The organism is Streptomyces sindenensis (assembly GCF_014649035.1).
Classification (GTDB): Bacteria; Actinomycetota; Actinomycetes; order Streptomycetales; family Streptomycetaceae; genus Streptomyces; species Streptomyces sindenensis.
Genome location: NZ_BMSG01000004.1, coordinates 1 through 57,281, shown reverse-complemented (window position 1 = coordinate 57,281; position 57,281 = coordinate 1). Strand labels below are relative to the sequence as shown.

Sequence of the window (57,281 nt, the reverse complement as noted above, 5' to 3'; positions counted from 1 at the left end):
CGGCACCGGCTTCGGCGTCCGGGGAGGCGGAGTCGCCGGAGCCCTTTCGGGTAGCGGCGAGCGCGGGCCCGGAGCCGACGCGGGTGGTTGCGCCCGGGTCGCCCGGGGCGACCCGCGTCGTCACCGGCGAGGAACCGGAACCCACCCGCGTCGAACCGGAAGCCACCCCCGTCGCACCGCCCGAAGGGCCGGAACCGGCGCGCGTCGTGACGCCGGCCGAAGCGGACCGTATGTCGGTCGCGCCGCCCGACGGACACGAACCGACCCGGCTCGTCACCCCCGACGGCCCCGAACCCACCCGCCTCGTCACCCCCGACGGCCCCGAACCCACCTGCCACGAGACCCCCGACGGACCCGAACCCACCTGCCACGACACCCCCGACGGACCCGACGCCCCCGAGCCCACCCGGGCCATCACCGTCGCCGGGCCCGATGAAACATCCGGCGGCGGGGCGTCGGACCGCTCGACGGGCGGGCGGTGACCGGCGATGGCCCCGCCACCTCCCCCCTCGCACGATGCCGGGGTGCCCTCCGGGCGCGAGGACGATCTCGTCGGCAAGCGGATCGCGAGTTATCTGGTGGAGGCCGAGATCGGGCGCGGCGGCATGGCGGTCGTCTACCGCGCCAAGGACCTGCGGCTCGACCGGATCGTCGCGCTCAAGCTGCTCGCCCCCGAACTGGCCCGCAACGACACCTTCCGGCAGCGGTTCACGCACGAGTCGCGGGTGGCGGCCGCGATCGACCACCCGCACATCGTGCCGGTGTTCGAGGCGGGCGAGACCGACGGGGTGCTCTACATCGCGATGCGGTTCGTCGCGGGCGCGGATCTGCGCGTCCTGATCGACCGGCGCGGGCCGCTGGACCTCACGGCCGCCGTCCGGATCGCCGCCCAGGTCGCGTCCGCGCTCGATGCGGCCCATGACCACGACCTGGTGCACCGGGACGTGAAGCCCGGCAACATCCTGGTGGCGGCGGGCACCGACAGCGACCATCCGGAACATGTGTACCTGACCGACTTCGGGCTGACGAAGAAGTCGCTGTCGCTGACCGGGTTCACCACGGTCGGCCAGTTCGTCGGCACCCTCGACTACGTGGCGCCGGAACAGATCTCCGGGCGGCCGGTGGACGGGCGGTGCGATGTGTACAGCCTCGCCTGTGTCGTCCAGGAGACCCTGACCGGGGCGCCCCCCTTCCAGCGGGACGACGACATGGCACTGCTGTGGGCCCACCAGTACGACCCGCCCACCCCGCTGAGCGGTCTGCGGCCCGGGTTGCCCGCCGCCGTCGACGGCGTACTGGCGAAGGCGCTCGCCAAGTCGCCGGAGGACCGTTACGAGACCTGCCTCAGGTTCGTCGCGGCGCTGCGGGCCGCGGCGGCGGGCATCGGCCCCGGCGAGCACCCGCCGACCCGGGTGGACGCACCGGCCGGCTCCTGGTCGGCCGCCCCCGAACCGCCGCCCGCCCCGCCGCGCTGGGCCGCCCCGGTGTTCCCGGGGGCCGGCTGAACGGGCCCACCGGACACCTCCGAGGGACGGATGAGCACCGCGCCCCGGCCCTTCAGACGTCGGAGCCGGAACCGGGGCCAGACCCCGAGCCGGAGCCAGACCCCGAGCCGAGGCCCGGCCCCGGGTCCACGACCTCGCCGCGCCGGTGCACCCGGGTGGCCGCGAGGCCGCCGAGGAAGCCGGTGACCAGGCCCCACAGCACCGCGAACCCGAGCCCCGTCCACCCTTTCGGGCGCAGGGACACCTCCCCGCCGAGTCCGCCGCCCAGGTCCCCGAGGCCCAGGAGGGACAGTCCGTAGTGGGCGGAGATCCGGGCGGTGAGGCAGATGAACAGCACGGTCAGGGTGAGCGCCACCGCCATGTGCACCGCGTGCTGCCACAGGCGCGTCCGGGCGGGCGACCTCGCCGCCATGAGGAAGGCGGCGGACAGCACCAGCACGGCGACGACGACCACGAGCCAGCGGACGCGCCCGTCCTGTTCGGCGAGGGTGTTCAGGTTCAGGGTGGAGAGGTCGGGGGTGCGCAGGACGGTGTCGAGCACCTGGGGCATGGGCAGCCCGAAAGGGCCTTCGACCTTGCCCTCCCACGACGCGCCGAGGCCGAGGGTGAGCGCGAGCCAGACCAGGTTGGGCAGGCCGAGGAGGATCACCGCGGCGGTTTCGGCGGGGTGGCCGCGCGTGATCATCACGATGATTCCGGCGAGGACACCGAGCGCGACGCAGGCGAGGAGCAGCACGACCATGGCGTACGCCGCCGGGCGCACCGCTTCCTGGAAGCGCAGCAGCCGGGCGGGGAGCGGGGCGCGGCGGGAGACGATGAGGGCCAGTACGAGGACCCCGGCCAGCCAGAGCAGCCCGAAGACCAGGGTGAGCGGGATCTCCGCCCGGAATCCGATCTTCGGGTCACTGCCGAGGAGGTCCCCGGCCCCGCTGCCGGTGAGGTCCTCGGCCGAGAGGGTGAAGGTGTGCCGGGCGATCAGCGAGAGGACGATCAGCGCGACGAGCCACAGAGCGGCGACGCGGCCCGCCCAGCCGGCGAGTTCGCGGCCCCCGGCGACGGCCCGGTGGTGCAGCGGGCGGAGGAAGCCGCGGGCGACGAGGAGCGCGCCCACGAGGGTGACCGAGAGCGGCAGGACCGAGAGGTCGGCCTGCGTTCCCACGAGGGAACCGGCGTCCCCGGACAGCCCGACCGAGCCGCCCGCCGCCATCACCGCCACCGCGGCGACGACGGCCGGGAAGGCGCCGCCGGGCAGCCCGGCCGCACCCGCGGCCCACAGGCCGAGCGCCGCGGTCACCACCATGGCCAGCACCCCGGTGAGGACCGCCAGGAGCGCGTCGCGCCAGCCGTGCGGGGTGCGTGCGCTGCTCTCGTCGTTGCTCGCCCGGACGTTCACGACCCCACGCTAAGCAGGGACCGAACGCTTCGCTCCCCGAGGAAACGGTTCGCTCCTCCGCTTGCGGGGACCGCCGGGGCAGAGCAGACAATGGGGCGAAATGCCCTGGATCATCGCTTCTGGCCCCGGTAAGGAATCGGGGGCGGGCACGGTCTCGTCCGGGGCGGGTACCGACAACGGGGAGCAGAGCCCGTGAGTGTCCAGCCACCGCCGTCAGGCCGCCCCACAGGACCACCGTCCGGCCCGCTCTCGGGCCCCTCGGAGTCCGGCCCCACCCCGCCGCCTCCGACCGTTTCGGGCCCGCCGCCCGGCCCGCCCAGCGGCGGCGACCACGGCCCCGGTGGTTCGGGGGGCGGGGGCGACTCAGGCGGTTCCGGCGCTTCGGGCGGTGGCCCGGGCGGTCCGGGCGGCGGCTCGGGTGCCGCCCCCGGCCCCCGCCCCGACCGTCCCTGGTGGCGTTCGGTGCCCCGGATCGCGGCGATCGCGACGGCTCTGGTCGCCGCGGTGGTTCTGGTGGTCGTGCTGACCCGGCCCGAGGGCGGCGGCGGGTCGGAGGAGGGCGGCGAGGTCTTCCTCCAGGCGGCGGGCGAGTCCGGGCCAGAACCGTTCACGAAGTCCACGGCGAAGGACGACGCCCCCGAACCCGGGACCGCCAGCCCCTCCGTCGCACCGAGCCCGTCGAAGACCGGTGCGCCGGTGACGCGGGGCGTGGACGGCGCGGCCCCGGGGCTGTACGGAGGGACCCGGAAGGTCTCCAGTTGCGATGTGGAGCAGCAGGTCGAGGTGTTGCGGGCGGCGCCGGACAAGAACCGGGCGTTCGCCTCGGTCCAGGACATCGAGCCGTCCGCCGTCCCCGGGTATCTGCGCGGGCTCACCCCCGTTGCGCTGCGCATGGACACCCGGGTCACCAACCACGGCTACCGGGACGGCGAGGCCAACGCCTATCAGGCCGTGCTCCAGGCGGGTACGGCGGTCCTCGTCGACGACCGGGGGGTGCCCAGGGTGCGGTGTGCGTGCGGGAACCCGCTGCTGCCGCCCGTCGCCCAGGACGACCCGCGGCAGACGGGCAAGGCGTGGCCGGGGTACCGGGCTTCCGACGTGGTCGTCGTGCAGCCGTCCGAGAAGCCGGTGAAAGAGTTCGTGATGGTCGACCCGGAGAACGGCGACTGGTTCAAGCGGCCGGCCGGTGACACGGGCGACGGTGACACGAAGACGGATCCGCCGAAGAACGCCTCCGAGTCGCCCTGCCCGCCCGGCTCGGACGCCTGCCCGAGCTCGTCCGGGGACACCACGTCGGAGCCCGCGCCGGACGACCCGGCATCGCGGCCCGGTGAGGATCCGGCGACCTCCGAACCCCCGCCGGACGACCCGGCGACCTCGGAGCCGCCGGCCGACGACCCGGGGACCGAGCCCGCGCCGGAGGACCCGCCGGGCTCGCCCGGCTCGCAGCCGGCCCCGCAGCCGCCCGCCCCGGGCACCGGGGCCCCGCAGGAGCCCGACGCGGGGACGCCCCCGCCGGGCGCGCCCGCCTTCGGCTGACCCGGTGGCCGGTGGCCGGGGCGGAGCGGCGGTCCGGCCGCCCTTCAGCCCACGGCGTCGGGGCGGCGCTCCCCCGGGGCCACCGGGGTCTTGGCCCCCGCTCCCGTACGCACTCCGGCGGCCGACGCGGCCGAGTGCAGGAAGCGCAGGGCGACCAGCAGGAAGCCGATGTCGTCGAGGTAGATCGGGTCGGGCAGCAGGTCGACCGGTGACACGGTGTAGATGACGGCCGCCCAGAAGAGCGCCTTGCTGCGCAGCGGGACCCCGGCGTCGGCCAGGAGCTTCCTGGCGCTGAAGACGCGGACCAGCAGCACGACGGCCAGGGCCAGCATGATCAGCGCGGCCACAGCGCCGAGAACGAGCCATGCGGTGGTGTCCATGGCTCATCGTGTACCCATTCGTTCCCGGATCACGAACACCGCTCCGGGCGGCGCGACCCCGCGTCCCGCATCACGAGGCCCGCTCCGGGCGGCGGCCCCCGCGGCGGGTGCGGGTCAGGCCGTGCCGCGTCCCCGGGCCTCCGCCCGCCTGCGGCTGCGGCGCTTCAGGGCGCGCCGCTCGTTCTCGGACAGGCCGCCCCAGATGCCGGAGTCCTGGCCGTTCTCCAGGGCCCACTCCAGGCAGGCGGCCTGGACGGGGCAGGTCCGGCAGACGGCCTTCGCCTCCTCGGTCTGGACGACCGCGGGGCCCGTTGTCCCGATGGGGAAGAACAGGTCCGGGTCCTCCTCGCGGCAGGCGGCGTGCAAGCGCCAGTTCTCGGTGCTGCTCAACTCTGCTCACTCCCGAATGTCGTGACGTCGTCGGTGTGTTGCCGTACGTGTCTTCCGTGCGGGTGACCGACGATCGACGCCTCAAACACGTATCGGGCGGGCGGGTCCGGGGGCCAGAGGCGCAGGGCCGGCTACGCGAGCGGAGGGGCCGGCGGGCGGTGCAGCGCGAGGAGGGCCTGATCGTCCTGGATCCGGCCCCCGGCGTGGTGGCCGACGTCCTCGATCAGCAGGTGGAGGATCTGCGCCGGGGAGGCCGGGCAGCCGACCAGCGCGCGGTGCTGGACGAGGAGGGGCAGCCGGACGGACGCGTCGTAGAAGACCCCGGACTCGTCACGCGCCTCGGTGACCCCGTCCGTGTAGCAGATGAGGGTGGCGCCGGGCGGAAACGGGAACGTGTCGACCGGGCACGACCAGGTCCCCAGGCCGCTCATGCCGAGCGGGGGCGCCTCTTCGGAGGGTTCGAGGACGGTGGCCCGGCCCCGGGCGTCCAGGAGCACCGGCGGCGGGTGCCCGCGGTTGACGACCCGTACGGTGCCGAGGTCGTCGGCGAACTCGGCGATCAGCGCGGTGGTGAACCCCTCGTCCTGATCCTGGCCGCCGCGCCTGTCGCCCTCGCGCAGCAGGGCCCGCTCCAGCGCGGCGACCAGGCCGGGCAGGTCCTCCGCCTCGTCCGCCGCGTACCGGAAGGCCCCCAGGTCCGCGCAGACCGCGCTGACCGCGCCCAGGCCCTTGCCGCGCACGTCCCCGACCATCACGCGCACCCCGTGCGGGGTGTCCTGGACGACGTAGAGGTCGCCGCCGATCATGGCCTCGTCCTCGGCGGGCACGTAACGGGCGGCGATCCGGAGCTCTCCGAGGCGCGAAGGCGGCCGGGGCAGGACGGCGCTCTGGGCCACGGCGGCGATATGGCGGGCGCGCCGGGTCCGGGCGTCCCGGCCCTCCAGGGAACGGTTGATGAGGACGGCCAGCACGGTTACGGCCACCAGGGTGAGCTGTTGGCGACGCCGCGCTGCCAGCCGAAGGTGCCGTCGTACCACGCGAGGACCGCGTGGACGGCCATGGCGAGCGCCCCGATCGCAATGATGCCGCGCAGGCCGAGCAGCGGCGCGGCGGCGACCGGGGCCGCCATCAGCAGGGGCGCCGAGGTGACACCCGCCGGGGTCGCCAGGTCCAGCACGACACCCAGCACGATGACCCCCAGCGGGATCCACTTGACCCTGCGCTGCCGCACCACTCCCCCACGCTGCACGGGACCGGGGCCCGCCGCATCCCGGCGGCGGGCCGGACCCGGTCACTCCGGCAGCGGGGTCCCGGGGCCGGGCGCGGCGGCGCACGCGGCGTCGAGCCGGATGCGGTGGGCCGTCACGGCCTCGGGGTCGTCGATGAGGTCGACCCGGACGCCCGGGGTCTCCAGCACCGCCTGGTCCCCGATCTCGGGTGCGGGCACCCGGAGGATGTGCAGGGGCGGTACGCCGGTCAGGGGGTGCGGCGGGTGGTCGAGGGGCACCACCTGGACGGTGACGCGCTGCTCCTTCATCGCCTCGGCCAGCGCGGCCCGCTGCCCCTCCATGGTCTCCTGGTCGCCGACCCGCGTGTGGAGGGCCGCGGCGGGGAACAGGGCCCACAGGGCGGCCCCGCGCTCGCACAGCCGGCGGCGGCGTTCGCGCAGCAGCTCGACCCGGCGTTCCCGCCGGGCGGGGCTGTCTCCGGGGTACTGCGTGCGGTGGAGGGCGGCGGCGTAGGCGGGGGTGCGCAGCAGTTCGGGCACGAGCGCCGGGTGCCAGGTCCGCACGAGGCTCGCCGAGGACTCCACGCCGATGACCTCCTGCTGCCAGGTCTCCATCGTGTCCCGCCAGCGGTGCCACCAGCCGGGCAGGTTCGCGGCCGCGAGCCCGGCCATGATGGGTTCGGCCACGGCGGGCGGCACGCCGTAGCAGCGGAGCAGTTCGCGGACCTGCCGGGCGTCCAGACCGGTCTCGGCGCGTTCGATGCGCCGTACGGTGGCGGGGTGCGCGTCCAGCGCCTCGGCGGCGGTCCGCAGGCTGACGCCCGCGCGTTCCCGCAGCATGCGGAGGCGGACCGCGAGGACGCGGTGTTCCACGGTGGGGCCGGACCGGGCTCGCATGCGCCTACCTTCTTCGTCGAGCCCCCTGGCGGAGCATGACACACTCTGTCGCTTGCAAAGTATGCGTTTTGCGTCGAGAGTGCATACATGTCGGAAATAGTCAGTTGCGCGGAGCGTGCCCCCGATGACGGAGGTGTCCACGGTGCCGGAGGCACCCGAAGTGCACACAGCTGGTGGGTCCCCCGATTGCCGGCCGGCGTGCCGGAGGCCCGCCACCGGGTCCAGGAGGCCATGCGGGCCTGGGGTGAACCGGCCGACCGGATCGAGGCGGCGGCTCTGATAGTGACCGAGCTGGTCACCAACGCGGTGCAGCACACCAGCACCCGGCGTATCCGCTGTCGGCTCCTGCACTCCACGCAGGGCGTCCGCATCTGTGTGTGGAACCGCGGTCGCGCCCGGATACCGGCTCCGGCCTCCCCGGCCGAGTCGGCGGGCCTTCCCGTCGGACAGGTCCCGGCGTCGGCCGACCTCGAAGGCGACGAGGCGCTCGCCCGCCTCTCCGAGGACGGCAGGGGCCTCCTGCTCGTCGACGCGCTGGCGGCCCGCTGGGGCACGCGCGCCGCGCTGGCGGGCCGGCTCGTCTGGGCCGACCTCTGAGACTCCCCTCGCGATCTCCCCGCCCGGTCAGGCGGGGGCCGTACGGCACTCCGGATGGCCCCAGCCGTTCGGGTTCTTCGCGATCGGCTCCTGGGCCGCGTACGGCTTGCCGCAGTGACACCGGCCCGCGAAGCGCGCCTTGATCGTGCCGCCGGACCGCCCGCTCCGGGACGCGCCCCCGGCCCCCCTGCCCTTCGGGCCGCCCGTCCCCCCGGACGCCTCCGTACGCCCCTTCGTGGAGCGCGCGGGCGCGGGCACCGGCAGAGCCGTCGCGCCGTGCGCCGTACCGGCCGGAAGCTGGGTGACGGCCACCTCGCTGGCCGCCTGGTCGGCGATCGCGTTGAGCGGGTCGCCGTTCACCTGGTGGGCCGGGACGTAGCGGAACGTCACCGGGCGGTCGGTGAGCAGGGCGTCGATGCGGGTGACCAGCTCGCGGTTGGCGACGGGCTTGCCGCCGGAGGTCTTCCAGCCGTTGCGCTTCCAGCCCGGCAGCCACTTGGTCACGGCGTTCATGGCGTACTGCGAGTCCATCCGGACCTCGACGGGCACCGCCGGATCGGTGGACTCCAGCAGCTGCGCCAGGGCCGTCAGCTCGGCCACGTTGTTGGTCACGGTGCCGAGCGGACCGGCCTCCCAGCGCACGGGCTCGCCCTGCGCGTCGGCGACGACCCACGCCCAGGCGGCCGGCCCGGGGTTTCCCTTCGACGCCCCGTCACACGCGGCGATGATGCTCTCGTTCATCCCTCGATCATGCCAGCCCCGCATGACCGCTCCCGGCACGCCCGTCGACCTTGACCTCAAGCAAACTTCAGGTTCTAGCGTTCCCAGTGAACCCGGGGCCGCACGGCCGGCGGGGTCCGCAGGCCGCCGGGCGATCCGGGGGCCATCGACATCGGAGCGCCCCATGGACATGGAAGTCACGGCGTGGCATTCGCTGCACAGCGCGATGAACGCCCAGCAGGACCGCCGGCCCTTCTCCCGGGCGTCCTTGCGCCGCATCATGCTCTTCGCCCGCCCCCACCGACGGCGGATCCGCCGCTTCCTGCTGCTGAGCGTCCTGACCGCGCTGCTCGCGGTGGCCACTCCGCTGCTGGCCGGGAAGGTCGTCGACACGATCGTCAACGGCGAGGACACCGGAGCGGTCACCCGGCTCGCCCTGCTCATCGCGCTCATCGCCGTCGTCGAGGCCGGTCTGGGTCTGCTCACCCGCTGGCTGTCGGCGACGCTGGGCGAGGGGCTGATCCTGGACCTGCGCACCGCCGTCTTCGACCATGTGCAGAAGATGCCGGTGGCCTTCTTCACCCGGACCAGGACCGGCGCCCTGGTCAGCCGGCTCAACAACGACGTGATCGGCGCACAGCGGGCGTTCAGCAACACGCTCTCCGGCGTCGCCTCCAACCTCGTCACGCTGCTGCTGACGCTCGCGGTGATGCTCACGATCTCCTGGCAGATCACCTTGCTGTCGCTGGTGCTGCTTCCGGTCTTCGTCGTGCCGGCCCGCCGGATGGGAGCGCGGATGGCGGGACTCCAGCGGGAGGCGGCCGACCACAACGCCGCGATGGGCACGCAGATGACCGAGCGGTTCTCCGCCCCCGGCGCGACGCTCGTCAAGCTCTTCGGCCGGCCCTCGGACGAGTCGGCCGAGTTCGCCGCCCGCGCCGGCCGGGTGCGTGACATCGGCGTCCGTACGGCGATGGCCCAGTCGGCGTTCATCACCGCTCTCACCCTCGTCTCGGCCCTGGCACTGGCCCTGGTCTACGGGCTCGGCGGCTTCTACGCCCTGCGCGGCAGCCTGGACCCGGGCGCCGTGGTGGCGCTGGCACTGCTGCTGACCCGGCTGTACGCGCCGCTCACCGCCCTCGCCGGGGCCCGGGTCGAGGTGATGAGCGCGCTCGTCAGCTTCGAGCGGGTCTTCGAGATCCTGGACCTGAAGCCGCTGATCGAACAGAAGCCGGACGCCCGCCGGGTGCCCGAAGGACCGGTCTCCGTGGAGTTCGACGCGGTGTCCTTCGGCTACCCCACCGCCGAGAAGGTCTCCCTGGCGTCGCTGGAGGAGGTCGCCACGCTCGACGACCGGGGCGGCACACCGGTCCTGCACCAGGTGTCGTTCCGGGCCGAACCGGGCCAGACGATCGCCCTGGTGGGCTCCTCGGGCGCGGGCAAGTCGACGATCGCCCAGTTGCTCCCCCGGCTGTACGACGCGGACGCCGGTTCCGTACGGCTGAACGGTGTCGATGTCCGCGACCTGAGCGCCGACTCGATCCGGGACACGCTCGGCATGGTCACCCAGGACGGGCACCTGTTCCACGAGTCGGTACGCGCCAACCTGCTGATCGCCCGGCCCGACGCCTCCGAGGACGAGATCTGGGACGCCCTGCGCCGCTCCCGGCTGGACGGTCTGATCGCCTCGCTGCCCGACGGGCTCGACACCGTGGTCGGCGAACGCGGCTACCGGCTCTCCGGCGGGGAGCGCCAGCGCCTGACCATCGCCCGGCTGCTGTTGGCCCGTCAGCGGGTCGTGATCCTCGACGAGGCGACCGCGCACCTCGACTCCACCTCGGAGGCGGCCGTCCAGGAGGCGCTGGCCGAGGCGCTGTCGGGCCGGACCGCCCTGGTGATCGCGCACCGGCTCTCGACCGTACGGGCGGCCGACCGGATCCTGGTGCTGGAGGCGGGCCGGGTCGTCGAGAGCGGCACGCACACGGAACTGCTGGCGGCCGGCGGCCGGTACGAGGAGCTGTACCGCACCCAGTTCGAGCGGCCGTCATCGGACGAGGAGCGGCCGGCCCAGCCGGTCGGCTGACCCGGGTTCCACGCCCGCGGCGGCGCACGCCGACGCCGTCCGGCCGGACCTCTCCGGCCGGGCGGCGTCAGCGCGAGCCGATGCGGGCGCAGAAGGGGCGCTCGGCGGCCCGCAGCCGTCGCAGGGCGTGGCCGCCGCACCGGCGCCACTCCTTGGGCGAGACCCGCGGGCGGTGCCCGTTGGTGACGAGCGCGTTCACCGATGTCATCGGGTCCGCCGCCATGGTCTTGGCCAGCAGCACGCCGACCACCAGCGGGAGCAGCGTGACGGCCAGGGCGGAGCCGGCGGTGGTGACGTGCTCGATACGGGGGCGGCGCGGCGCTTCGGTGGTCATACGGCCATCGAACAGCGGCCGGGCGGCCCGGACCATCGGAGAACGTACTCAGGAGCGCGGGACGGGCATACTCAGGCGCTCGCCGGGGGACGCTCACAGCGGCCGGGCACATGGCCCCCGGCCGGCCGCCGGACCACGGAAGGACCGCCTCGATGGGTGACAGCCAGGGACGCGCGGGCGAGGGTCACGAAAGTCCGGCCGCGGCGGTGTTCGACGCGCTCGGCGCGGAGTACGAACGGGCCTTCGCCTCGTCGGCCGCCCACCGGGAGTCACTGGAGCGGCTGCTGGCCGGCCTGGCCCCGGGCAGCAGCGTGCTGGACGTGGGCAGCGGGACGGGCCGGCCGACCGCCCAGACCCTGGCGGACGCGGGCCACCGGGTGCTGGGCGTCGATGTGTCGCCGGTGATGACCGCACTGGCGGCCCGGCAGGTACCGGGGGCCGAGTTCCGGTGCGCGGACATCCGTGACCTCCCTCTGGCGGAGGGCGAGTTCGACGCGGTCTGCGCGTACTTCTCGCTGCTCCAGCTGGAGCGCGGCGAGCAGACCGGCCTGCTGGAGCGGCTCGTGCGCTCCCTGCGGCCCGGCGGGCTGCTGGTCGCCGCCACGGTGCCGGTGGACGTCGAGGGGGTCGACGCGGTGTTCATGGGGCAGCCGGTCCGGGTCTCCAGCTTCGGCGCCGAGGAGTTCACCGCCCTGGTCGCGCGGGCGGGGGCCGCCGTGGAGTGGACGCACAGCGCGCTGTTCACCCCGGACCACCCGGCGGGCGAACCGGAGCCGCACATCTTCGTGCACGGTCGGCGCATCTGACGGCCCAGTCCTGCCTCTCGGAACTCTTCACACTCTCCATCCATTGGCAATCACAAAGAACAAGCCGAATGAATGACTTGAGTGGCGCATTTACGTTCCTTCACGAGAAGGTAATGCGATAGCAAAGTTCTGGTCTATATGCTCAGCTGTAACCGTATCCGTGCGGAGCGGCCGGAGCGGGCCTCACGACGGCTGCCGTCCGGCAAACATCAAGGTGAGGACCCCTCCACCTATTCCGAACACGCATACGGATACAGCTAACGCATTCGTTGATATGACCCGACCACACCGCTCCCCGGCACCGCCGGATGCAGGAGGCAGGCCACCATGCAGTCCCTCGTAGAACACGCCCGGACATTCACCGAGCACGTCGCCGCGAACGCAAAGGATTTCGAACACTTCGCGGACGGCCAGACCCCCGAAGCACTCTTCGTCACGTGCTCGGACTCGCGTGTCGTCCCTTCGCTGATCACCGGCGCCCGCCCGGGTCAGCTCTTCGAACTCCGCACCGCGGGCAACATCGTTCCGCCCTATCCGGGCCGGGACCGGCCCACCGGCGAGGCGGCCACCATCGAGTACGCGCTGTGCGTGCTCAAGGTGCGCGACATCATCGTCTGCGGGCACTCCCACTGCGGCGCGGTGGGCGCGATCCTCCGCGGCGACGACCTCTCCGCCATGCCCGCCGTCCGCCACTGGCTGGAGCGCTCCACGGACGGCCGCACACCCCCCGAGGACGCCGGCGACCTCCCCGGCGCGGTCCAGGCGCACGCGCTCGCCCAGCTCGACACCCTGCGCGGCTACCCCGCGGTGCGCGAGCGGCTCGCCGAGGGCTCCCTCGGCCTGCACGCCTGGTACTACGATGTGCACACCGGCTCCGTCAGCATCCACCGACCCGAGCGCGGCACCGAGTTCGCCCGCCTTTGACGGCTCTCCCTCCCCCCGCGTCCCCGCGCTCGGCCCCGGCCGGGCGCGACCGTACCCACAAGGGAAGCCATCGTGATTTCCGCGAAGGAACTCAAGAACCCCCACGTCGTACGACGTGACCTCATGGCGTCACTCGTCGTCTTCCTCGTCGCGCTGCCGATGTGCGTCGGCGTCGCCGTCGCGTCCGGAGTCCCGGCCGAACTGGGCCTGGTCACCGGCATCGTCGGCGGGCTGGTCGTCGGCTTCCTGCCGGGCAGCAGGCTCCAGGTCAGCGGCCCCACCGCCGGACTCGCCGTGCTCGTCCTCGAATCGATCACGGAGTTCGGCATCAGCACGCTCGGTCCGATCGTGCTGGCCGCCGGGCTGCTCCAGGTGGCGCTGGGTCTGGCGCGCTTCGGCCGCTGGTTCCGCGCCATCTCCGTCTCCGTGGTGCAGGGCATGCTCGCCGGCATCGGCCTGATCATCGTGCTCGGCCAGGTGTACGCCATGGCGGACACCGAACAGCCGGGCAGCGGTCTCGCCACGCTGGCCGGTCTTCCGCATCTCGCCGTCGAGATCGTCACGAACCACGAGGCCCTGACCGCGTTCGGCCTGGGCGCCGGAACGGTCACCGTGCTGCTGCTGTGGCCCAGACTCCCGGCCACCGTACGCCTCGTACCGGCCCCCCTCGTCGCGGTCACCCTGGCCACCGCAGTCGCTTCCCTGGCCGGACTGCGGCCGGCGGTGGCCGATGTGAACGGGCTGCTGCAGTCCATCGATCCGCCCGGCGGGGCGGACTTCGCCCGGCTCGCCGATGTGACGGTCATCGGCACCGTGCTGGCCATCGCACTCGTCGCCTCGGCCGAGAGTCTGTTCAGCGCGGCGGCCGTCGACCGGATGCAGGACGGGCCCCGCACCGCCTACGACAAGGAATTGGTGGCCCAGGGTGTCGGCAACACCCTCTGCGGCGCACTCGGCGCGCTCCCGATGGCCGCGGTCGTCGTCCGCAGCACCGCCAACGTCCAGGCCGGGGCGACCACCGCGCTCTCGCGGATCGCCCACGGTCTGTGGCTGCTGCTCTTCGCCGCGCTCCTGCCCGCCGCCGTCGGGATCATCCCGCTGGCCGCGCTCGCCGGAGTCCTCGTGCACGCCGGGTGCAAGCTGGTGCCCGCCAAGGAGTTCGGCCCGCTGTGGCGCGAACACCGCGGGGAGGCCGTTCTGTTGGCGATCACCGCAACCGCCATCGTGGTGACCAACCTCTTCGAGGGGGTCGTGCTCGGTCTGCTGCTGGCGGTGGTCAAGTCGGCCTGGGAGACCTCGCACGTCCAGCTCACCACCCATGAGCTCACCGGCGGCCGGGTCGTGGTGACCCTCACGGGCAACGCCACCTTCCTCCGGCTGCCCCGCATCCTCGAACAGTTGGAGAAACTTCCGCAGGACCAGCCCATAGAGCTGGACCTCACCGGGCTGCGCCACCTCGACCACGCCTGCCGGGTCGCCCTGGAGAACTGGGCGCGCCGGCACAACAACGCGGAGATCGAGCCGGTGACGATCCGGCAGTAGTTCACCGCCGGCTCCTCGTCCGGACCTGGACGAGAAGCCGGCGGTAGCGCGTCGTCGCGTCCAGTGATCGCGCGAGGGCGGGTCCGTTGCGAACACAGCGGGAGCCACGGCGGACCCGATCGCCCTTCCCGCCGGACGCAGCCCGGCGACTTCCAGCGCGAAGCGCGTGTCCGCGTCGGACGCCGTGTCCCCCGCCGTCAGGGATCAGCTTGCCGTTCGCCGGACTCGGGCCCGCCGGCCGGACCCGACGATCGCACAGGAGAGCACCTCGCTCACTCGATGGTGGGTTCTGCCCACCCGCTCCCCGGTACGTGGGGATCCTGTGGCAGAGGGCGCGACCTGCGCCGGCGAAAGCGGGGAGGCGGGGAGCGGCATGACGAGCGCATCGGACCACGGCGAAACTCTCGACGAACGTGCGGTGCTGCTGGTGGCGGGGGCAGCCGATCTGGCGGTGGGCGCGATCGGTTCGGCCCTGGGCGCGGTCCGAGGGCTGCTGCGCCGTTCGGACGCCGCCGAGCTGGCGGCGGAGGCTGAGCAGGAGCTGAAGGCGCGGGGGCGCCTGGTGCTCGACCGGTACGCGGCCCCGCCCCCGGCCCATCTGGAGATCCTGGCCCGGCAGGCCGTCGCACGGCGGTCCACCGAAGATGTCTGACCGGTGGGACGCGGCCGCGTTCAAGACCCGGGTCGACGAGGTCCTGCATCAGTTCGTCGCCCGGGAAGCCGATCTGTTCGCGGAGATCGATCCCTCACTCGCTCCGGTGGCCACCCAGCTGGAGGGCGCCGTCCAGGACGGCAAACGGTTGCGAGCCGCGTTCTGTTACTGGGGATGGCGGGCGGTGGGACAGCCGGACAGCTCCGCTCTGCTGCGGGCGGCCGCGTCCCTGGAGCTGATCCACGCCGCCGCTGTCGTCCATGACGACCTCATTGATGACAGTCCTCTGCGGCACGGCCGTCCCACCGCCCACGTCGCTCTGCGCGGAGCCGTGCGACGGCGTCCCCGTTCCGCGGCGGCCGCCAGGTCGCTGGCCATGCTGATCGGGGACCTGCTGATGGGGATGGCCGGGCAGTTGTTCGCCACCAGCGGCCTGCCCGCCGCCTATCTGGGCCGGGCCCGTCCGCTCTGGTCGGTTCTGGGCCGGGAGCTGATCGCGGGCGAGTGTCTGGAGATCCTGCGCACCGGAAGTGAGCCGGACACCGCAGCGTCACTGCAGGTGATCCGGTACAAGACCGCCAAGTACACCGTCGAGCAGCCTCTGTTGATCGGTGGCGCGCTGGCCGGGGCCGGTGGGCGGCTGCGCGAAGGCTACTCCGCCTACGGCTTGCCCCTGGGCGAGGCGTTCCAGCTCAGGGACGACCTGCTCGGGCTGTTCGGAGACCCCGAACGCACCGGCAAGGCCAACGCGGACGACGTACGCGGGCAACGGCCCACAGCGTTGCTGGCGGAGACCTGGCGCATCGCCGGTGAGGACGACCGGACCCGTCTCCGGGCCCTCCTGGGCAAACGCGGCCTGGACGAAGCCGGGCTCCACGCCGTGCGTGAGGTGATGTGCCGGTTGAGAGCCCCCTCTCTCGTCGAAGACATGATCACGGCACGGGTGGAGGAAGCTCTCGGCGCGCTCGGCGGCCTCGACCTTCCGGCGGGCGCGGCCGATGCGCTCGGCGCCCTGGCGAACTCGGCCACCGTCCGCCTGTCCTGACACGCGCCGTTGCCGGCCGCCTCAACGACAAGGAAGCTACGCCATGAACTACACCGAGGCCTCGATGAACGTCCTGCGGCAGGGCGGCGACGAACTGGCCGACGCCACCGTCGCGGCGCTCTTCGAGCGCGGAGAGGTGGGCACGTTCAACACCCTGATGCGCCATGTGTCGACCACGGGCACCCCCCTTCCGGACGGGCTGCCCGATGTCGCCCGGGAGTACCTCCGGACCACGAGCGCCCCGCCGGACTGGGTCGACTGGGAGCTGATGGAGAAGGCCCGGCTGTTCTTCATCGACAACAACGTGCACATCTCCACCGCTCTGTCGTTCGCCTCCATGCCGGCCTGCTATGTGGTCCCGCACGTGGCGAGGCTGCTGTCGGCCACCCACGGACTGAAGTACCCCTCCAAACGCATGGCCGAGACCGGCCAGTTCACCGTCTACCTGATGCAACCCGATGCCTTCGAGGCCGGCGGCCGCTTCATCCCCGCCGCCCAGAAGGTCCGTCTTCTGCACGCGTCCATCCGCCATCACCTTCAGCGCGAGAACCGCTGGGACACCGGCGCGCTGGGAACGCCGATCTGTCAGGAGGACATGATCGGCGGGCAGATGTTCTTCTCCCTGCTCGTTCTCGACAGCCTGCACCGCCTCGGCATCCACATGTCCACGGAGGGGGCGGAGGCCTACTACTACGCCTGGCGCGTGGTCGGGGCGATGCTGGGCGTCGACCAGCAAGCCGTACCCCCTGCCCTGGACGACGCCCGGGCCTTCCTGGACCTGTACATGGTCCGGCACATGGGCCCCTCCGAGGAGGGCGCCCTGCTCACCCGGCAGCTCATCGATCTCTACGAGGAGGTCGTACCGGGAACCCTCTTCGACCCGGTCGTCTCCGCGCTCATCCGGCACCTCATCGGCGACACCTGCGCCGACTGGCTCCGGGTGCCCCGCTCTTCGTGGGACACCGCCGTCAAGGCCGTACCCCACCTCCTCGGTTTCCTGGAGACGATCGAGGACCGCTCGCCTCTGGGCGCCAGGGCGCTGGACCGCCTCGGCCGCCTCACCACCCTTCTCGAACTGTCCTCGCTCACCCGCGGACGCGTCATGCATTACGCCATCCCCGAACAGCTCAAGGACGCCTACGGCGTCACGTCCGCCTCACACCGCGCCCGCCGCTGGAGTCCCCCCGCCGCCACCTTCTCGAGCTGATCCACGGGCCGGCACGCTGTCCCCTGCCGCGCGGAGCCCTCAACTGCCTTCTCCTCAGCGGCCGTCCCCCAGGGGAGCCCCGCCCATTCCCTTGGTCCAGACCTCTTGACGATTGGTCTAGGCCTTCCTAGGGTCACGGCAACACTGCGCGATCGTCGGCGAGAGCCCTGTGCTCCTGGCCCCGCAGGGTTGACGGGACAGGGACCCCCCTGTCCCCCTGGAGCCACTCATGGAGCAGCCTTGAGTACAGACATACGAGGGCGCCGCACCGGATCCCCGCGGAGCGCCTCCCCCGGCAGGCGGTCCAGGGCAGTCGCGGGAGCCACTGCGCTCCTCGTGCCCCTGGCCGCCATGGTGGGCCTCGCGACCCCGGCGGAAGCAGCCGCCTCGGCCACCGCCACCTATACCAAGGCCTCCGACTGGGGCAGCGGCTTCGAGGGAAAGTGGACGGTGAAGAACACCGGCACCACTACGCTCTCCACCTGGACCGTCGAGTGGGACTTCCCGGCGAACACCAAGGTCACCTCGGCCTGGGACGCCACCGTCACCAACTCCGCGAACCACTGGACGGCCAAGAACCTCGGCTGGAACGGCACCCTGGCCCCCGGCGCGTCCGTCTCCTTCGGCTTCAACGGATCCGGCTCCGGCGCGCCCTCCGGCTGCAAGCTCAACGGCAACCCGTGCGACGGCGGCTCCACCAACCCCGGCGACAACGCCCCCTCCGCTCCGGGCAAGCCCACCGCGAGCGACATCACCAACTCCTCGGTGAAGCTGTCCTGGGCGGCCGCGACGGACGACAAGGGCATCAAGAACTACGACGTCAAGCGCGACGGCGCCACGGTCGCGACCGTCACCGGCACCACGTACACCAACACCGGACTGACGGCGGGCACGGACTACAGCTACTCCGTGGTGGCCCGCGACACCGCCGACCAGACCGGACCGGCCTCGGCCGCCACGACGGTCCGTACCACCGGTGGCGGAGGCGGCGGCGAGAACCCCGGCGGCAACGGGAAGATCAACCTGGGCTACTTCACCAACTGGGGCTCCTACACGGTGAAGAACCTCGTGACCTCAGGATCCGCCGAGAAGATCACGCACATCAACTACGCCTTCGGCAACGTGCAGAACGGCAAGTGCACCATCGGCGACGCGTACGAGGACTACGAGAAGTCCTACACCGCCGCCCAGTCGGTCGACGGCAAGGCCGACGCGTGGGACCAGCCGCTGCGGGGCCACTTCAACCAGCTGCGCAAGCTGAAGGCGCAGTACCCGCACATCAAGATCCTCTGGTCGTTCGGCGGCTGGACCTGGTCCGGCGGCTTCGGCCAGGCCGTCCAGAACCCGGCCGCGTTCGCGCAGTCCTGCTACGACCTGGTCGAGGACCCCCGCTGGGCCGATGTCTTCGACGGCATCGACCTGGACTGGGAGTACCCCAACGCCTGCGGCCTGACCTGCGACACCAGCGGCCCGGCCGCGTTCAAGAACATGATGCAGGCCATGCGGGCCGAGTTCGGCCCGGACAACCTGCTCACCGCCGCCATCACCGCGGACGGCTCCGACGGGGGCAAACTCGACGCCGCCGACTACGGAGGCGCCGCCCCGTACATCAACTGGTACGACGTGATGACGTACGACTACTTCGGTTCCTGGGCGGCGCAGGGTCCGACAGCCCCGCACTCCCCGCTCACCTCGTACCCCGGCATCCCGGCCCAGGGCTTCAACTCGGCGGACGCCATCGCCAAGCTGAAGGCCAAGGGCGTCCCGGCCTCCAAGCTGCTCCTCGGCATCGGCTTCTACGGCCGCGGCTGGACGGGGGTCACTCAGTCGGCTCCGGGCGGCACCGCCACGGGCCCGGCCGCCGGAATCGAGCCCGGCAACCAGTACTACAAGGTCCTCAAGACGTCGTGCCCGGCCACCGGCACGGTCGGAGGCACGGCGTACGCCCACTGCGGGAACGACTGGTGGAGCTACGACACCCCGGCGACCGTCGGCACCAAGATGGCGTGGGCCAAGAGCCAGGGCCTGGGCGGCGCGTTCTTCTGGGAGTTCAACGGTGACACGGCCAACGGCGAACTCGTGACGGCCATCAACAGCGGTCTCAAGTAGCCCCGGTACGCTCCCGGGTCCGCCCGCTCCTGTTGGGAGCGGGCGGACCCGGGAGGCGGAGCATCCGAACTCCCGCGGCCCGGCGGCCGCTGGTCTCGTTCACTGTCCCCCCGCGGCTGCGCGGGACCCGGAATCCGGGTCCCTCGCAGCCGTGCCGGGTCAGGCGGCCTGGGCGAGGAGTTCCGCGCGGCCGAAGAGGAGCGCGTAGCCGGGCGGCAGGCAGCTGACCACCTCGGCGACGAGGTCCTCGCCGATCAGCGCGGCGATCTGGCTCAGGACCACCCCCGCGTCCCACCGGGCGGTCGCCGGGGTGCCCCCGGTGCGCTCGGCGAGCTCGGCGACGAAGGCGGCCCCGGCGAGCTGCTTCACGGCAGGCACTTCCGCGGTGAACACCCGGGCGGCCTCCTCGGGCAGGGCGGCGGCGAGTGCGACGCGTTCGTCGCCGGTGACCTGGCGGCCGAGCGCCCCCAGCACGGCGCGCAGGCTCTCCTCGGCGCGTTCACGCGTGGGGTAGGCGCCCTCGTACCGGATCTTCTCCAACAGCAGGCCAAAGGTCGCGTCCATCGGTGCGTCGGCGCTCCGGGGTTCGTGGATCATCGTGGCGGCAGCCCTTCTCGTCCGTACTGCTCGTGTCGATGCGCTGTCCGCCCCCGCGGCTCGTCGTCGAGCAGGCGCGGGGGCGGACAGCGGTGGATCAAAGTCAGGTGCTCTTCGGATGCCCGCCGAAGAGCACGTCATACCCGGGCGGCAGTTGAAGCAGGATGCGTCGGGTGAGATCCTCGCCCGCCGCCTCGGCGGCGACGCTGAGGACGGCTCCGACGTCCCATCGGGCCGTCTGTTCGCCGGCTCCCTCGATCCAGGCCGCGGTGGCGCGCACGAACCGTTCCGGGGAGAGCGGTTCGGCGGCCTGGAGCGGGTTGAGCAGGATCAGGGCCATGGTCTCCGGGAGCCGGGCGGCCAGCTCGGCCCGTTCCCCGCCCACCAGGTGGGCGCCAAGGAGGGCCAGGACGACGCGCGCGGCGCGTTCGGCCTCCCCGTGCGTCCCGTACTCTCCGCGTTCCTGGACCCGGTCCAGGAACGCTTCCCATCGCAGGGTCACCTCAGCCGCCTCCCAGGGTGATGCGGGCGAGGGCCGGAACCGGGGGGGAAGAAGGGGGTCCGCGTTCCGGTCCCCGCCGCTGTCGCGGGCCGGCCCGGGTCAGCCCTTGATCTGCTTGCGCCGGGACTCCCCGCCGATGGCGATCTTGCGGGGCTTGGCGCGCTCGGCGATCGGGATGCGCAGGGTCAGCACACCCGCTTCGTAGTCGGCGTCGATGCGCTCGGTGTCGAGCGTGTCCGCGAGGACGATCTGCCGGGAGAAGACACCCAGCGGACGCTCGGACAGCTCCATCTGGACGTTGTCGGCGTTCACCGCCGGCCGTCGTTCGGCCTTGACGGTCAGCATGTTCCGCTCGACGTCGATGTCGATCGCATCCGGCGAGACGCCGGGAAGATCGAAGGCCACCACGTACTCGTCGCCCTCCCGATACGCGTCCATCGGCATCGCCGAGGGGCGCGACCAGGTGCCGGGGCGCAGGAGTTGCTCGGTGATCCGGTCGAGTTCACGGAAGGGGTCGGTACGCATCAGCATGACGGAAACACCTCCGGTCGATCAGGCGGTCAGCCCGCGCTTTTCACCTGCCACCGTTGTAGCATGTCATCCATTCGATGACAACTGATTGTGTCACCGAAAGGATGACGGCGGCGTCGAGCGCAGCAAGGAGCCCCCTGTGACCCCACCGACCCAATCCGAACCGCCCCGGCGCTCCACCCCGGACGCCGTCTCCTTCCTTGCCGCATGGGCGGCCCTCCAGACCATCGACGAGGCGGTCCGCGACGCACGCGGCCACGCCGGGGACGCCACCTCCGGTCCGCCACCGGCCACGGAGCGGGCCCAGGCCCTGGCCTCGCTCCAGCTGTTGCGCGACGTGCGGGAGCAGCTCGCGGGCTGGGAGACCGGGCTGATCGAGACGGCCCGCGCGGCGGGGGCGAGCTGGGCCGACCTCGCCGACCCCCTGGGCGTCGCGAGCCGCCAGGCGGCCGAGCGGCGCTATCTACGCCTGCGCCCCGGCTCCGAGGGCAGCACCGGGGAAGAGCGGGTCCGGGAAACCCGGGACCGCCGGGCGGGAGACCGGTCGATCACGACCTGGGCCCGGCAGAACGCGGCGGATCTGCGGTCGCTCGCCGGGCGGATCGCGGCGCTGACCGATCTCCCCGCCGCGGCGGACGCCTCGCTGGACCGGCTCCGGCAGGCGCTCGGCACCGACGACGCCGCCGCCCTGGTCACCCCGCTCACCGCACTGCACCCCCATCTCGCCCCAGGGCACGGGGAGTTGGCAGACCGCGTGGACTCGATGACCCGACACACCGGTCGGCTGCGCGAGGACACGGCTGCCCGCCGGCGCGGCGACTGACCGCACGGGGGCGGGTCCGGGCACATCCCGCCCGGACCCGCCGTACGACCACAGCTGCCGGCTAGTGGCTACTGCTGCCGACCACGGCCGCCGGCTACGGCTTGCGGGCGACGAGCCCCCACTGGTCGACCGGCACCGCGTCCTCCTCCTCGGGGCGCCAGCGGTCGATCGGGACGAAACCCGGCTCGACCAGCTCCAGCCCCTCGGCGCAACCAGTGATCTCCGCCGGCTCCCGCACGAAGTAGGGCGGGTTGTCGCCCGACGCGTACGCCTCCTGCGCCGCCAGCGTCTGCGGGGTCTTCACCGTGTCACAGAGCACCAGATGGCTTCCCGACGGCATCCGGGCCAGATACCGCTGGACGACCTCGATGCCCTCGGCCGGCACGAGGTGCCCGAGGGTCGAGAGCAGCAGCACGGCGACGGGCTCGGACAGGTCGAGGGTCTTCGCCGCCTCGTCCACCACCACGTCCGTCGCGGAGAGGTCGGCGTCCACGTAGTCCGTACGGCCCTCGGGCGCGCCGGTCAGGAGCGCCTCCGCGTGGGCGAGGACGATCGGATCGTTGTCGACGTAGACCACGCGGGACTCCGGCGCGATGCTCTGCGCCACCTCATGGGTGCTGTTCGCCACCGGCAACCCGGTCCCGACGTCCAGGAACTGACGCACGCCCACCGAGACGAGATGGCGGATCGCGCGGATCTGGAAGGCGCGGGAGGCCCGGGCGATGTCGGCCATCTGCGGGTAGGCCGCGCTCACCGCCTCGGCCAGCTCCCGGTCCACCGGGTAGTGGTCCTTTCCGCCCAGCCACGCGTTCCAGACGCGCGCCGAGTGGGGAACGTCGGACCGGATGCTGCGGCGGAACTCGTCGTCGTCGGCGCTCATGGCTCTCCTCTGCCCGCTTCCCGTACCTGACGGTCGGCCGGACGCACGCCGGCCGGCCCCCGGTGGCGACCGTACCCCGCGCCCCGGCACCACGCAGCGAACGCGCGAGCAGACAGCCGGGCGGGCGCTCAGAAGATCCGGCCCACGAGGCCGAAGATCCAGCTGATCAGCACCGCGAGCAGGATGAAGATCCCGACGGTGATGACGCCGCACCACGACCAGCCGCCTCCGGTGTCCAGCCCCTGGTCGTCCCGGCCGCCCAGCTCTCCGTCGAACAGATCCATGCTCCATCCCTCCCCGTACGCGGAACCCCCGTGTTCCGCAGGGATGCACTCTCCCACACCCCCACCTGGTCATGTCACGGACCAGGATCGCGACCATCAGCGTTCGCACGAGGGGCGTGTGCTCCGGGCGACCGCCCGGGAGGCCCAGGTCCTCGGCCGGCGCACGGTCAGCGCCGGCGACCCGGTGCACAACGGCGACCACGTCGGGGCCGAGGCTCCGTGGAGCTGTTCCACGCTGGCCCCGGCGGGTGACGCGAGGACCGAGGTGAACCTCTGCCGGGACGGAGTCCTGGTGAAGACCGCCGCGTTCCGGCCGAACGGCCTGCTGAACGCCCGGCACGGCCGGGCCCGGCCGTTTCCGTCGGTGCGGTGGGATACGCATACGGGATGACGTGCGCCACCGCCGTATGCGTCTCAGGTCGCACGGAGGCGCGACGTGAGCGCGATGTGCCGGACCCCCGCCGGATCCGACGATGGCCGCATGACCGAACCGACCGCGGGGCTGCCCTTGTCCGCCCCGGAAGCCCTCACGGTGCTCGGCGCCCTCGTCCTCGTCCTGGCCCGCTGGCTCCCCGAGCGGCTGCGCGGCCCGGCCGCGCTCGCCGCCGGAGCGTTGCTGGCCGGGTCGGTGACCGTCCTCGTCGCGACGGGGCCGCGCTGGCAGCTGGTCCCGGTGCTCGTCGTGGCGGCAGTCACCGGCGGGTTCGCGCTCGCCCCGCTGCTCGCCCGGCGCTTTGGCCGCACCCCGCGGCGGGCCCGGTGGTGGCTCGCGGCGCCGGGGTCCGTGGTGTGCGCGGCGCTCGTCGCGACGGGGCCGGTGTCGGCGTGGGCGTTTCCCGTACCGGACTTCCCCGCGCCGTCGGGGCGCTTCCCGGTGGGCACCGAGACGGTGGAGTGGCCGGTGCCGGCGACGCGGTCCGAGCGGGAGAGGCGACCGCCTGCCGCCGGGCCGCGCCCGCTCGTGGTGCAGCTCTGGTACCCGGCGGGGCGCAGCGCCCCGGAGGCCCGGCGCGCCCCGTACCTCGGGCGTACGGAGGCGGAGGCGCGTACGGTCTCGGCGGGACTGGCCGACTACACGGGCGTTCCCGCGTTCCTTCTCGACGGTCTGCCGCGAGCCCGGAGCCACGCGGTGCCCGGCGCACCGGTCGCGACCGGCGGCGGACGTTTCCCCGTGGTGCTGTTCTCACCCGGACTGGGCGGTGTGCGCACCCAGAACACCGCCTGGGCCGAGGAACTCGCCTCCCACGGCTACGTCGTGGCGGCCGTCGACCACCCGTACGACTCCGCCGCCGTGGTCCTCTCGGACGGGCGGACCCTGCGTACCCGGGTCACCGCCACCGGCGACCGGGCGAAGGACCGGGCCCTGGCGGAGAAGTGGACCCGGACGCGGGCGGCGGACCTGCGCGCGGTGCTCACCCGGCTGGAGCGGCTGGAACCCGGTGGGGCCGAGGGACGGTTGGCCGGGCGCCTCGACGTGGACCGGGTCGCGGCCGCCGGGCATTCGATCGGCGGCGCGGCCGCGTTGCGGGCGGCCCGCCAGGACCCCCGGTTCGACGCGGTCGTCGATCTGGACGGCTTCCCGCACGGGCCCGTCGGCAGTCCCTTCGAGCAGCCGGTGCTGGCACTGACCCAGGAGATCGGGCGGGGTACCGACCCGGACTATCTGCCCCGGCTCACCCGGGTGCTGGAACGGAGCACCGCGACGAGCTACCGGCTGACCGTCCCCGGGGCGGCGCACCTCACCTTCACCGACGCCCCGCTCTATCTGCCGCCGGTCCCAAGGATCGTGGGCTCCCTGGGCCGTACGGAGGGGCACCGGATCACCGCCGGGGCGACCCTGTCCTTCCTCGACGCCACCTTGCGCCGCGTCCCGGTCGACCTGACCGCCGCGCTCTCGGCCCACGGGGAGGTGACGGTTCACCGGCCGGAGGGCGCCCGCTGAGCACGCCTCGGCCCGTGTCCGGGCGCGCTCAGGCGCCGGGGAGCGCGGGGGCCACCGACGCGTTGAGCTTCCCGAACGGCACGTGCACGCTCGGCGTGGTCCGCGAGGTGCTCACCAGGTGGCCCTGCTGGTCGTCGAAGAAGATGTGCGGCTTCAGGATGCCCATGATGCGGCCCTTGTCGATGCCGCCGAGGAAGAACGCGTCGTTGACGGTCACGCCCCACCCCTTGAGGCTCTGCACCGCCCGCTCGTGCGCGGGAGCGTTGCGTGCCGTGACGATGGAGACGTGCAGGCGGATCCGGTAGTCGGGGTCCTTGCGGCGCTCCTGCTCCTCCCGCTGCTGGATCCGGTTCACGTTCGCCAGGAAGTCCCGCAGCGGCCCGGCGTCGTGCGGAACGGCGGCGTTGGCGACCTCGTGGGCGCGGAACTTCTCGATCCCGCCCTCCTGGAACACCTGCTCCGAGGCGTCCGTGGCGAGGACCCCGTCGAAGTCGAAGGAGATCCGCAGGTCGTGGTCGTCCGCGTCGTCCTCGTAGGGCGCGCCCAGGACATGCCCGGCGGGCAGTCCGGCGGCAACCGCCTCCCGGACGTCCCGCTCGTGCGCCGACAGGAACAGCGACATGTTGAGGGCGGGCATGAACCGGTGGGGCGAGCGGCCCTGCATGAAGATGGCCCGGCTGATGGGCAGCCCGTGGCTCTCGATGGAACGCATGACCCGCAGCCCGGTGTCCGGGTCGTTGCGGGACAGGACGATCACCTCGACCAGGGGGTCGTTCACCTCGCCCAGGTCGTTCAGGGACAGCAGCCGGCGGATGAAGGGGAACGCGGCGCCCGGACGGAGCGGGTCGCCCACGTGCTTCTCCTGGTAGGCGCGGTAGCTCTCCTCGCCCTGCTCCCGGAAGACGGCGTCCGACTCGGTCAGGTCGAACAGGGCGCTGGACGCGATCCCGATGACCAGCCGGTCGGCGAGTTCGTAGGGCACGGGCGATTCCTCCGGTCGGGGCCTTGACGGGTTCGTCCCCACTATCGCACCGGTGTGCGACCGCGTTCAGCTCAGCAGCAGGGCGCTGTCCCAGGAGGTGACCGGCGCACGGCCGGTGGCGTACGTGTGCAGGGCCAGGGCGATGCCCGCCGCACCCTCCAGGAAGCCGGGGCGGTCGAGCGGCCGGTGCGCGAGGGCGTGGGCGTAGCGGAAGCCGAACGGGGCCCCGGGGTCGAATCCGTCCAGCACCCGGGCCGCCAACCGGTCCGCGGTGGCGTGGAGTTCCGGGTCGTCGGTGTCCTCGGTCGTACGCAGCACGATCTGGAGGAGCCCGGCCCAGCCGTGGCACAGCGCGGAGTCACGGATCGACTCGTCGCTCGCCGCCGTCAGCGCACCGCGCAGTGCGGCTTCCGCGTCGGCGCGCCACTCCGGCCGGTCCAGGGCGGTTCCGGCGAGGTGGACGGCGCGGGCCGCACCGGCCGCTCCGTAGCACCAGGAGTCCCGTCCGCGCTCCGGCGGCTCCCCCTTCTCGATGCGTTCCCGTGACATCAGGTGCGGCCAGCGCGGGCCCGCCTCGTCGGCGGTGCGCAGGCGGGTCAGCAGCGCCATGATCCGTTCGACGGCCTCGTCCTGGCGGTCCACCCGGACCCCCGCCCGCCAGGCGAGGGCGAGCAGGGCCAGCGGGCCGGGGACGCCGTGGGCGAGGCCGAGGTTGACGTGCTCGGGGAGCCCGTGGTCCAGCCAGTCGGTGATCCACCACGCGGGCAGCCGGGAGCCGTGCCGGGTGATGTCGTCGGCGGTGGCCACGGCCACCAGGGAGGTGAGCACCTCGGTCAGCGCGGCCCCGGCCGCCTGTCGCGCCTCCGGCCCGTCGGCTCCCCGGTGCCGGGCCAGCAGATAGCGGCCGATCCCGGCGGTGCCGGCGAGGACGTCGTAGCGGCTCCACGCTCCGGCGGGCTCCCCGGCGCGGGTTCGCTCCAGGTCGGCGCGGGCGCGGGTGCGGACCCGGTCGAGGATGTGCCGGTCCAGTCCGGCGAGCATCGCGGTGTAGCCGCCGGAGCCGGCGGCCGTCGTGTGCCCGGCGTACGCGAGCGCCACCATGCCGCCGAACAGCGACTGGGGCGCCGGCCTGATCCCGGCCGCGAGGCCCGCGGACAGGTGCGCGTGGGCCCGGTGCCGCAGGGCCGGGTCGGTGGCGGCCAACTCGGCGTACAGCAGGGCGACTCCGGGGTGTCCGTCGGAGAGCTGGAGCGGGTCCCACACCGGTTGGGGGTCGCCCGGGTAGTGCATGAGGTTGTCCGGCGCGCCCGCGGTCCGGGCCACTCGCCCGGGGTCGGCCAGCCGGTCCGCGATCTCGGCGACGACCCGGGCGGCGGCCTCCCGGTGCACCGGTTCGCGGTCGGTACGGGCCACGGCTCCCCCGCCCGCCGGCCCGGACGGCGAGCGGTCGGTCCGGGCGGCGGCCTCCCCGCCCGCCGGCTCCCGGGGCGAGCGGTCAGTGGGTGTCGACGCGGATGACGGCACGGAAGCTCTCCAGTTCCTCCAGCAGGCGGCGGACCTCCGCGCGGCCGGTCGCGGGCAGTTCGCCGACCCGTACCGCCTCCCCGGCATCCAGCCGGTGCAGCACCGCGAGGGCTTCGGCGGTGGTCGTGCCGGAGGTGACATGGCCGCCCGTGGCCCAGCGGCGCGGGCCCTCGCCGGGCGCGGGCAGCAGCGGGGCGCAGCCGCGTACGGGCGTGTCGTCGTCCAGGGGGCGTGGCTCGGCGGGCGGTTCGGTCGGCCAGAAGCCGCCCGCCGTCCTGACCCGCAGGGCGAGTTCGGTGGCCCGGTCGGTGAACCGGTCCTCGTCCAGGCGGGTCGCGAAGGCGTCCACGGCGTCGGCGAGGGCCGTGGGCAGTTCGGCGGCGAGCCGGCCGCCCGGGGCGGCGTCGGGGGTGAACAGGGGGGCGGACGCGGTGGGCCGGGTGCCCCGGAACAGGTCCTTGATCTCGTAGTAGGGCCGGTGCTCGCGGCGCGGGATGCCCACGTTGACGCTGGTCGCCGGGGCGTCCCCGGCGCTCTCCCCCACGTGGTAGTAGCGCGAGGGCCAGTAGAGCAGGTCGCCCGGTTCCACCTCGGCGACGAACGAGGAGTCCAGGTAGGGCTGGTAGTCCAGCACCGTGTGCACCGGGTCCGACCACGGCCGCTCGGCCCAGAACCGCATCCGCTTCGTGCCGCGTACGCAGAACATGAAGGTGGCGAAGCGGTCCTGGTGCACGCCGACCGGGCTGTGCTCGTAGGAGCCGTGGAACATCGTGGAGCCCGCGCTGTGCGTGGGCTGGCCCACCCGCTCCCACAGTCCGGCGTAGAACCGCTGCGCGCGGTCCCACAGCGGGTGGGAGAAGGAGTGGAAGCGGTGGACGACCAGGGCGTAGCGCTGGCCGCCCAGCCGGTCGGCCATGCGCTGTTCGTAGCCGTCGAACGATCCGTCGGACAGCTCGGGCAGATAGTCGCGGGGCCGGGTCTGCTGCCGTCGCCGTACGAGGAACTGGAGGTTGCCCGGTACGGCGAGCGGGTGGGGCGGGCGGCTGCCGAGCACGGCGGCCCGGAACACCTCGGACTCGGCGAACGGGACGGCGTCGACCGCCTTGTAGAGCACGGGCCGCCGGTCCCAGAACCGCTCGGTGAAGGTGTCCCAGTCGAAGGACTTCTCGACGGTCAGCGTCATCGTGTCCCCTCCCCGGCCAGATCGATGCCGCGCAGCCGGTGGAGCTTGTCGAGCAGCGCGAGCACGGTCGCCGCGTTCCGGTCGTCGTCGCCCGCGGCCAGCGCGCGGCAGACCTCGTCGGCCCCGGTCTCCTCTCCGGCGCCGAGTGCGGCGTACACCCGGTCGGCCGCCGCACTCGGCAGGGTGAAGACGTTCCCCTCCACCGCCCAGACCTCGTGGGCGGGCCCGTCGGGCATCCGGACGATCTCGCCGGTGCGGCGGAAGCGGGTGGCCCGGGTGATGGCGACACCTTCGCGGGGCTCCGGGATCGGTTCGAGGCCGGCGGCGGAGCGCAGCGCGGCCCACCGGATCCGCAGGGTCCTGCGCAGGTGTTCGCCGTCCACGACCGTGCGCAGGTCGTCGCCGAGGCCGGTCAGCCGGGGCAGCACGCCGCCCTCGTCGTCGATGCCGGTTCCGGGGCCGAACGGGAAGTACGGCACGGTCTCGTCGTTGCCCTGCCCGGCGTGCACGAGGTCGGCGAGCAGATCCCGCAGGGCGGTGAACGGCAGGGTCCGGTCGACGGGGATCCGCAGACGCAGGGCGACGCACCGGTCCCGGTAGGTGTCCACGTGCCGTTGGTCGCCGGGCCAGTACAGCAGTTCCCCGGCCCCGGCGCTCAGGGTCAGGACGCCGGGCACCGCCCGGTCCGGCTCGGCGATGTCCGCGGGCGGCGGCCCGCCGCGCTCGTCCCACAGCCGTACGTCCATCCGGCCGCGCAGCACCCAGGTCAGCGCCGCGTGGGTCGGGGCCTCGGTCGCGCCGACGTGCTGGGTGAACCGGTCACCGGTCAGCACCTCGGCGACGACGGGGAGGTTGGGCCAGCCGACCCGCCGCCACAGCTTGCTGACCGTGTCCCGCACGGCGGACCACAGCGCGTGGTCCAGGAGCAGTGGTTGACGCACCGTCAGCAGATAGCCCTGGCGCCCGCTGTCGGCGTCGAGCCGGTCGAGGTAGGCCTCCAGGCTCGGATCGGTGGCGTCCGGCAGGAGGGCCCCGGGGGCGCGCAGCCAGCCGTCGCCGACGAGGAACCGCACGTCGGGCATCACCCAGAACCGGGTTCCGGCGCGGAAGGGTGCGCACGAGGCGACGTTCAGGGGGTGGACCGCGTCGAGGCCGAACGGCGGCCGGGCGGGCAGCCGGACGGGCCGCCGGTCCCAGTAGCGCTGCCCGAACAGCTCCCAGTCGACGCCGTCGGGCGGCGTCCGGCGCGTCTCGGGGGCGAGGGTGCTCATGTCGCTTCCCTTCCGGCCGGGGTCCGCCCGGCGTCCCCGAGGGGGAAGCGCCGCCGGATCCGGTCCGTGTGATCGGCCAGGGGTTCCATGCCCAGCGCGGCGCGCCGCCGGTCGACCCGGTCCGGCTCCTCGATCGGCCACGGCACCAGCTCGCCCGCGACGGGCTCGAACTTGGTGCCGTAGACCTGCGGGAGACCTTCACCGACGCGCAACTCGTCCGTGAGGTAGGCGATTTCACGCCACGGCAGATCGCGGCGCTCCGCGGCGTCCCGCATCAGCTCCAGGCAATGCCGCCGGAAGTCGAGGTGCCCCCTGGCGTGTTGTACGAGACGGCTCGCGGCGGCGGCCGCCTCCGCGCCGACGAGGGAGTGCCCCGGCCATCCGTGCTCGGCGACGACCGTGGTGAGCCAGGCGATTCCGGCGTCGGTCAGTTCCCGCAGCCGGCGCTCCGCGCTCTCGTCGCGCATGCCGCCGTCGGCCCACGGCATCCGGATCGCGCCGTCGAGCCGGTCCAGCCGCAGCAGTCTGCGCCGGATCTCCCCGGCGGGCGCGGGCTCGGCGGGGGCCTCGGGCGCGTCGACCGGGTCGACGCTCAGCCGCACCGTCCTGCGGTCCCAGACATAGGTGATCCGCCGTCCGGCCTCCGGCCAGTCGAAGGAGACCCGGCCCTCGGAGGGGCTCTGCAGACGCAGCCGCACGCCGAGCGCGGCGTCCGTGACGGCGTGGTCGGTCACATCGTCGAAGACGTGCTCGGCGGCGTCCCGCAGGGCCACCCCGAGACCGGCGAGGGTGAGGTTCTCCCCCGCCAGCAGGTGGGGCAGCGGGGGCCAGCCGCCCTCGGGTTCCGGCCGGGCCGCGACCCGGGACGTGCCGAACGGCCCGGGCGGGGGTTCGACGCCGAGCACCGGGCCGCCCTCCAGCGAGCGGACGAAGTAGGGCACGTCCATGCGCCGCAGCTGTTCGGTCTCGGGCCGGTCGAAGCGGACGTCGGGTTCGGCGGGGCGCGGCGCGGCCCCGCCCCCGGACAGCCAGCGGGGCACGAGCGCGTCGAAGTACCGGAACGTGGGCTGCCGCAGGACCCTGACGTAGTGGCCGGCGGTGGCGGTCGCCAGGTGGTCCCGGATGGCGGGCCGTTGCCGGCACATCAGGGTCCAGGCGTCGAACATGCCGCGCAGCATGGCCGGGAGGTAGGGCCCGTAGCCGGTCCGCCCGTCGGTGTCGGCGACGACGTTCCTGGTCTCGTCCCGGGCGAAGGAGACCCGGCGGCGGTGCAGACTCAGCGCGCCGGTCGGCCGCGGGCTCCAGACGACCGGCGGGCCCTCGGCGCTGCACCAGCGGGCGGTGCGTTCCAGGCCGACGTGGTGCTGGTCGATCTCGGCGGTCGCGTCGTGCAGGAGGCCGGTGTCGTAGAGGCGCGGGACGTGGCAGAAGTAGATCTCCAGGTCGATCGGGTGGAGCAGCGGCTCCGGGTCGCCGGGCCTGCTCCCGGTGACCACGTTTCCGCCGATCATGTCGGTGATCCCGAAGGCGAACACGGCGGCCGTCAGCGAGCCCGCTCGGTGCCAGAACCGTCCCGACTCCTTCGGGGTCAGCCGGGTGCCGGTCAGCTCCCACGGTCCGGAGGTACGGATCGGCCCCCACTGGGCGGGGGGTTCGATCCACTCCTGCCAGAGGTAGCCGGGCTCGGCCCCGGGCCAGCAGGACAGCACGGGCAGCCGGATCTCGCCGGACGCGGCGGGCGCCTGGTTGAGCAGGTGGAACAGTGAGGCGGGCGGTCCGGTCGTGCCGGTTCCGGCGGCCCTGGTGAACAGCAGCTCGCCGGAGGCCGGACGGGGTTTGTAGGCGATACGGCCGCCGCCCGCGCAGTCGAGGCGCAGGACGCGCTGGCGTCCGTTGTGGGTCTCCTCGCCGTGGGTCCAGAGTCCGACGACCGGCCCCCGGAACGCCGGTTCACCGGGCCAGCAGGCATCCATGTCCCGCAGCAACCGTTCGAGGAAGAGCGTCAGGAATTCCTCGCAGCGCACCGCCCACTCGGCCACCCGGTCGCGGGCGTAGTGCGGCCTTCCGGCAGCGCAGGCGACAAATGCCTCGGATACCACGGGCCCGAATATGTCGGCGTTCGTGATGTCGAGTATTTCGGGAGAGATAACGGCCGAATAGGCCTGCCGGGAATGGGCGCACCAGCCGTCGAGCCGCTCCCACAGATCCAGCAGCGGTGCGAACCGCCGGTCGCGGACAGCGTGTTCGATCATCCGCGCGTCGCTCTCGCCGCCGAGCAGCCGGTCGACCGCGACGGTTCCCTCGGGGCCCGCTGCGACCACGGGCGGGAACATTCCACCGGCCTCGCCCTTGCGAACGGCGTCGACCATCCGCCGGGCGACGGAGGGCAGTTGGGGAACCACCTCCTCCCGGCCTGCGCCCTCTCCGGAGGCGTCGTCCGGGGCGCGCATCTCCCAGAGCGCCCGGGCGTCCAGGGGGGAATCCGGCACAGCAGCCTCCGACTCGTCACCGATGGGCCCAACGACGCGACCGGGTGGCGCCGGACCGGGCCGGCGCCACCCGCCACGCGTCAACAGCAGTAGACGCCCGCGCACGTACCACAGGCGGTGCCGCTGCCCGAGTTCGTCGGAGAAGCGAGCGGCGGAATTTCCTGTTCCAGATCGCCGATCACCAGATCGAATACCTCATCGGCGTTCCGGTCCGTTCCGCTCTGGACCTTTTCCTCAACTGCCTGCATGAATATCCTCCTCCCGTACTGGCCAATTGATCCGCCACTCAGTAGAACAATACGCCATGCGCATGTCAACGAGGCGTATGCGGGCGGAACGCGGACGCGATGCGGACGGAACGCGGACGGAACACCGGCCCGAGAGTTCTACTGGCCGGTAGACATCTATGCGACGCAGGTCACACTGCTCTACGGTCGGGGCACTGCCCGGCCTCCCACGTCGGTGAGCCGCCGACCGGGCCCGGCATCCCGTCTCCCGCCCCAGGAGGTTCCATGCCACCCCCCACCGTCCGCCGCTCCCGGCGCCGGCTGCCCGTCGCGCTGCTCGCCGCCGCCCTCGGCGCGGTCACCCTCGGCGCCCCCTCCCCCGCGTCCGCGTCGGACACCGCCGAGGAGGCGGGCTACCTCGTCGGTCGCGGCATCGCCGATGTCACGGGCGAGGCCGCCGAGACGGGGATGATGGGCTACTCCAGCTTCGACCAGAAGACCTCGGGCATCCATCAGCGGCAGCGGTCGCGCGCCTTCGTCGTCGTCGACCGGGCGAGCGGCAAGCGCGTGGTGTACGTCAACGCGGACCTGGCGATGATCTTCCAGTCCGTCCGGCAGGGCGTCATGGCGCAGTTGAAGGAGCGTTACGGCAGCCTGTACGGGGAGGACAACGTCCTCCTCTCGGCCACGCACACCCACTCGGGGCCCGGCGGGTACTCCCACAACGTCGCCTACAACCTCTCCGTCCTCGGCTTCCAGAAGGAGACCTACCGGGCGGTCGTCGACGGCATCACCGAGTCCGTGGCCGAGGCGCACGAGGACCTGAAACCGGGCACGATGAGCCTGGGCACGGGGACCCTGACCAACGCCAGCGTCAACCGCTCGCGGGAGGCGTTCGACCGCAATCCGGCCGCCGACCGGGCCGCCTTCCCCGACGGCATCGACCCGGCGATGACCGTGCTGCGGTTCAAGCAGGGCGACAAGGACGCGGGCGCCATCAGCTGGTTCGCCACCCACAACACCTCGATCACCAACAAGAACACGCTGATCAGCCCCGACAACAAGGGCTATGCCGCTCACGCCTGGGAGCACGACCACGAGGGCGTCCGCCATCTCGACGACACCCCGGGGTTCGTCGCCGCCTTCCCCAACACCAACGCCGGCGACATGTCCCCCAACCTCAATCTGAAGCCCGGTTCCGGGCCCACCGAGGACGAGTTCGAGAACGCGCGCATCATCGGTGAGCGCCAGCTCGACAAGGCCAGGGAGATCTACGAGGAGGCGCGGCCCGTCGCCGGAGGGGTCGACTCCCGGCTCGCGTACGTCGACATGGAGAACGTGACCGTACGGCCGGAGTACACACCGGACGGCGAGGAACACCGCACCTGCCCCGCCGTCGTGGGCGCCTCCACGCTCGCCGGCAGCGTCGAGGACGGGCCGGCCATCCCGCTGTTCGAGGAGGGCATGCGCACCCCGATCGCCACCGTCCTCGAAGCGCTGCGCGTCGACACCCCGTCCTGGCTCGCCACCTGCCAGTACCCGAAGGCGAGCCTGATCCCGACAGGTCTGCTGAGCAACGTCCACCCGGTCACCCCGAAGCGGCTCCCCCTCCAGATCATGAAGATCGGCGAGCTGCACCTGGTGGCCGCCCCGGGCGAGTTCACCATCGCCTCCGGCCTCCGCGTACGCCGCACGGTGGCCGAGCAACTGGGCGTGCCGCTGGACCGCGTCCTGCTCCAGGGGTACGCCAACGCCTACAGCCAGTACGTCACGACGCCGGAGGAGTACGACACCCAGAACTACGAGGGCGGCTCCACGCTGTACGGCCGCTACACCCTGCCCGCCTACCAGCAGGAGTACGCCCGGATCGCTCAGTCCCTGCGCGCGGGCACGGCGCTGGACCGGGGCACGATGCCGACGGACGAGTCGGGCCGGCAGTTCACCTTCCAGACGGGGGTCGTGTACGACAACCCGCCCTCGGGCAAGGCGTTCGGCGCGGTCCTGAAGGCCCCGGAGGGCTCGTACGCGCGCGGCTCCACCGCCACCGTCGAGTTCGCCACCGGCCACCCGAAGAACAACCTCCGCCGGGGCTCCACCTTCCTGGAGGTCCAGCGGCTGGAGAACGGCACCTGGAAGCGCGTCCTGGACGACGGTGACTGGGAGACCACCTACCGCTGGACCCGGCTCAACGGTCTGACCGGCACCTCGAAGGCCACGATCACCTGGAGGATCGCGGCGGACACCACACCCGGCACCTACCGGATCGTGCACCACGGGGACGCGAAGAACCTGCTGGGCAAGATCACACCGTTCAGCGGCGCCACCGGAACCTTCACCGTGCGGTAGAGGTTCAGGTCGTGCTCGGGGTGGGCTGGAACCAGGCGGGTCCCTCGGTGAGTGCCTGCTTGATCCGGAAGAGGGCGAACTCGCCGAGCGGCGGGAGCCCGTCCAGCGGGAACCAGCCCACCTCCAGCGACTCGTCGTCGTTGACCCGCGCCTCGCCGCCGGTCGCCCGGCAGCGGAAGGTGATGTCCAGGTACTGGCAGCGGTCGCCGTTGGCGTACTGCACGGGTTGCAGCGCCTGGGCGAGCACCAGCCGCTCGGCCACGCAGTGCACGCCGGTCTCCTCCAGCACCTCGCGCTCCGCCGTCGCCGCCGGCTCCTCCCCCGGCTCGGAGATCCCGCCGACGACCGCCCACTTCCCCGTGTCCGCGCGCCGGCCGAGCAGGACGCGGCCCTCGTCGTCGAGAACGACGGCCGTCACGCCGGGCAGCAGAAGCAACTGGTGCCCGGCGGTGGCGCGGATGTCACGGATGAAGTCGGGAGTAGCCATGGATCCGAGCCTACGTGGCCGGTGGTGGTGCTACTTCCCGGCACCGTGCGCCCTGCGTGCCCGGACCGCCGAGACGCTCACCCAGCCCAGGCCCGCCAGGGCCAGCAGGGCGATGACGCCCTCGGGCAGGGGGCCCATCCGGGTGGCGGGGGTGAGCGAGGAGCGCAGCGGGACCTCGTCGACGAGGGCGGCGGGGGTGAACATCCCGCTCTTCTCCACGATCGTGCCGTCGGGCCGGATCACCGCGCTGACCCCGCTGGTGACGGGGACGACGACGGCCCGGCCGTGCTCGACGGCCCGCACCTGGGACATGGCGAGCTGCTGGTAGGTCATCTCGCTGCGCCCGAAGGTCGCGTTGTTGCTCGGCACGGCGATCATCTGTCCGCCGTGCTTGACCGTGTCGCGTACGGCGTCGTCGAAGGCGGCCTCGTAACAGGTCACGAGCCCCACCTTCGTCCCCGCCAGGTCGAAGACGCCCACCTCGGTGCCGGGGACGAACTCGCGCTGCACCCGGTCGACGTCCTCGCTGAAGAAGCGGGCGACCGTGCGCATCGGCATGTACTCGCCGAACGGCTGGATGTGACGCTTGTCGTAGGTGTCGACGGGGCCCCGGTCGGGGTCCCACTCGATGAGGGTGTTGCGGAGGCTGTCGGAGCCCTTCTCGACCACCGAGCCGACGACCGTGGGGGCGCCGATCGCCTTGACCGCGTCGTCGATGACCTGGCGGGCGTCGGTGTTGAGGTAGGGGTCGAGGTCGGAGGAGTTCTCCGGCCACAGCACGAAGTCGGGCTGCTTCTCCTTGCCCGCCTTCACCTCCTCGGCCAGTTCGGCGGTGCGCCGGGCGTGGTTGTCGAGGACGGCGCGGCGCTGGGCGTTGAAGTCGAGGCCGAGACGCGGCACGTTGCCCTGGATCGCGGCGACGGTGGCGGTGCCGTTCTCCGCCGAGTCGTCGACCAGGGGCAGCGCGGCGAAGGCCCCCGCGATCGGTACGAGGACGCTCGCGGCGGCCCCGGCGACGGCGGCGCGGGGGATCTTCCCGGTGGAGCGGTACGCCATGATCCGGCGCACCGCCTCGCAGAGGCCGAAGCCGCACAGCACGACGGCGAAGGAGAGCAGCGGGGTGCCGCCGAGGGCGGCGAGCGGCAGGAAGGGGCTCTCGGACTGGCCGAAGGCGATCTTGCCCCAGGGGAAGCCGCCGAACGGGATCCGGGCCCGGACCGCCTCGTCCAGCGTCCAGACCGCGGCCGCCCACACGGGCCAGTACGCGAGGCGGGTCACCGCGGCGATACCGAGGCACCCCACGGCGATGAAGAGCCCCTCCGCGACGGCCAGGGCCAGCCACGGCACCGGGCCGACGTCCTCGCCGGTCCAGTGCAGCAGGGGCAGCATGAAGCCGAGGCCCGACAGGAGGCCGAGGCCGAACGCGGCCCGCAGCCGTCGCCCGTGCAACACCCAGCCGAGCAGCGCGAACCCGGGCAGCACGAGCCACCACACGGTCCGGGGCGGGAAGCTCGCGTAGAGCAGGAGCCCGGACAGCACGGCGGCGGCCGGGCGGAAGAGCCGCCGCGGCAGCCCGGCGGCCCGGGGGGCCGCTGCCGGGGGCGGCGAATCGTCGACGGGGGTCATGGTGGCGCTCACCCGCCGGAGTCTACGGGGGGCGGCTGTGCGCGGCGGCGTTGACCTGCGCGGGGCCGGGGCCCGGGCGGCTGTGCGCGGCGGCGTCGACCTGCGCAGGGCCGGGACCCGGGCGGCCCGGGGGCGGCTCGCCGCCGGGGCTTCGGAGCGGGCCCCCGCTGGGGCGGCGCGGCGTCCGGCGGGGGTCCCGGGCGCCGGGGCCGCCCGGTCAGTCGCGGGGCCGTTTCCCGGAGGAGGGCAGGTGCAGGCGTTGCCGGATGAACCGTACGGCCGTCTCCGCGTCGTCGACCGTGACGGTGAAGGTACGGCCGTCGCCGAGGCGCAGGGCCATGCCCTCGCCCTTGCGGACCACCACGGCGGTGCCCTGTTCGGGGCGCCAGCGGTAGCCCCAGCCGCCCCACTCGCGCGGATTGATCCGGGGGACGAACTCCGCGCCCGTGACATGGCTGAGCAGGATCCGGCGGCGGGGCAGTCCGGCGTGGCCGCAGCGGACCTCCAGGCTGTCCCCGTCGACCCTGACGGCCACATGGACGAAGGCGAGCGTGCCGAAGAGGATCAGCAGTCCGGCGGCGAGGCAGCCGATCACGGACATGAGCAGCGGGGCGATGCCCGAGGTCCAGGCTCCGTCGACGGCGAGCTCGATGCCGAGCGCCACGCAGCCGGCGCCCGCGAGGGCCAGCACCCACTGGAGCCGGTTGGTGGCGCGGCCGTTCCACTCCGTGGGCGGCGCCTGGCTCGACCCGTGGCTCGCACTCTCGGGGTGGTCGGTCATATTCAGCAGCGTAACCGCGTTCCGGGCTCCCGGCCGGGGCGGCGGGGGCCGATCGGGCGAGCGGGCCGAGCGGCCGGACGGTCAGCGGACGGGTGCTCCGGCGGCCAGGATCCGGCCTTCCGCATACGTCAGGGCGGCGTCCGGGAGGGCGGCGACGCGGCCCGCCCGCAGCACGGTGAGCGCGCCGGAGGGGGCGGCCGTCGGAGCGGGTTCCGCACCGATCCGGCGCAGCGCCTGGGCGGCGACCGCCCCGGCGGAGGCGTGCAGGGCGAGCGGGGGGCGGCCGGGGCGCTGCACGGCGTCGCGGATCCGGGTCGCGACCAGCTCGTAGTGGGTGCAGCCGAGGACGACGGCCCGCACGTCGGACGGGGTGCGGGCGGCGGCCGCCGCGACGGCCCGGTCGATCGCGGCCTCGTCGCCGAACTCCACGGCGTCGGCGAGACCGGGGCAGGGCACCTCGGTGACCTCGGCGGAGCCGCCGAATTCCGCGATCAGTCCGCGCTGGTAGGGACTGCCGGTGGTGGCCGGGGTGGCCCAGATGGCGACGGAGCCGCCGCCCGCGGCCGCGGGCTTGATCGCGGGGACCGTGCCGATGACCGGCAGGGCCGGCTCCAGCTCGGCGCGGATCGCCGGCAGGGCGTGGACCGAGGCCGTGTTGCAGGCGATGATCAGCGCGTCGGGGCGCTGGGCCGCGGCGGCGCGGGCGACGTCCAGGGCCAGCGCGGTCAGGTCCTCGGAAGTGCGGGGTCCCCAGGGCATCGAGCCGGGGTCGGAGGAGAGCACCAGCTCGGCGTCGGGCCGCAGGCGGCGCACGGCGGCCGCTGCCGCCAGCAGGCCGATTCCGGAGTCCATGAGCGCGATCTTCACCCGGTCACCCTAGCCGACAGCCCTTGCGAACCGGGCTCGGTGGGGCAGACTTCGGCGGATGAGCGCCGTTGCCTGGATCGCCGTGGGTTCGCTGAGTGTGTGGGTGTGGCTGCTGCTGGGGCAGGGCTTCTACTGGCGGACGGACCAGCGGCTCCCCCGGCGCGGCGACCCGGCGAGCTGGCCGTCGGTCGCGGTGGTGGTGCCGGCCCGCGACGAGGCGGCGATGCTGCCGGTGAGCCTGCCGTCGCTGCTGGTCCAGGACTATCCGGGGGAGGCCCGGATCATCCTCGTCGACGACTGCAGCAGCGACGGCACCGGGCCGCTGGCCCGGGACCTGGCGACCCGGTACGGCGGTCTCCCGCTGACGGTGGTGACGCCCGGGGAGCCCGAGCGGGGCTGGACGGGCAAGCTGTGGGCCCTGCGGCACGGGATCGCGGTGGCCCGGCGGAACAAGCCGGACTTCCTGCTGCTGACCGACGCGGACATCGCGCACGAGCCGGACAGTCTGCGCGATCTGGTGGCCGCGGCCGGTCCCGGCGGCCCCGACGGCTTCGATCTGGTGTCGCAGATGGCGCGGCTGCGGGTGGAGAGCGTCTGGGAGCGCCTGGTGGTGCCCGCGTTCGTCTACTTCTTCGGGCAGCTCTACCCGTTCCGCCGGGTCAACAGCGCCCGGTCACGGACGGCCGCGGCTGCGGGCGGCTGTGTCCTGCTGCGTACGGAGGCCGCCGAGCGGGCGCGGATCCCGGAGTCGATCCGGCAGGCGGTGATCGACGACGTGTCGCTGGCGCGGGAGGTGCGGCGCAGCGGTGGCCGGATCTGGCTGGGACTGGCGGAGCGGGTGGACAGTGTGCGGCCGTATCCACGGCTCGCGGATCTGTGGCGGATGGTCGCGCGCAGCGCGTACGCGCAGTTGCGGCACAGCCCGCTGCTGCTGGCGGGGACCGTCCCGGGGCTGCTGCTCGTCTATGTGGCGCCGCCCGTGACGCTGGTGGCGGGGGTGTCGGCGGGCGACGCGGTGGCGGCCTGGGCGGGCGGCGCGGCCTGGGCGCTGATGACGGCGACGTACCTGCCGATGCTGGCGTACTACCGGCAGTCGCCGTGGCTGGGCCCGCTGCTGCCGCTGACGGCGGTGCTGTACCTGCTGATGACGGTGGACTCGGCGGTGCAGCACTACCGGGGGCGGGGCGCGGCCTGGAAGGGCCGTACGTATGCGCGCCCGGAGGCCGCGCCCGACCGGTGACGCCGCCGGGAGGCGGGGGGCCGGTCCGGGCGGGCGCGGGTAGTCATTTGCGGCCGGGCGTCCAGTTCATGCCCCAGCCGTAGGCGGCGTCGATGGTGCGCTGGGGGCTGACGCCCCGGTCCGGGACGAGGTAGCGGGCCTCGCGCCGCACGGTGAGGTCGCCGCCGTCGCTGGTGATCAGGGCCAGGGCGCAGACGGTGGAGGGCACGGTGCACTCGTCGAGGGAGAAGTCGATGGGCGCGCCGTTCTGCGGCTGGAGGGTGACGGTGGCGTGGAGATCGGCGAAACTCCGGGCGCCCTCGTAGATGGTGACGAAGATCAGTACCCGCCGCAGCAGGTTCTTGTGGTCGAGGTTGATGGTCATGTTCTCGCCGGTGGAGACCGCGCCGGTGCGGTCGTCGCCGTCGAGATGGATGAAGGGCGGCTGACCCAGTGAGCCGAAGGCGTTGCCGAGGGCCTGCACCACTCCCTTGCGGCCGTCGGCGAGTTCGTACAGGGCGCAGAGGTCGAGGTCGAGATCGGCGTGCATGGCGACGGCCCGGCCGAGCTTGGCGCCCCAGCCCTTGAACTGCTTGCGCACCTCCCAGTTGAGGTTGACGCGCAGCGCGCCGGAGGTGCCGCCCTGCTTGGCGAGCGAGACGGACGGGGCGCTCTTGGTCAGCGTGACCTTGGTCAGTCGTACGGGCGCCGGGGCCGGCGGGACGGGAGCAGCCGGGACCGGGGCGGGAGCGGCCGGAGCCGGGGCGGGGGCAGCGGGCCGGGGCTGCGGAGGGGCGGGAGCGGCCGCCGTGGTCCCCGGTACCGCCGGGGCCTGCTGCGGTTCGTCGACGGAGATGCCGAAGTCCGTCGCCAGGCCTTCCAGGCCGGTGCTGTAGCCCTGCCCGACCGCGCGGAACTTCCACGCCCCCTGGCGCAGGTACAGCTCGCCGAGGATGAAGGCGGTCTCGACCGTGGCGTCCGTGCTGTCGAAGCGGGCCAGCTCCGCGCCGCCGGCCGCGTCCGTGACCCGTACGTGGAGCCCGCTCACCCGGCCGAAGGTGCCGCCGTCGGCCGATGCCGCGACGACGATGCGCTCGATCGCGGGCTCGACCTTCCCGAAGTCGACGAGGAGGGTGTCGGTGACCCCGTCGGGAGCGGTCCGCTTGCCCTCGTGCCGGACCGCTCCGGACGCGTGGGCCGGCTGGTTGTAGAAGACGAAGTCCGTGTCGCCGCGGACCTTGCCCGCCACCAGGAGGAGGGCGGAGGCGTCGACGTCCGGGACGCCGGGTGCGGCGTGCCACCCCAGTTCGACGCGGACGGTGCCGGAAGGCACCGGAACGTTGCTTCCCTTTTTCATGCTCATCCTGACCCCCATCGCGTGTCCGGCTGCCCGCAGGCTTTCCCCCCACAACTTAGCTGCCGGTGGTGGGAAAGCCTCGGGCGTCGCGCGGCAGACGGCAGTTTGACGACAGGTCCTAGGGAGTGCGCGGAGAGCCGTCGCCGTTCCGGGCGAGCCCCGCGAGGGCGGCCTCGCGCGGTGTTCCGTCCGTCGCCGGTCCGTGGCGCCGCACTGCGCCGCTGTGCGTGCTCCACGCTTCGAGTGCGGTGCGGCAGGCGTGGTCGAGGTGGCGCAGCCGCGAGAGGTCCAGCTCCACCGGCCGGTCCTTCGGCAGCGCCTCCAGGGTGTCGAGGATCAGCGGCAGGCGCAGGAAGGTGGCATTGCCGCCGAGGGAGACCGTGGTGCGGTCGTCCCGTTCGTCGATGTCGATCCGGACCGCGGAGGTCTCCCAGGCGGTCTTGATCACGGCGAGCCCGATACCGAGCAGCACGCCCATGAACATGTCCGTGAGGACGATGGCCAGCGCGGTCACGATCAGGACCACGGCCTCGCCCCGGTGTTCACGCCAGAGCGGACGGATGGTGGCGACCGGGATGAGCTTCGCGCCGGCGTGGACGAGGATCCCGGCGAGGGCGGCCACCGGGATGAGGCCGAGCATCGCGGGGAACAGGGCCGCGAACACCAGGAGCCACACGCCGTGCAGGATCCGGGACGCCTTGGTGCACGCCCCCGCCTGCACGTTGGCGGCACTGCGCACGATGACGGCGGTCATGGGCAGTGCGCCGACGAGGCCGCAGATGGTGTTGCCCGTCCCCTGGGCCACGAGTTCCTTGTTGAAGTGCGTGCGCGGGCCGTCGTGCATCCGGTCCACGGCTGCGGCGCTGAAGAGGGATTCGGCCGAGGCGATGAGCGTGAAGGCGAGGACGACGCCCAGCAGACCGGCATCCGCGAGGAGACCGAAGTCGTCCAGGCCCGTGAGCCGCAGTGAATCGACCAGCCCCTGGACCTCGATCGGGGCGACGGGCAGGTCGAACACGGCCACCGTCGCGGTGGCCAGTCCCACGGCCGCCAGCGGCCCGGGGAGCATCCCGGGCAGCCGTCCGGGAAGCCGCTTCCACAGGATCAGCATCACGATGGTGCCCGCGCCGATCGCACAGGAGGAGATCGCCGGGGCCGCGGTGATCCCTGTGAACAGGTCCGGCAGTCCGGCCAGGTTGTCGAGACCGCTGCCGGGGGCGGAGGAACCGGCCATGGCGTAGAGCTGGCTGCTGATCAGTACGAGACCGATACCCGCGAGCATGCCGTGGACGACGGCGGTCGAGATGGCGCGGAACCACCGGCCGAAGCCGATGAGGCCCAGCCCGACCTGGAGGATTCCCGTCGCCAGGACGAGGACGCCGAGGGCCGCGACCCCGTGGGTGGTGACGGCCTCGTGGACCAGGACGGTGAGTCCGGCGGCCGGTCCGCTGACCTGGAGCGAGCTGCCCGGCATGGCGCCGGTGACCAGTCCGCCGACGATGCCCGTGACCAGGCCCAGTTCGGCGGGGACACCGGAGGCGACCGCGATCCCGACGCAGAGGGGGACGGCGACGAGGAACACCACGATCGAGGCGAGGACGTCACGGGACAGGACGTCCGGGCGTAACCGGAGAGGGAGTGAGGACATGAGAGCTTCAGCTCCTAGGGGTGGGGGGAGACAGCGGGTGGCGGCGGGGGCGGCCCGCGCTGCTCACCCTCGGGTCGCTGTCACAGGGAGGAGAAATGTCCGCTGGCGGCGTCGTGGATCAGCACGGAGCCGGTGTGGACCTCGTAGTACCAGGCGTGCAGGCCGAGCCGCCCCTCGCCCGCGGCCCGGCTCACGCAGGGATAGGCGCGCAGGTTGTCCAGCTGAGCCACCGCATGGCGCTGTACGGGCTGTTCGCAGTCGGGGCCGAAAGCCCCGGGGGCCCGGAAGCCGCCCTCGGGGGCGGACCGGCCGAGCCAGCCCCGTACCGCCGGCAGGGTCCGCAGGTCCTCGCCCCGGGCCAGGGCGCCGACGGCACCGCAGTGGGAGTGTCCGCAGAGGATGATGTCGGACACCTCCAGCACGCACACGGCGTACTCGATGGTCGCCATCTCGCTGGTGGGCGCGTCCGGATCGTACGGCGGGACGATGTTCCCCGCCGTACGCATCTCGAAGAGTTCACCGGGTCCGGAGTCGGTCAGCAGGGCGGGGACCACCCGGGAGTCCGAGCAGGTGATGAACATGGTGGACGGCCGCTGGCCGGCCTCGAACTCCTTGAGGTCACGGCCCGCTCCGCCGTAGCGGGCGGGGAAGGCGCGGGCGTGGTCGATGAGTCGTCGCACAGAGGTCCTCCATACGGACATACGGCAGCGGCGTGCGGCTCGTCGCGCGAGGGCAGGGCCGCTGCGACCGGCATCGGGCCGTTCTCGGGCCTCGTGTCACCGAAGGACCCGCAAGGAGGAGTCTGTGGGCGGGCCATGAGGTGGCGGTGAGACAGCGGTGAGACTGTTCTCATCGCGTACGAGGGGTGCGTACGCGGCCCCGCCCGGTGTCCCGCCCGGGGCGGCGTACGTCAGGCCCGCAACCGGTAGCCGACGCCCCGCACGGTCTGGACCCGTTCGGCGCCGATCTTGCGCCGCAGGTACCGGATGTACACGTCGACGATGTTCGAGCCGGGGTCGTAGTCGAATCCCCACACCTGGCTGAGCAACTGCTCCCGGGACAGGACCCGGTCGGGGTTGCGCATGAGGATCTCGGCGAGGGCGAACTCCCGGGCGGACAGGTCGGCGACGCGCTCGCCGGCCTGGGCCCTGCGGGTCCGAAGGTCCAGCAGCAGATCGCCCACGCGCAGCAGGAAGTTCTCCGGCGGCTCCTCGCGGCGCAGGCGCAGCCGTACGCGGGCCAGCAGCTCGTCGAAGGCGAACGGTTTGACCATGTAGTCGTCGGCGCCGCTCTCCAGGCCCGCCACGATGTCGCTCACGCTGTCGCGCGCGGTGAGGATGACGACGGGCAGGCTGACGCGCGCCTTGCGCAGCTTGCGCAGCACGGTCAGTCCGTCGTGGCCGGGCAGGCCGAGGTCGAGGATGAGGAGATCGAAGTCCCGGCCGCGAGCGTGCTCGTAGGCGGCGACGCCGTCGGCGACGACCCGGGTGACGTATCCGCTACGGCGCAGGCCTTTTTCGACGAAGGATGCGATGCGTGCCTCGTCCTCGGCTATCAGGATCCTGCTCACAGAGGGTTCCTTCGGTCGTGGGGTCCAGTGCGGGAAGGTCGATGACGAATCTCGCGCCGCCGCCGGCGGCCTCCTCGACGCGCGCGACGCCGTCGTGTGCCTGGGCGATCTCGCGGACCAGGGCGAGCCCCAGGCCGATGCCGGTGGCGGCGCGGCCGGGGACCGCGGTGCCTGCCTGGTAGAAGCACTGGAAGATCTGCTCGCGGTCCTCCGGGGCCACACCGGGCCCGGTGTCCGCCACCCACAGCAGTACCCGGCCGCGCCACAGGCGCGATCCGATCTCGATGGAGTCTCCTTCGCCGGTGTGGCTGACCGCGTTGGCGGCGAGCTGCATCAGAGCCTGGGTGACCCGCTGTCCGTCCAGTCGCACGCTGACGTCGGCGACCTCGGCCACCGTCCAGTGCCGGGGCCCCAGTGCCTGGGCCTTGGCCGCCGTGTCGACCACGAGGTCGGTGAGACTGGTCCGGCCGGGCGCGAGGAAGTCGGGGCGCTCGGCTCGCGCCAGAAGCAGCAGGTCGTCCACGATCCGCCGCATCCGGTCCAGTTCGTCGATGAGCAGGGTGCGGGTCTGCCCGTGCAGACTGCCGGGGCCCTCCTCCGCCAGCTCCAGGTGTCCCCGCAGGACCGTGATGGGGGTCCGCAGTTCGTGCGCCACCTCGTCCAGGAACCGACGTTGCGCGGTGAAGGCTCCCGACAGACGGTCGAGCATGTGATTGAACGTCTCGGCCAGGGCCGCCACGTCGTCGCTCCCCCGCACCGGCAGCCGCTGGCTGAGGTCCGTCTCGCTGATCCGCTCGGCCGTCTGCCGCACCAGCCGGATCGGTGCCAGGACCCGGCCCGCGACCAGCCAGCTCGCCAGCCCGGCGAGCACCAGGGCGAAGCAGCCCGAGAGCAGCAGCAGCCGGGCCATGTGGCGCTCCTGGCGCAGTTCGTGGTCCCGGAAGGACAGCAGGACGAGCCGGGTGTCGGCGTTGTCTCCGGCCATCTGGACCGGGACGACGCCGTAACGGACCTTGCCCGCCGGGGAGTCCAGCGTCCGTAGGCGGGTGTCGGAGGTGCGCGCCATCAGGGCCACGATCGCAGGGTCCCGGTCCAGGCGGGCCGGGGCCGGGCCGGGGCTGCGCCGGTCCGCCCGCCCGTCGACGACGCTGAAGAACGCGGCGTTGTGCTCGGGGCGGTGGACCGCCATGAACCCGGTCAGCAGCGCGGCGCCGGAGGTGAAGCGCTCACCGGTGTACGGGTCTCGGGAGGTGCGGGCGAACGCCCGCAGCTTGTCGGCCTCGGAAAGAAGCTTCGCGTCGATCTGGCGGTCCAGTTCCGCCTGCCAGACGATCGTGATGCCGAAGGTGGGCACGGTCAGGGCGGCGCCGAGCAACAGGAGCATCCACCCCACGATGCGGGAGCGCGCGCTGGTGGTGCGCCACGCCATCAGTCGTCCCACTCGTCGTCCGCAGCCTCCGGACGGCCGTCCGGAGTTTCCGCCTCCTCGTCGTCGGCCTCCGTCTCCTCGTCGTCGCGCCCGCCGCCCCGCGCGTCGTCGCCCTCGTCATCCACCTCGTCCCGGGGGGCCCGTGTGACCTTCTCGTCGTCGCCGACGGGGCGTGACGTCCCCGCGCCGCCCCCGTCGTCGGCGGCAGGCGGCGGCGACGGGGGCACGGGCCGGCCGCCCGAGCAGGTGCGGGACGGGCCGGGCGCGGCGGGGGATGTCACGGCGGGGCGGCTCGGTCCGGACGGAGAGGCGGGCGAGGGCGTCGGACCGTACGGAACGGGCACGACCACCACCGGCCCCATCGAAGGCGCCACACTCTGGCCGGGCCATAACCAGACGGCCAGTAACGCCACAGCACCCGCGCCGCATCCCGCTAATACCGACCCCACCCCTCGCCAGAACATAAGGCCATTCTGCCTTCGTGGGACTCGGCGAACGGACTTGAGGAGAGCATTCTCATCTTCGGGGGCCGCGGCCCTGTCCATCTCCCGTGACGGTGCTGCCCAACGGGTGGGCCGGAAGCGTCCGCGCACCGCTGTCCACCCGCCTCCAGCAGGGACTTCGCGGATGGCGGCGCGCTGTGGGCCGGGGCGGCCACGGCGCGGGGGGCATGCCACGGAATCGCGCCGAATCCGACCGGTGCGCGGCCGCATCCCCTGGCTCGGCATTGCCGTTCGTTGACAGTCACTCAATCTTGCTTTTACCTTCGGCGAGCGGGTCGACGGAGAAATTCATCGGCCGTCGACCCCATGACCGGGAGTACCTTCCGCACTGTCATCGGAGAACCTCATGGAACAGCTCATCAAGAAGATGACCGAGGACGGCATCTGGCAGAACTGGATCGCCGTGAACTCGGCACAGGGATCCACGAAGGAAGGCTGTATCAGCGCAGCACCCAAGAGCGGCTGCATCAGTTCCGCGCCCAAGGCCGGCTGCATTTCCTGACCCGCCGCGGGGGCACCGGGGCCGACTCCGCGCGAGGCCGTTCCCCGACCGTGGCGCTCTCCCCCGGCGCCCCCGCTCCGGCTCTCCCAGCCCATATTTCTTCAGCTGCGTGAAACATGAGAAGGAATTAATGAAGGGCCAGCCGACCGACGAGGTCATCGACCATATCCGCGACATACCGATCTATCAGGAGTCCCTGGCCAAGGGCTACTTCCCGGTGCTCGACAAGCCGGAGATCGCCCGTGGGTTCCCCGGCAACTGAATGACGCCCCGACTGGCGGCGGCGCTGGAGAACGGCGAGGCGGAGTTCGTCCTGTCCACCGGCACCAACCACGCCCGGATGCGGATCATCCGGCCTCCGTACTTCCTGCTCCGCTCCTACTACGAACTGTGGCGCGACCACCCCGACATCGGCGGCACCTGGGAGTCGGGCTGCCCCCGCGTCTCGCTGACCACGGTCCTGGCCACGGAGCACGTGGCCCGGGTCAATGCCGCCCGGCGCGGCGTGGAGCCGGAGCGGCCCCCTGCTCTGGCCGACCGGCGGCTGGACGAGCGCACCTGCTACCTCAACCTCCGGCTCGACCCCGCACACTGGGACCGTGCGGAGGTGTCGCGGATGCTCCGGGAAATCGACCAGGCCCGCTCCTCGCATCCGCTGGGTCACTATCATCTCGACTGTTCCGGCTACCACTTGGCGCATCTGGTGCGGAAAGTCGAGACGTTGGGGCTGCGGGACGCGTTCCCCGAACCGGCCAGCATCATCCACGCCTACGAGTACACACCGGTGAACGTACGGCGCTTCCTGCACCAGCGCTTCGCCTGCCCGGTCATCGACCTCTTCGGCAGTACGGAGTTGGGCTATCTCTTCTACAGCGACCGGGAGGGCAGGTACTGGCCGCACTTGGACGGGATGAGCATCGAACTCCTGCCGGTGGCCCCCGGATGCACGATGCACCAACTTGTCGTCACCAGCGTGCGCAATCCCTGCATGCCGCTCGTCCGCTACCGGTCGGGCGATTGTGTGCGCACTCTGGACGGCTCACCGGATCCCGCCGGGATCGTCCAATTCTGCGGTCGGCTCGCGGAATTGCTCCCGACCCCGAAGGGCCCGGTGGCCCAGGGCGACCTCGACCGGCTTGTCGCGGCCGCTTCCCCCCGGATCTTCCTGCACCAACTCCGCCTCCCCACAGACACGGAAGCGACTCTGCTGTACACGACGTTCACCGGCGAGCCGCTCGGGGAGCCCGAGGCGGAGTCGCTGCGGCACAGCACCGGCGAACTGACCGGACGGAACTGCCGGATCGAGCATCGGACCCGGATCCCCATCGGACCGTCCGGCAAGTACGCCTGGCTCACCGGCCGACGCGGCTGACGCGCCGCCCTCCACGGAAAGGAACGCCATGACCAGCGGACAGACGGTCTCCGCCAACGACCTCAAACACCTGCTCGGCGACGAACTCCACACCGAAGTGGTGCGGCATTTCCGGGACAAGACACCGGAGGCGCTGCCCGGCTTCGTGGAACGACAGGTCACCGAATGCCTGCGATACCTCTATCTCGTCTCCCTCCACCCGGATCGCCTCAGCGGCCTTTTCCTGCCGGTCGAACAGGACATCGACGAGATATGGCACTACCTCATCCTGCAGACCCGGGAATACCGCGCGCTGTGCGAGGAACGGCTCCCCGGACGGTTCTTCATCAACCACCGCAGCATCGCCTACGAGAACTACCAGGAAGGTCCGGGGCGCGAACAGGCACTGGAGGAGGCACTGCGCTGGATCCCCTTGTACCGCCAGGAATTCGGGCCCTTCGACGAGGGCGCGTTGCCGCACTGGACCATGGTGAGATTCCTCCACGAACAGATGCTCTTCTCGCTCGCGGACATCGCAGCCCTGGAACCCGTTCCCGTGGCGTGAACGGATCCCCCACCACCCCCCACCGGGCCCGCACGACGACCGGAAGCACCCGCGCTCCGCACCGCCGGCCCCGGGCCCGGCCCCGGCCGACGGCAGAGGACGGGGTGGACCGCGCACCGGGACGTCCGCGCCACGGGGCGTGACGATGCGACCGCAGGCGCCACCGCGATGAGCCGTACCCCCTCCGTCATGATCGCGATCACGACCGGCGCCCCCGCCTCCGCACCGGCGGGGCGCCGCCCTTTGCTCCGCGCTATTCGCTTCCCGTCCGAGTCCGCGCCGGGCACCGTTCCCGATCAAGGCCGGGCTCCCCCGAAGCCGCTGCCCACCGACGGAAAGACCCTTGCCGTTAACGAAGTCTTTAACGCTGTTTCGGGGGGCCGGGCGCACAGAACCTGCGTAAAACGGATAACCCAAAGATTGGGGCTCCCCATCCGGCACATCGTGGGCTTAACTTAGGTGGCATGACGTCCCCCCGCTCCACCTTCGGCGGCGGCTACTACGCCGCGTCGTTCCCCGACACTCCGATCTACGACTCCTTGGTCGCGGAGCGGGGAACCCCGCAGATCGCCCCCATCCGTGTGCCGGCCGCGTACGACACCGGTAACAGCTACCTGCCCGCGCTGCCGTCGGCGCTGCCGGCCCTGCCCTCGGCCCCGTCGCAGCAGACGGGTTCCTACGGCTACCCGCAGCAGCAGCCGATGCCGCAGTACCAGCAGGCTCCGGCGCAGCAGGCGCCGATGCAGCCCGCCCAGCTGCAGCACGCGCCCGCGCCGTACATCCCGCAGCAGCCCTCGGCCGTCCGCGGCTATCCGCAGCAGCCCCAGCAGCAGCGCCCCGCGCCCGCCACCGGGTACGAGTCGATGCGCCCCGCCTCACCGCGCCCCGTACCGGCCCAGTCGCCGTACGAGGACCCGTACAGCCGGCCGTACCAGACCCGGGGATACTGAACCCGCGAACCCTCCGTACGGCACGGTGCGCCGGGGGACGCACCAGGCAACCTCCGACGGCTGAAAGCGGTCCTGGAGTACGGAGGCCGGGCTCGGCACTCGACGATCCTTCGCACCACGGGCCCGCCGAGGCAGGCCGCGGGGACATCGATCGACGGGGACGGGAGCACGGGGTGAGGGGGCAGTGGGCACTGCTGCGGGGGCTGTCGCGCGGGCGGGAGAATCCGCTGCGCCGCGCCACCGACCGCCGCGAGGCCTGGGTGGCGCTCGGAGCGCTGCTGCTCCTCGTGGTCGGGGCCCCGGTCGCGGGCTGGGCCGGAGGTTCTCTCGCCCATGACGCCCTCCAGCGGTCGGTCCGCGCCCAGCACCAGGAACGCCACCCCGTCGACGCGGTCGTGGTGGGGCGGGCGCCGGGGCGCGAGCGGTACGTGGGCGATCCCGAGGGCGGCTCCGAACGGGCCGCGCGCATCTGGGTCGTGGCGTCCTGGCAGGCCCCGGACGGCAGCCCGCGCACCGGGGAGGTGGCCACCGCGTCGGGGCCCGGCGCCCCCGGGGCCCCGCTGCGGATCTGGACGGACGCGGCGGGCCTCCCGGTCCCCCCGCCGATGGACGCCCGCGCCGCCCGGTCGCATGCGGTGCTGGCCGGCATCGGTACGTCCCTGCTGGCCGCCGGCTGTGTCGAAGCGGGCCGCAGGGCGGTCGTCGGGTGCATGGTGCGGCAGCGGTACAGCCGTCTCGACCGGGAGTGGGCCGCCGCGGGCGCGGGCTGGGGCCGGGCCGGAACGGGCGGCTGACCACGCTCTCCGCCGGCCGGACGCGGTTGCCCGCGACACCGTCCCGCGGGGCCGACTCGTCAACTCCCGGCCCTCACGCGCGCTACGGTGGTCCGACCCCGTCCGCCTCCCCGGCGACGGACGGACCCGAGGCAGCGCACAGCACGAGGTGGGGGCACAGCAACGCCATGGCACAGGGCACGGTCCAGGTGACGCACACCGGCACATCGCGATGGCGCCGCCGCACCGGCGAGTACGCCTCCCTCTCCGCGGCCCTGGAGGCGGCGGCCGAGGGCGACGTCCTCACCGTCGCCCCCGGGACCTACCGGGAGAACCTCGTCGTCCCCCGCGCGGTGACCCTGCGCGGCCCCGACGGGTCGGCCGGGTCCGTGCGGATCGCGCCGCTCGACGGCGTACCGCTGACCGTGCGCGCCTCCGCGGTCGTCCAGGGCCTGCACATCGAGGGGCAGGACTCGGCGGCCCCGGCGCTGCTGGTCGAGGACGGCACGGCGGAGCTGACGGACCTGCGGATCGTGACCCGGTCCGCCGCGGGCATCGAGGTGCGCGGCGCGGCCCGGCCCACCGTGCGGCGGTGCACCGTCGACAATCCGGCCGGGGTCGGCATCGCCGTACTGGACGGCGCGGGCGGGGTGTTCGAGGAGTGCGAGATCGTCTCGGCGGGCCAGTCCGGGGTGTCGGTCCGCGACGGCGGGCATCCGCGCCTGGACCGCTGCCGGATCCACCACGCGTCCGGGGCGGGCATCGGCGTCACCGGCGACGGCAGCGGCCTGGAGGCCCTCGGCTGCGAGGTGTACGAGATCAAGGGCAGCGGCATCCAGGTCACCGCCCGCGCCTCGGCCCACCTCACCGACTGCACCGTGCACCGCACGTCGGCGGACGGCGTGACGCTGGACACCGACGCGGTGCTGACGCTCGCCGACTGCGACATCCATGACATCCCGGAGAACGCCGTCGACCTGCGCTCGCGTTCGGTGCTCACGCTGACCCGCTCCACGGTCCGCCGGTTCGGCCGCAACGGGCTCTCGGTCTGGGACCCGGGGACCCGGGTCGACGCCAACCAGTGCGAGATCCACGACAGTACGGGCGACTATCCGGCGGTGTGGGTCAGTGACGGCGCGACGGTGATACTGGACGCCTGCCGGGTGCACGACGTGCCCGACGCGCTGTTCGTCCTCGACCGGGGTTCGCGGGCCGATGTGGTGGACAGCGACCTCTCCCAGATCCGTAACACCGCCGTGTCCGTGAGCGACGGGGCGACCGCGCAGCTGGACGACTGCCGGATCCGGGAGGCGTCCACGGGCGCCTGGTTCCGCGACCACGGCAGCGGCGGCACGCTGAACAACTGCACCATCGACGCGGCACAGACCGGGGTCATCGTCACCAAGGGCGCGGACCCCACCATCGAGCGCTGCACGGTCACCTCGCCCGCCGAAGCCGGGTTCTACGTGTCGGCCGAGGGCCGGGGCACCTTCGACGGCTGCCGGGTGACGGGCAGTGACGGGTACGGCTTCCATGTCATGGAGGGCTGCCGGACGACCCTGACCCGGTGCCGTACGGAGCGTTGCGCGCGGGGCGGTTACGAGTTCCCCGAGGGGGACGGGCCGTCCTCGGCCGGGCCGGTGGCCCGGGACTGCACGAGCGACGAGAGTGGTCTGCGGACGGCTCCGGCTCCGCCGCCGCCCCCGGTGCTGACGGCCACGCAGTCGACACCGGGCCTGCTGGGCGCGCTGCCCGGGCAGCGCCCGGTGGAGCCCGCTCCCCGGCCGGCCGCCCCGGTGGAGCCGGCCCGGGACTCATCGGCGGTCCTCGGTGAACTGGACGCGCTGGTGGGCCTGGACAGCGTCAAGCGGGAGGTGCGGGCGCTCACGGACATGATCGAGGTGGGCCGGCGCCGCGCCGAGGCCGGTCTGAAGGCGGCGTCCGTCCGCCGCCACCTCGTCTTCACCGGCTCCCCCGGTACGGGCAAGACCACGGTCGCCCGGCTGTACGGGGAGATCCTGGCCGCGCTCGGCGTGCTGGAGCGCGGCCACCTGGTCGAGGTGTCCCGGGTCGACCTGGTCGGCGAGCACATCGGTTCGACGGCGATCCGGACCCAGGAGGCGTTCGACCGGGCGCGCGGCGGGGTGCTGTTCGTCGACGAGGCGTACGCCCTCTCCCCCGAGGACTCCGGCCGGGACTTCGGGCGGGAGGCCATCGACACGCTGGTGAAGCTGATGGAGGACCACCGGGACGCGGTGGTCGTGATCGTCGCGGGCTACACCCATGAGATGGAGCGGTTCCTCACGGTCAACCCCGGGGTGGCCTCGCGGTTCTCCCGGACCATCACCTTCCAGGACTACGTCCCCGAGGAGTTGCTGCTGATCGTCGAGCAGCAGGCCGAGGAGCATGAGTACAGCCTGGCGGCGGGGACCGGGGAAGCACTCCTGAAGCACTTCACGGCGCTTCCCAAGGGCCCCGCCTTCGGCAACGGCCGCACCGCCCGCCAGACCTTCGAGTCGATGGTGGAGCGGCACGCGGGCCGGGTCGCCCAGCTCGCCGAGCCGAGCACGGACGACCTGACCCTGCTCTACCCGGAGGACCTGCCCGACCTGCCCCTCTGAGACCGCGCCTCCCCCTGCCGGGGGACGAGCGGGCCCAGCTCCTCCAGGAGGTCGGCGCGTGCGTCGGCGAAGGCCGGGTCGGCCTGGTAGTCGGAGTGCCCGAGGATCGGTTCGGGCAGCGGAAGCCGCGTGGTCCGCCCGTAGGCCAGCGGGTCCTTCAGGGGGCCCCGGTCGACGCCCGGGTCGGGGTCGGCGCCGATGCGGACGGGACCGCCGATCGGGTCGGTGGCCCGCCAGAGATTGCGCCAGCAGTGCACCGAGCGGTCCAGCCCGAGCAGGGGGCCGGGCCCGAAGTAGGCCGGGAACCACCGACCGTACAGCCGTTCCAGGGGCGAGCCATAGGTGAGCAGCGCGACCCGGCGACGGGTCGCGTCGGGCAGTTGCCAGACGGCGGACGCCGCGAGCACGCTCCCCTGGGAGTGGCCCGAGATGACGAGCCGGCCCCGGGGCGTGGTCGACGTCCAGGCGGACATCCGGGAGGCGAGGTCGGGGACGGCGCGCTCGGCGTAGCACGGGGGCGCGAAGGGGTGGGCGGCGCGGGGCCAGAAGGTGCCCACGTCCCAGAGGATGCCGATGGTCCGGCGGGCCGAGGCGTCCTTGTAGGCGCGCCGGCCGCCGGCGACGAAGAGTATGAAGCCGAAGCCGATCAGCCAGGAGCCGGTGGACTGCGCGGCGTCGGCGAAGGATTCGAGGAGCGGCCCGCTGCCGTCGGCGGCCCGGCCCGGCACCTGGTCGCTGTACCAGGATCCGGCGATCGCGCCCGCCCCGAGCAGCAGGGTGGCCGCGGAGACCACGCCGACGATCCAGGGCGCGGAGTCGGTGAGGGCGGCGGTGGCGCGGATCCGGGCGATGCGGCGGGTGCGGCCCTCGTCGGGCGGTTCGGGGGCGTACTCCGTCTCGACGACCGGGCCCAGGCGGCGGGCGGTGCGCGCGGTGCGGACGACCAGCACCAGGACGGGGACGAGCAGGAGGAGCAGGAGCACCGGGATGACGGAGGCCTGCCAGCTGAGCAGGACCGGCGGCCCGGCGATGTCGGCCTCGTGGCCCATGCCCGGGGTGCCGGGGCCGTCCAGCCAGTCGGCGACGCGCTGGGCGACCCCGCCGGTCATCACACCGCCGAGGGCACAGGCGAGCATCGCGACCGCGGGGCCGCCCAGTCCGTACAGGACGGTGCGGGGTTCGGGGGTACGCCGGTAGAGGCCCCGGGCGACCACGACGAGGGCGACGACGAGGACGCCCTGGCCGAGGGCGAGGAGCCGGAAGGTGGCCTCGCCGGGCAGGGCGCCCGAGGACTGCCAGTCGGGGCGCGACCAGGACGCGTACAGCACGGCGAGGGTGAGCAGGGCCAGCGCGGAGCCGGGCAGATAGCTGATCAGAGCGCGGTCCAGGCACATGTCGAGGGTCCGTTCGCTGCGGCCCCGGCGGCAGACGACCCAGAGGACGACGAGCGCGCACAGGACGATGCCGCCCTCCACGGCCGCGCCGATGATCCCGGGCACCGGCCCGTCGGCCCCCCGGTCGTGCCGTGCGGCGGCGCCGGAGACGGCCGCGGCGACGGTCAGGAACCCGGCCGCCGTGTGGGCGGCACGGAGCCGGGCGACGAGCCGCCGGCCGTACCAGAATCCGGGCCTGCCGAGCGCGGGCCGGACCAGGGCTGCCTTGCGCGGGCTGCCGTCGGCGTCCGGACCGGGTGCGTCCGGGCCGTGGGCCGCAGCCGCACCGAAGGGGTCGTCCTCGTCGAAGTCCTCTCCGCCCAACGGGCGTTGGGACTCGTACGCGCTCCAGGTCCAGTTGGACAGGTACCACAGGAGCCCCACCAGGGCCGTGGGTACGAGCGCCGCCAGGGCGAGCCGGCGGCCGGGCTGGGACCACCAGCCGTCCTGACGCTCCGACAGGAAGCCGAGCCAGGAACGGCGTCCGGCGCAGACGTCGGCGCCCGCGCACTGCCAGGCCAGCAGGTCGAGGGCGACTTCGCAGGCGGCCGCCGTGAGCAGCACGGTGAGGCTGAGCGCGACGAGCCGGACCAGCACCCCGTACAGCCGGACGGCGCGGGTGCGGCCGGTGGCGGTGGGGCGCATCCAGTGGGCGAGGTTGACCACCATGAACGGCAGGAGCAGCAGCCACAGCGCGCGGGAGCCGTTGCCGGAGGTGAGCCCGGACCAGCAGTACGCCTCGGCGACGGGCTCGTCCCGGTAGCGCTCGGGGTGCTTCTCGCCGTCGGCGTCCTCGGTGCGCCGGTACACGGCGGCGGTCGTGTCCCCGGTGACCCGGACCGTACGCGGGTCGCCCAGCATCTCCTGCGGGGTGGCGCCGCCGACGCCGTGGACGAGCAGTTCCAGTGCGGTCCCGGTGTGCTCGGGGGACGGGGTGGCCGACGGGGGCGGGGTGGCAGGAGCCAAGGGGGGACTCTTTCTCGGGCGAGCGGCACTGCGGGGAGGCGGCACAGCGGGTACGGGTGCGGGCGGGGCGGCGGACGGGCCGCGCGCGGGGATGCGTCGGGCCGCCCGGAGACACGATCCCCGGTCCGGGGCGGCCGCGTGAGCGGTCTCACGGAATCTCCCCAGCTGGTACGCCGGGCATGCCTGCGTGGCAGGATGAGCGTCGCCCGCAGACCGCTGCGGACGGTACGGCAGAGGGAAGGACCGGACCCGGCGTTGAGCGAGAACCAGAACCTGCTCGCGGAGCAGCGCCGTGCGCTGATCCTCGACGAGGTGCGCAGGCGTGGTGGGGTCCGGGTCAACGAGCTGACCCGCAGGCTGAACGTCTCCGACATGACGATCCGCCGGGATCTGGACGCGCTGGCCCGCCAGGGCGTCATCGAGAAGGTTCACGGCGGTGCGGTTCCGGTCGTCGAGGCGAGTACGCACGAGCCCGGGTTCGAGGCGAAGTCGGCGCTGGAGCCGAGCGCCAAGGAGGACATCGCCCGGGCGGCGGCGGCTCTGGCGGTGCCCGGCAGCGCCATCGCGCTCTCCGGCGGGACGACGACCTTCGCGCTGGCCCGGCACCTGCTGGACGTGCCGGACCTGACGGTGGTGACGAACTCGGTGCGGGTGGCCGACGTGTTCCACGACGCGCAGCGGCCGGCCGGGGGGCGCGGCGCGCGCCCCGGGGCGGCGACGGTGGTGCTGACGGGCGGGGTGCGCACCCCCTCGGACTCGCTGGTCGGGCCGGTCGCGGACCGGGCCATCGACTCCCTCCACTTCGACGTGCTGTTCCTCGGCGTGCACGGGATCTCGGCGGAGGCGGGGCTCTCGACGCCCAATCTCGCGGAGGCGGAGACCAACCGCCGCTTCGTGCGGGCGGCGCGCCGGATCGTGGTGGTGGCCGACCACACCAAGTGGGGCACGGTGGGCCTGAGTTCCTTCGCCGCGCTGGAGGAGGTCGACACCTTGGTCACGGACGCGGGCCTGCCTTGGGAGCTGCGCGCGGAGATCGAGGAGCATCTGCCGGGTCTGGTGGTGGCGGGCGACGTTCCTCCCGCCGGGACCACCGGCGCCCCGCCCGTCACCGGGGGCTGACGGCGGCCCCGCGCAGGACGTTCGGCCGGGCGGGATTCCGCTCGGCTCGCGGTGTGCGGGACACCCTCTAGGATCGGGCTGTGGCCGTCTTCCGGATCGAGCGCTTCTCCCCTCTCCCCGCAGCCGAAGCCTGGCGCCGGGTGACCGACTGGGAACGGCACGCCGCGCAGGTGCCGTTGACGTCGATCTCGGTCCCGACGGGCCTGCCCTCGCGGCTCGGCACGGTCTTCGTGGCGCGTACGGGGCTGGGCCCGCTGGCGTTCGACGATCCGATGGAAGTGGTGCGGTGGACGCCGCCCGCCGAGGGCCGGGCCGGGGTGTGCCGACTGGAGAAGCGGGGCTCCGTGGTGCTGGGCCGGGCCTCGATCGACGTGCTGCCCACGGATTCCGGTTCCCATGTGGTGTGGGTCGAGGAGCTGCGGGTGCGACTGGTGCCCCGGTGGGGTGACCCGCTGCTCGCCTCCGCCGGGCGACGGGTGTTCGGCAAGGCCCTGGACGCCCTGCTCGCCTCCCCGGGCGCCCCCTAGAGATCGTCTTCAAAGGTCAGATCCAGAGCAGGATTGAGGCGATGGTGACGGCCGC

At 73.1% G+C, this 57,281-nt stretch carries 52 protein-coding genes and 2 pseudogenes (1 of these 54 running past the window's edge); 25 read left to right on the top strand and 29 right to left on the bottom strand.

The features are described from left to right. Together IE145_RS33330 and IE145_RS07075 are read left to right on the top strand one after the other, a co-directional pair. Positions 1–482, top strand: the end of a protein-coding gene (locus IE145_RS33330) for a hypothetical protein (protein ID WP_229825390.1). Its footprint begins 496 nt before the window's first position; only the last 482 of its 978 coding nucleotides appear in the window; its start codon lies off the left edge, out of view; the stop codon is at positions 480–482. 6 nt (positions 483–488) lie between these two features. Further along, a complete protein-coding gene (locus IE145_RS07075) occupies positions 489–1,505 on the top strand; it encodes a serine/threonine-protein kinase (RefSeq protein ID WP_189519923.1) in 1,017 nt (338 codons plus the stop codon). 52 nt (positions 1,506–1,557) lie between these two features. Here IE145_RS07075 and IE145_RS07070 read toward each other — a convergent pair whose 3' ends face one another. Next, the gene (locus IE145_RS07070; RefSeq protein WP_229825389.1) at positions 1,558–2,898 is read right to left on the bottom strand and encodes a streptophobe family protein; all 1,341 of its coding nucleotides are present in this window, start codon (positions 2,896–2,898) and stop codon (positions 1,558–1,560) included. A 192-nt stretch (positions 2,899–3,090) separates the two neighbouring features. Here IE145_RS07070 and IE145_RS07065 point away from each other — a divergent pair, with 192 nt between their 5' ends. Continuing rightward, a complete protein-coding gene (locus tag IE145_RS07065; RefSeq protein ID WP_229825388.1) occupies positions 3,091–4,437 on the top strand; it encodes a DUF6777 domain-containing protein in 1,347 nt (448 codons plus the stop codon). Positions 4,438–4,481: 44 nt separating this feature from the next. Here the strand turns inward: IE145_RS07065 and IE145_RS07060 are convergent, their stop codons facing one another. The 4 genes and pseudogenes from IE145_RS07060 to IE145_RS07045 all read right to left on the bottom strand — a co-directional run bounded on the left by IE145_RS07060 (position 4,482) and on the right by IE145_RS07045 (position 7,332). Next, entirely contained in the window at positions 4,482–4,817 is a 336-nt protein-coding gene (locus IE145_RS07060) for a YkvA family protein (protein ID WP_189519921.1), read from the bottom strand. Between the two features lie 114 nt (positions 4,818–4,931). Further along, a complete protein-coding gene (locus tag IE145_RS07055) occupies positions 4,932–5,207 on the bottom strand; it encodes a WhiB family transcriptional regulator (protein WP_189519919.1) in 276 nt (91 codons plus the stop codon). Positions 5,208–5,338: 131 nt separating this feature from the next. Further along, positions 5,339–6,441: pseudogene (locus IE145_RS07050) on the bottom strand (PP2C family protein-serine/threonine phosphatase). Positions 6,442–6,498: 57 nt separating this feature from the next. After that, positions 6,499–7,332 (bottom strand): Scr1 family TA system antitoxin-like transcriptional regulator, encoded by an 834-nt coding sequence (locus IE145_RS07045; protein WP_189519917.1) that lies wholly within the window; start codon positions 7,330–7,332, stop codon positions 6,499–6,501. Positions 7,333–7,563: 231 nt separating this feature from the next. On the opposite strand from IE145_RS07045, the gene IE145_RS07040 reads away from it, so the two are divergent. After that, complete coding sequence (locus IE145_RS07040; RefSeq protein ID WP_229825414.1) at positions 7,564–7,929, top strand: ATP-binding protein; 366 nt, start codon at positions 7,564–7,566, stop codon at positions 7,927–7,929. Positions 7,930–7,956: 27 nt separating this feature from the next. Here the strand turns inward: IE145_RS07040 and IE145_RS07035 are convergent, their stop codons facing one another. Then, entirely contained in the window at positions 7,957–8,670 is a 714-nt protein-coding gene (locus IE145_RS07035) for a ribonuclease H family protein (RefSeq protein ID WP_189519914.1), read from the bottom strand. 163 nt (positions 8,671–8,833) lie between these two features. Between IE145_RS07035 and IE145_RS07030 the strand changes: the two genes are divergently transcribed. Continuing rightward, positions 8,834–10,732: an ABC transporter ATP-binding protein gene (locus IE145_RS07030; protein WP_189519912.1), complete on the top strand. Its 1,899-nt coding sequence runs from the start codon at positions 8,834–8,836 to the stop codon at positions 10,730–10,732. A 67-nt stretch (positions 10,733–10,799) separates the two neighbouring features. Here the strand turns inward: IE145_RS07030 and IE145_RS07025 are convergent, their stop codons facing one another. Then, positions 10,800–11,066 (bottom strand): hypothetical protein, encoded by a 267-nt coding sequence (locus IE145_RS07025; protein WP_189519910.1) that lies wholly within the window; start codon positions 11,064–11,066, stop codon positions 10,800–10,802. 152 nt (positions 11,067–11,218) lie between these two features. On the opposite strand from IE145_RS07025, the gene IE145_RS07020 reads away from it, so the two are divergent. The 7 genes from IE145_RS07020 to IE145_RS06990 all read left to right on the top strand — a co-directional run bounded on the left by IE145_RS07020 (position 11,219) and on the right by IE145_RS06990 (position 19,351). Beyond that, a complete protein-coding gene (locus IE145_RS07020) occupies positions 11,219–11,872 on the top strand; it encodes a class I SAM-dependent methyltransferase (protein WP_189519908.1) in 654 nt (217 codons plus the stop codon). Between the two features lie 327 nt (positions 11,873–12,199). Next, a complete protein-coding gene (locus IE145_RS07015) occupies positions 12,200–12,796 on the top strand; it encodes a carbonic anhydrase (RefSeq protein WP_189519906.1) in 597 nt (198 codons plus the stop codon). A gap of 72 nt (positions 12,797–12,868) precedes the next feature. Next, a complete protein-coding gene (locus IE145_RS07010) occupies positions 12,869–14,338 on the top strand; it encodes a SulP family inorganic anion transporter (protein WP_189519904.1) in 1,470 nt (489 codons plus the stop codon). Between the two features lie 373 nt (positions 14,339–14,711). Continuing rightward, positions 14,712–14,990: a polyprenyl synthetase gene (locus IE145_RS07005; protein ID WP_189519902.1), complete on the top strand. Its 279-nt coding sequence runs from the start codon at positions 14,712–14,714 to the stop codon at positions 14,988–14,990. Then, positions 14,983–16,035, top strand: a complete 1,053-nt coding sequence (locus IE145_RS07000; RefSeq protein WP_189519900.1) for a polyprenyl synthetase family protein — start codon at positions 14,983–14,985, stop codon at positions 16,033–16,035. The genes IE145_RS07005 and IE145_RS07000 overlap by 8 nt, the downstream gene beginning before the upstream one ends. A gap of 43 nt (positions 16,036–16,078) precedes the next feature. After that, positions 16,079–17,242, top strand: a complete 1,164-nt coding sequence (locus tag IE145_RS06995) for an oxygenase MpaB family protein (protein WP_189519898.1) — start codon at positions 16,079–16,081, stop codon at positions 17,240–17,242. A 240-nt stretch (positions 17,243–17,482) separates the two neighbouring features. Then, positions 17,483–19,351, top strand: coding sequence for a glycosyl hydrolase family 18 protein (locus IE145_RS06990; protein WP_189519896.1), 1,869 nt, complete (start codon positions 17,483–17,485; stop codon positions 19,349–19,351). 159 nt (positions 19,352–19,510) lie between these two features. Here IE145_RS06990 and IE145_RS06985 read toward each other — a convergent pair whose 3' ends face one another. From IE145_RS06985 to IE145_RS06975, 3 genes are all read right to left on the bottom strand, one after another. Beyond that, entirely contained in the window at positions 19,511–19,948 is a 438-nt protein-coding gene (locus tag IE145_RS06985; RefSeq protein ID WP_189519894.1) for a DUF2267 domain-containing protein, read from the bottom strand. Between the two features lie 103 nt (positions 19,949–20,051). Continuing rightward, on the bottom strand, positions 20,052–20,450 hold the full coding sequence (locus IE145_RS06980; RefSeq protein WP_189519892.1) for a DUF2267 domain-containing protein: 399 nt from the start codon (positions 20,448–20,450) through the stop codon (positions 20,052–20,054). Between the two features lie 99 nt (positions 20,451–20,549). Then, entirely contained in the window at positions 20,550–20,981 is a 432-nt protein-coding gene (locus IE145_RS06975) for an Hsp20/alpha crystallin family protein (protein ID WP_069735230.1), read from the bottom strand. A gap of 139 nt (positions 20,982–21,120) precedes the next feature. Between IE145_RS06975 and IE145_RS06970 the strand changes: the two genes are divergently transcribed. Further along, positions 21,121–21,804 (top strand): HSP18 transcriptional regulator, encoded by a 684-nt coding sequence (locus IE145_RS06970; RefSeq protein ID WP_189519890.1) that lies wholly within the window; start codon positions 21,121–21,123, stop codon positions 21,802–21,804. Between the two features lie 94 nt (positions 21,805–21,898). On the opposite strand, the gene IE145_RS06965 is transcribed toward IE145_RS06970, so the two are convergent. Both IE145_RS06965 and IE145_RS06960 read right to left on the bottom strand, forming a co-directional pair. Next, positions 21,899–22,684, bottom strand: coding sequence for an SAM-dependent methyltransferase (locus IE145_RS06965; protein WP_189519888.1), 786 nt, complete (start codon positions 22,682–22,684; stop codon positions 21,899–21,901). Between the two features lie 128 nt (positions 22,685–22,812). Then, positions 22,813–22,968, bottom strand: a complete 156-nt coding sequence (locus tag IE145_RS06960) for a hypothetical protein (protein WP_010069856.1) — start codon at positions 22,966–22,968, stop codon at positions 22,813–22,815. Positions 22,969–23,086: 118 nt separating this feature from the next. On the opposite strand from IE145_RS06960, the gene IE145_RS06955 reads away from it, so the two are divergent. Beyond that, positions 23,087–23,359: a hypothetical protein gene (locus IE145_RS06955; RefSeq protein WP_189519886.1), complete on the top strand. Its 273-nt coding sequence runs from the start codon at positions 23,087–23,089 to the stop codon at positions 23,357–23,359. 90 nt (positions 23,360–23,449) lie between these two features. Then, entirely contained in the window at positions 23,450–24,910 is a 1,461-nt protein-coding gene (locus IE145_RS06950) for an alpha/beta hydrolase family protein (RefSeq protein WP_189519884.1), read from the top strand. A 28-nt stretch (positions 24,911–24,938) separates the two neighbouring features. Here the strand turns inward: IE145_RS06950 and IE145_RS06945 are convergent, their stop codons facing one another. The 6 genes from IE145_RS06945 to IE145_RS06920 form a co-directional block, all read right to left on the bottom strand. Further along, positions 24,939–25,892 (bottom strand): 5'-nucleotidase, encoded by a 954-nt coding sequence (locus IE145_RS06945; protein WP_189519882.1) that lies wholly within the window; start codon positions 25,890–25,892, stop codon positions 24,939–24,941. A 66-nt stretch (positions 25,893–25,958) separates the two neighbouring features. Then, a complete protein-coding gene (locus tag IE145_RS06940; RefSeq protein ID WP_189519880.1) occupies positions 25,959–27,305 on the bottom strand; it encodes a lanthionine synthetase C family protein in 1,347 nt (448 codons plus the stop codon). Positions 27,306–27,387: 82 nt separating this feature from the next. Beyond that, positions 27,388–28,599, bottom strand: a complete 1,212-nt coding sequence (locus IE145_RS33720) for a JmjC domain-containing protein (RefSeq protein ID WP_189519878.1) — start codon at positions 28,597–28,599, stop codon at positions 27,388–27,390. Continuing rightward, entirely contained in the window at positions 28,596–29,870 is a 1,275-nt protein-coding gene (locus tag IE145_RS06930; protein ID WP_189519876.1) for a hypothetical protein, read from the bottom strand. The genes IE145_RS33720 and IE145_RS06930 overlap by 4 nt, the downstream gene beginning before the upstream one ends. Then, a complete protein-coding gene (locus IE145_RS06925; RefSeq protein WP_229825387.1) occupies positions 29,867–32,359 on the bottom strand; it encodes a DUF4135 domain-containing protein in 2,493 nt (830 codons plus the stop codon). The genes IE145_RS06930 and IE145_RS06925 overlap by 4 nt, the downstream gene beginning before the upstream one ends. A gap of 80 nt (positions 32,360–32,439) precedes the next feature. Then, positions 32,440–32,607 (bottom strand): hypothetical protein, encoded by a 168-nt coding sequence (locus tag IE145_RS06920; RefSeq protein ID WP_007449166.1) that lies wholly within the window; start codon positions 32,605–32,607, stop codon positions 32,440–32,442. Positions 32,608–32,871: 264 nt separating this feature from the next. Here IE145_RS06920 and IE145_RS06915 point away from each other — a divergent pair, with 264 nt between their 5' ends. Beyond that, positions 32,872–34,932 carry a neutral/alkaline ceramidase gene (locus tag IE145_RS06915; protein ID WP_189519874.1) on the top strand — a complete coding sequence of 687 codons (2,061 nt, stop codon included), beginning with the start codon at positions 32,872–32,874 and terminating at the stop codon, positions 34,930–34,932. 4 nt (positions 34,933–34,936) lie between these two features. Here IE145_RS06915 and IE145_RS06910 read toward each other — a convergent pair whose 3' ends face one another. The 4 genes from IE145_RS06910 to IE145_RS06895 all read right to left on the bottom strand — a co-directional run bounded on the left by IE145_RS06910 (position 34,937) and on the right by IE145_RS06895 (position 38,693). After that, positions 34,937–35,419: an NUDIX hydrolase gene (locus IE145_RS06910; RefSeq protein WP_189519873.1), complete on the bottom strand. Its 483-nt coding sequence runs from the start codon at positions 35,417–35,419 to the stop codon at positions 34,937–34,939. A 30-nt stretch (positions 35,420–35,449) separates the two neighbouring features. Further along, positions 35,450–37,045 (bottom strand): apolipoprotein N-acyltransferase, encoded by a 1,596-nt coding sequence (lnt, locus tag IE145_RS06905; protein ID WP_189520226.1) that lies wholly within the window; start codon positions 37,043–37,045, stop codon positions 35,450–35,452. Positions 37,046–37,262: 217 nt separating this feature from the next. Next, a complete protein-coding gene (locus IE145_RS06900) occupies positions 37,263–37,826 on the bottom strand; it encodes a hypothetical protein (RefSeq protein WP_189519871.1) in 564 nt (187 codons plus the stop codon). Positions 37,827–37,907: 81 nt separating this feature from the next. Continuing rightward, complete coding sequence (locus IE145_RS06895) at positions 37,908–38,693, bottom strand: glutamate racemase (protein WP_189519869.1); 786 nt, start codon at positions 38,691–38,693, stop codon at positions 37,908–37,910. A 58-nt stretch (positions 38,694–38,751) separates the two neighbouring features. Between IE145_RS06895 and IE145_RS06890 the strand changes: the two genes are divergently transcribed. Further along, complete coding sequence (locus IE145_RS06890; RefSeq protein WP_189519867.1) at positions 38,752–39,933, top strand: glycosyltransferase; 1,182 nt, start codon at positions 38,752–38,754, stop codon at positions 39,931–39,933. A 43-nt stretch (positions 39,934–39,976) separates the two neighbouring features. On the opposite strand, the gene IE145_RS06885 is transcribed toward IE145_RS06890, so the two are convergent. The 6 genes from IE145_RS06885 to IE145_RS06860 all read right to left on the bottom strand — a co-directional run bounded on the left by IE145_RS06885 (position 39,977) and on the right by IE145_RS06860 (position 46,197). After that, the gene (locus IE145_RS06885; RefSeq protein WP_189519866.1) at positions 39,977–41,287 is read right to left on the bottom strand and encodes a TerD family protein; all 1,311 of its coding nucleotides are present in this window, start codon (positions 41,285–41,287) and stop codon (positions 39,977–39,979) included. 100 nt (positions 41,288–41,387) lie between these two features. Then, positions 41,388–42,917: a SulP family inorganic anion transporter gene (locus IE145_RS06880; RefSeq protein WP_189519864.1), complete on the bottom strand. Its 1,530-nt coding sequence runs from the start codon at positions 42,915–42,917 to the stop codon at positions 41,388–41,390. A gap of 80 nt (positions 42,918–42,997) precedes the next feature. Continuing rightward, positions 42,998–43,597, bottom strand: coding sequence for a carbonic anhydrase (locus tag IE145_RS06875; protein WP_189519862.1), 600 nt, complete (start codon positions 43,595–43,597; stop codon positions 42,998–43,000). Positions 43,598–43,827: 230 nt separating this feature from the next. Beyond that, positions 43,828–44,487 carry a response regulator transcription factor gene (locus IE145_RS06870; protein WP_189519860.1) on the bottom strand — a complete coding sequence of 220 codons (660 nt, stop codon included), beginning with the start codon at positions 44,485–44,487 and terminating at the stop codon, positions 43,828–43,830. Then, positions 44,417–45,916 carry a sensor histidine kinase gene (locus IE145_RS06865; protein WP_189519858.1) on the bottom strand — a complete coding sequence of 500 codons (1,500 nt, stop codon included), beginning with the start codon at positions 45,914–45,916 and terminating at the stop codon, positions 44,417–44,419. The genes IE145_RS06870 and IE145_RS06865 overlap by 71 nt, the downstream gene beginning before the upstream one ends. Then, positions 45,916–46,197 (bottom strand): hypothetical protein, encoded by a 282-nt coding sequence (locus tag IE145_RS06860; RefSeq protein ID WP_189519856.1) that lies wholly within the window; start codon positions 46,195–46,197, stop codon positions 45,916–45,918. The genes IE145_RS06865 and IE145_RS06860 overlap by 1 nt, the downstream gene beginning before the upstream one ends. 568 nt (positions 46,198–46,765) lie before the next feature. Here IE145_RS06860 and IE145_RS06855 point away from each other — a divergent pair. The 6 genes and pseudogenes from IE145_RS06855 (at position 46,766) to IE145_RS06830 (ending at position 53,181) form a co-directional block, all read left to right on the top strand. Next, positions 46,766–46,921 (top strand): hypothetical protein, encoded by a 156-nt coding sequence (locus tag IE145_RS06855; RefSeq protein ID WP_189519854.1) that lies wholly within the window; start codon positions 46,766–46,768, stop codon positions 46,919–46,921. Between the two features lie 130 nt (positions 46,922–47,051). After that, a pseudogene (locus IE145_RS06850) lies at positions 47,052–48,293 on the top strand (hypothetical protein). A gap of 28 nt (positions 48,294–48,321) precedes the next feature. Then, on the top strand, positions 48,322–48,837 hold the full coding sequence (locus IE145_RS06845) for a glycine-rich domain-containing protein (protein ID WP_189519853.1): 516 nt from the start codon (positions 48,322–48,324) through the stop codon (positions 48,835–48,837). Between the two features lie 464 nt (positions 48,838–49,301). After that, positions 49,302–49,787, top strand: coding sequence for a DUF6643 family protein (locus IE145_RS06840; protein WP_189519851.1), 486 nt, complete (start codon positions 49,302–49,304; stop codon positions 49,785–49,787). 173 nt (positions 49,788–49,960) lie between these two features. Then, a complete protein-coding gene (locus tag IE145_RS06835; protein ID WP_189519849.1) occupies positions 49,961–50,581 on the top strand; it encodes an Rv1733c family protein in 621 nt (206 codons plus the stop codon). 167 nt (positions 50,582–50,748) lie between these two features. Further along, a complete protein-coding gene (locus IE145_RS06830) occupies positions 50,749–53,181 on the top strand; it encodes a right-handed parallel beta-helix repeat-containing protein (protein ID WP_189519847.1) in 2,433 nt (810 codons plus the stop codon). On the opposite strand, the gene IE145_RS06825 is transcribed toward IE145_RS06830, so the two are convergent. After that, entirely contained in the window at positions 53,148–55,580 is a 2,433-nt protein-coding gene (locus IE145_RS06825; protein ID WP_189519845.1) for a hypothetical protein, read from the bottom strand. The two genes, IE145_RS06830 and IE145_RS06825, sit on opposite strands and share 34 nt — an antisense overlap. A 255-nt stretch (positions 55,581–55,835) precedes the next feature. On the opposite strand from IE145_RS06825, the gene IE145_RS06820 reads away from it, so the two are divergent. After that, positions 55,836–56,699 carry a DeoR/GlpR family DNA-binding transcription regulator gene (locus IE145_RS06820; protein ID WP_189519843.1) on the top strand — a complete coding sequence of 288 codons (864 nt, stop codon included), beginning with the start codon at positions 55,836–55,838 and terminating at the stop codon, positions 56,697–56,699. 80 nt (positions 56,700–56,779) lie between these two features. After that, on the top strand, positions 56,780–57,226 hold the full coding sequence (locus IE145_RS06815) for an SRPBCC family protein (protein WP_189519841.1): 447 nt from the start codon (positions 56,780–56,782) through the stop codon (positions 57,224–57,226). The last annotated feature ends 55 nt before the right edge of the window (positions 57,227–57,281 follow it).

Coding starts and splice junctions, on each gene's coding strand:
- IE145_RS06865 (WP_189519858.1), bottom strand. CDS start 45,916: ATGGCGTGGCGCACCACCAGCGCGCGCTCCCGCATCGTGGGGTGGATG.
- IE145_RS06930 (WP_189519876.1), bottom strand. CDS start 29,870: ATGAGCACCCTCGCCCCCGAGACGCGCCGGACGCCGCCCGACGGCGTC.
- IE145_RS06960 (WP_010069856.1), bottom strand. CDS start 22,968: ATGGATCTGTTCGACGGAGAGCTGGGCGGCCGGGACGACCAGGGGCTG.
- IE145_RS07075 (WP_189519923.1), top strand. CDS start 489: ATGGCCCCGCCACCTCCCCCCTCGCACGATGCCGGGGTGCCCTCCGGG.
- IE145_RS07000 (WP_189519900.1), top strand. CDS start 14,983: ATGTCTGACCGGTGGGACGCGGCCGCGTTCAAGACCCGGGTCGACGAG.
- lnt (WP_189520226.1), bottom strand. CDS start 37,045: ATGACCCCCGTCGACGATTCGCCGCCCCCGGCAGCGGCCCCCCGGGCC.
- IE145_RS06830 (WP_189519847.1), top strand. CDS start 50,749: ATGGCACAGGGCACGGTCCAGGTGACGCACACCGGCACATCGCGATGG.
- IE145_RS06845 (WP_189519853.1), top strand. CDS start 48,322: ATGACCAGCGGACAGACGGTCTCCGCCAACGACCTCAAACACCTGCTC.
- IE145_RS06995 (WP_189519898.1), top strand. CDS start 16,079: ATGAACTACACCGAGGCCTCGATGAACGTCCTGCGGCAGGGCGGCGAC.
- IE145_RS06900 (WP_189519871.1), bottom strand. CDS start 37,826: ATGACCGACCACCCCGAGAGTGCGAGCCACGGGTCGAGCCAGGCGCCG.
- IE145_RS07030 (WP_189519912.1), top strand. CDS start 8,834: ATGGACATGGAAGTCACGGCGTGGCATTCGCTGCACAGCGCGATGAAC.
- IE145_RS07005 (WP_189519902.1), top strand. CDS start 14,712: ATGACGAGCGCATCGGACCACGGCGAAACTCTCGACGAACGTGCGGTG.
- IE145_RS06965 (WP_189519888.1), bottom strand. CDS start 22,684: ATGAGCGCCGACGACGACGAGTTCCGCCGCAGCATCCGGTCCGACGTT.
- IE145_RS06915 (WP_189519874.1), top strand. CDS start 32,872: ATGCCACCCCCCACCGTCCGCCGCTCCCGGCGCCGGCTGCCCGTCGCG.
- IE145_RS06885 (WP_189519866.1), bottom strand. CDS start 41,287: ATGGGGGTCAGGATGAGCATGAAAAAGGGAAGCAACGTTCCGGTGCCT.
- IE145_RS06890 (WP_189519867.1), top strand. CDS start 38,752: ATGAGCGCCGTTGCCTGGATCGCCGTGGGTTCGCTGAGTGTGTGGGTG.
- IE145_RS06880 (WP_189519864.1), bottom strand. CDS start 42,917: ATGTCCTCACTCCCTCTCCGGTTACGCCCGGACGTCCTGTCCCGTGAC.
- IE145_RS33720 (WP_189519878.1), bottom strand. CDS start 28,599: ATGACGCTGACCGTCGAGAAGTCCTTCGACTGGGACACCTTCACCGAG.
- IE145_RS06985 (WP_189519894.1), bottom strand. CDS start 19,948: ATGATCCACGAACCCCGGAGCGCCGACGCACCGATGGACGCGACCTTT.
- IE145_RS07020 (WP_189519908.1), top strand. CDS start 11,219: ATGGGTGACAGCCAGGGACGCGCGGGCGAGGGTCACGAAAGTCCGGCC.
- IE145_RS06950 (WP_189519884.1), top strand. CDS start 23,450: ATGACCGAACCGACCGCGGGGCTGCCCTTGTCCGCCCCGGAAGCCCTC.
- IE145_RS06920 (WP_007449166.1), bottom strand. CDS start 32,607: ATGCAGGCAGTTGAGGAAAAGGTCCAGAGCGGAACGGACCGGAACGCC.
- IE145_RS07040 (WP_229825414.1), top strand. CDS start 7,564: ATGCGGGCCTGGGGTGAACCGGCCGACCGGATCGAGGCGGCGGCTCTG.
- IE145_RS07035 (WP_189519914.1), bottom strand. CDS start 8,670: ATGAACGAGAGCATCATCGCCGCGTGTGACGGGGCGTCGAAGGGAAAC.
- IE145_RS07045 (WP_189519917.1), bottom strand. CDS start 7,332: ATGCGAGCCCGGTCCGGCCCCACCGTGGAACACCGCGTCCTCGCGGTC.
- IE145_RS06975 (WP_069735230.1), bottom strand. CDS start 20,981: ATGCTGATGCGTACCGACCCCTTCCGTGAACTCGACCGGATCACCGAG.
- IE145_RS06855 (WP_189519854.1), top strand. CDS start 46,766: ATGGAACAGCTCATCAAGAAGATGACCGAGGACGGCATCTGGCAGAAC.
- IE145_RS06840 (WP_189519851.1), top strand. CDS start 49,302: ATGACGTCCCCCCGCTCCACCTTCGGCGGCGGCTACTACGCCGCGTCG.
- IE145_RS07025 (WP_189519910.1), bottom strand. CDS start 11,066: ATGACCACCGAAGCGCCGCGCCGCCCCCGTATCGAGCACGTCACCACC.
- IE145_RS07015 (WP_189519906.1), top strand. CDS start 12,200: ATGCAGTCCCTCGTAGAACACGCCCGGACATTCACCGAGCACGTCGCC.
- IE145_RS07060 (WP_189519921.1), bottom strand. CDS start 4,817: ATGGACACCACCGCATGGCTCGTTCTCGGCGCTGTGGCCGCGCTGATC.
- IE145_RS06910 (WP_189519873.1), bottom strand. CDS start 35,419: ATGGCTACTCCCGACTTCATCCGTGACATCCGCGCCACCGCCGGGCAC.